General features: G+C 56.4%; 66 protein-coding genes and 1 tRNA gene (1 of these 67 cut by a window edge). 44 read left to right on the forward strand and 23 right to left on the reverse strand.

What is annotated here, in order from left to right:
* The 31 genes from KI810_RS15450 to rplQ form a co-directional block, all read left to right on the forward strand.
* Positions 1 to 210, forward strand: a 210-nt coding sequence (locus KI810_RS15450) for an EF-Tu C-terminal domain-related protein (RefSeq protein WP_484840030.1), incomplete at its 5' end; no start/stop codon positions are given.
* Positions 211 to 233: 23 nt separating this feature from the next.
* Positions 234 to 542 carry a 30S ribosomal protein S10 gene (rpsJ, locus tag KI810_RS15455; RefSeq protein WP_214176462.1) on the forward strand — a complete coding sequence of 103 codons (309 nt, stop codon included), beginning with the start codon at positions 234 to 236 and terminating at the stop codon, positions 540 to 542.
* 29 nt (positions 543 to 571) lie between these two features.
* Positions 572 to 1,207 (forward strand): 50S ribosomal protein L3, encoded by a 636-nt coding sequence (gene rplC / locus KI810_RS15460; RefSeq protein WP_214176463.1) that lies wholly within the window; start codon positions 572 to 574, stop codon positions 1,205 to 1,207.
* A 23-nt stretch (positions 1,208 to 1,230) separates the two neighbouring features.
* On the forward strand, positions 1,231 to 1,854 hold the full coding sequence (gene rplD, locus KI810_RS15465; protein WP_214176464.1) for a 50S ribosomal protein L4: 624 nt from the start codon (positions 1,231 to 1,233) through the stop codon (positions 1,852 to 1,854).
* Complete coding sequence (locus KI810_RS15470; RefSeq protein WP_214176465.1) at positions 1,851 to 2,135, forward strand: 50S ribosomal protein L23; 285 nt, start codon at positions 1,851 to 1,853, stop codon at positions 2,133 to 2,135. Before rplD ends, KI810_RS15470 begins: the two co-directional genes overlap by 4 nt.
* 23 nt (positions 2,136 to 2,158) lie before the next feature.
* Positions 2,159 to 2,983 (forward strand): 50S ribosomal protein L2, encoded by an 825-nt coding sequence (gene rplB, locus KI810_RS15475; RefSeq protein ID WP_214176466.1) that lies wholly within the window; start codon positions 2,159 to 2,161, stop codon positions 2,981 to 2,983.
* A gap of 24 nt (positions 2,984 to 3,007) precedes the next feature.
* The gene (gene rpsS, locus KI810_RS15480) at positions 3,008 to 3,289 is read left to right on the forward strand and encodes a 30S ribosomal protein S19 (protein WP_214176467.1); all 282 of its coding nucleotides are present in this window, start codon (positions 3,008 to 3,010) and stop codon (positions 3,287 to 3,289) included.
* 18 nt (positions 3,290 to 3,307) lie between these two features.
* Positions 3,308 to 3,643: a 50S ribosomal protein L22 gene (rplV, locus tag KI810_RS15485; RefSeq protein ID WP_214176468.1), complete on the forward strand. Its 336-nt coding sequence runs from the start codon at positions 3,308 to 3,310 to the stop codon at positions 3,641 to 3,643.
* Between the two features lie 31 nt (positions 3,644 to 3,674).
* The gene (rpsC, locus tag KI810_RS15490) at positions 3,675 to 4,310 is read left to right on the forward strand and encodes a 30S ribosomal protein S3 (protein WP_214176469.1); all 636 of its coding nucleotides are present in this window, start codon (positions 3,675 to 3,677) and stop codon (positions 4,308 to 4,310) included.
* A gap of 17 nt (positions 4,311 to 4,327) precedes the next feature.
* Positions 4,328 to 4,750 carry a 50S ribosomal protein L16 gene (rplP, locus tag KI810_RS15495; RefSeq protein ID WP_214176470.1) on the forward strand — a complete coding sequence of 141 codons (423 nt, stop codon included), beginning with the start codon at positions 4,328 to 4,330 and terminating at the stop codon, positions 4,748 to 4,750.
* Entirely contained in the window at positions 4,740 to 4,928 is a 189-nt protein-coding gene (rpmC, locus tag KI810_RS15500) for a 50S ribosomal protein L29 (RefSeq protein ID WP_214176471.1), read from the forward strand. Before rplP ends, rpmC begins: the two co-directional genes overlap by 11 nt.
* A gap of 10 nt (positions 4,929 to 4,938) precedes the next feature.
* Positions 4,939 to 5,196 (forward strand): 30S ribosomal protein S17, encoded by a 258-nt coding sequence (gene rpsQ / locus KI810_RS15505; RefSeq protein ID WP_214176472.1) that lies wholly within the window; start codon positions 4,939 to 4,941, stop codon positions 5,194 to 5,196.
* A gap of 14 nt (positions 5,197 to 5,210) precedes the next feature.
* A complete protein-coding gene (rplN, locus tag KI810_RS15510) occupies positions 5,211 to 5,579 on the forward strand; it encodes a 50S ribosomal protein L14 (RefSeq protein WP_214176473.1) in 369 nt (122 codons plus the stop codon).
* A 19-nt stretch (positions 5,580 to 5,598) separates the two neighbouring features.
* Positions 5,599 to 5,925: a 50S ribosomal protein L24 gene (rplX, locus tag KI810_RS15515; RefSeq protein WP_214176474.1), complete on the forward strand. Its 327-nt coding sequence runs from the start codon at positions 5,599 to 5,601 to the stop codon at positions 5,923 to 5,925.
* Between the two features lie 13 nt (positions 5,926 to 5,938).
* Positions 5,939 to 6,478 (forward strand): 50S ribosomal protein L5, encoded by a 540-nt coding sequence (gene rplE / locus KI810_RS15520; RefSeq protein WP_214176475.1) that lies wholly within the window; start codon positions 5,939 to 5,941, stop codon positions 6,476 to 6,478.
* 20 nt (positions 6,479 to 6,498) lie between these two features.
* A complete protein-coding gene (locus KI810_RS15525) occupies positions 6,499 to 6,684 on the forward strand; it encodes a type Z 30S ribosomal protein S14 (protein ID WP_214176476.1) in 186 nt (61 codons plus the stop codon).
* A 32-nt stretch (positions 6,685 to 6,716) separates the two neighbouring features.
* Positions 6,717 to 7,115: a 30S ribosomal protein S8 gene (gene rpsH / locus KI810_RS15530; RefSeq protein WP_214176477.1), complete on the forward strand. Its 399-nt coding sequence runs from the start codon at positions 6,717 to 6,719 to the stop codon at positions 7,113 to 7,115.
* A gap of 27 nt (positions 7,116 to 7,142) precedes the next feature.
* Positions 7,143 to 7,682: a 50S ribosomal protein L6 gene (rplF, locus tag KI810_RS15535; RefSeq protein ID WP_214176478.1), complete on the forward strand. Its 540-nt coding sequence runs from the start codon at positions 7,143 to 7,145 to the stop codon at positions 7,680 to 7,682.
* A 20-nt stretch (positions 7,683 to 7,702) separates the two neighbouring features.
* On the forward strand, positions 7,703 to 8,071 hold the full coding sequence (rplR, locus tag KI810_RS15540) for a 50S ribosomal protein L18 (RefSeq protein WP_214176479.1): 369 nt from the start codon (positions 7,703 to 7,705) through the stop codon (positions 8,069 to 8,071).
* A 23-nt stretch (positions 8,072 to 8,094) separates the two neighbouring features.
* Positions 8,095 to 8,583 carry a 30S ribosomal protein S5 gene (gene rpsE / locus KI810_RS15545; protein WP_214176480.1) on the forward strand — a complete coding sequence of 163 codons (489 nt, stop codon included), beginning with the start codon at positions 8,095 to 8,097 and terminating at the stop codon, positions 8,581 to 8,583.
* Between the two features lie 31 nt (positions 8,584 to 8,614).
* The gene (gene rpmD, locus KI810_RS15550; protein WP_214176481.1) at positions 8,615 to 8,794 is read left to right on the forward strand and encodes a 50S ribosomal protein L30; all 180 of its coding nucleotides are present in this window, start codon (positions 8,615 to 8,617) and stop codon (positions 8,792 to 8,794) included.
* Positions 8,795 to 8,813: 19 nt separating this feature from the next.
* Positions 8,814 to 9,254, forward strand: a complete 441-nt coding sequence (rplO, locus tag KI810_RS15555) for a 50S ribosomal protein L15 (protein ID WP_214176482.1) — start codon at positions 8,814 to 8,816, stop codon at positions 9,252 to 9,254.
* Positions 9,255 to 9,256: 2 nt separating this feature from the next.
* Positions 9,257 to 10,564, forward strand: a complete 1,308-nt coding sequence (gene secY / locus KI810_RS15560) for a preprotein translocase subunit SecY (RefSeq protein WP_214176483.1) — start codon at positions 9,257 to 9,259, stop codon at positions 10,562 to 10,564.
* A gap of 17 nt (positions 10,565 to 10,581) precedes the next feature.
* Positions 10,582 to 11,235 (forward strand): adenylate kinase, encoded by a 654-nt coding sequence (locus KI810_RS15565; protein ID WP_214176484.1) that lies wholly within the window; start codon positions 10,582 to 10,584, stop codon positions 11,233 to 11,235.
* Positions 11,232 to 11,978, forward strand: a complete 747-nt coding sequence (map, locus tag KI810_RS15570) for a type I methionyl aminopeptidase (protein ID WP_214176485.1) — start codon at positions 11,232 to 11,234, stop codon at positions 11,976 to 11,978. The genes KI810_RS15565 and map overlap by 4 nt, the downstream gene beginning before the upstream one ends.
* Positions 11,979 to 12,010: 32 nt before the next feature.
* Positions 12,011 to 12,124, forward strand: a complete 114-nt coding sequence (rpmJ, locus tag KI810_RS15575) for a 50S ribosomal protein L36 (protein ID WP_214176486.1) — start codon at positions 12,011 to 12,013, stop codon at positions 12,122 to 12,124.
* A gap of 29 nt (positions 12,125 to 12,153) precedes the next feature.
* Entirely contained in the window at positions 12,154 to 12,522 is a 369-nt protein-coding gene (gene rpsM, locus KI810_RS15580) for a 30S ribosomal protein S13 (RefSeq protein WP_214176487.1), read from the forward strand.
* 21 nt (positions 12,523 to 12,543) lie between these two features.
* Positions 12,544 to 12,939: a 30S ribosomal protein S11 gene (gene rpsK / locus KI810_RS15585; protein ID WP_214176488.1), complete on the forward strand. Its 396-nt coding sequence runs from the start codon at positions 12,544 to 12,546 to the stop codon at positions 12,937 to 12,939.
* A gap of 32 nt (positions 12,940 to 12,971) precedes the next feature.
* Entirely contained in the window at positions 12,972 to 13,598 is a 627-nt protein-coding gene (gene rpsD, locus KI810_RS15590; protein ID WP_214176489.1) for a 30S ribosomal protein S4, read from the forward strand.
* A gap of 31 nt (positions 13,599 to 13,629) precedes the next feature.
* The gene (locus KI810_RS15595; protein WP_214176490.1) at positions 13,630 to 14,652 is read left to right on the forward strand and encodes a DNA-directed RNA polymerase subunit alpha; all 1,023 of its coding nucleotides are present in this window, start codon (positions 13,630 to 13,632) and stop codon (positions 14,650 to 14,652) included.
* Between the two features lie 34 nt (positions 14,653 to 14,686).
* Positions 14,687 to 15,217, forward strand: a complete 531-nt coding sequence (gene rplQ / locus KI810_RS15600; protein ID WP_214176491.1) for a 50S ribosomal protein L17 — start codon at positions 14,687 to 14,689, stop codon at positions 15,215 to 15,217.
* 95 nt (positions 15,218 to 15,312) lie between these two features.
* Here the strand turns inward: rplQ and sfsA are convergent, their stop codons facing one another.
* The 6 genes from sfsA to KI810_RS15630 form a co-directional block, all read right to left on the reverse strand.
* Positions 15,313 to 16,008, reverse strand: a complete 696-nt coding sequence (gene sfsA / locus KI810_RS15605; RefSeq protein ID WP_214176492.1) for a DNA/RNA nuclease SfsA — start codon at positions 16,006 to 16,008, stop codon at positions 15,313 to 15,315.
* A 58-nt stretch (positions 16,009 to 16,066) separates the two neighbouring features.
* Positions 16,067 to 17,350 carry a Ni/Fe hydrogenase subunit alpha gene (locus KI810_RS15610; protein ID WP_214176493.1) on the reverse strand — a complete coding sequence of 428 codons (1,284 nt, stop codon included), beginning with the start codon at positions 17,348 to 17,350 and terminating at the stop codon, positions 16,067 to 16,069.
* Positions 17,334 to 18,089, reverse strand: coding sequence for an NADH-quinone oxidoreductase subunit B family protein (locus KI810_RS15615; RefSeq protein ID WP_214176494.1), 756 nt, complete (start codon positions 18,087 to 18,089; stop codon positions 17,334 to 17,336). The genes KI810_RS15610 and KI810_RS15615 overlap by 17 nt, the downstream gene beginning before the upstream one ends.
* Positions 18,086 to 18,925: an FAD/NAD(P)-binding protein gene (locus KI810_RS15620; protein WP_214176495.1), complete on the reverse strand. Its 840-nt coding sequence runs from the start codon at positions 18,923 to 18,925 to the stop codon at positions 18,086 to 18,088. The genes KI810_RS15615 and KI810_RS15620 overlap by 4 nt, the downstream gene beginning before the upstream one ends.
* Positions 18,912 to 19,901 (reverse strand): 4Fe-4S dicluster domain-containing protein, encoded by a 990-nt coding sequence (locus KI810_RS17630; protein WP_214176496.1) that lies wholly within the window; start codon positions 19,899 to 19,901, stop codon positions 18,912 to 18,914. Before KI810_RS17630 ends, KI810_RS15620 begins: the two co-directional genes overlap by 14 nt.
* Before the next feature lie 97 nt (positions 19,902 to 19,998).
* A tRNA-Arg gene (locus tag KI810_RS15630) sits at positions 19,999 to 20,075 on the reverse strand.
* A gap of 136 nt (positions 20,076 to 20,211) precedes the next feature.
* Here KI810_RS15630 and KI810_RS15635 point away from each other — a divergent pair.
* The gene (locus KI810_RS15635) at positions 20,212 to 21,060 is read left to right on the forward strand and encodes an MBL fold metallo-hydrolase (RefSeq protein ID WP_214176497.1); all 849 of its coding nucleotides are present in this window, start codon (positions 20,212 to 20,214) and stop codon (positions 21,058 to 21,060) included.
* Positions 21,061 to 21,065: 5 nt separating this feature from the next.
* Here the strand turns inward: KI810_RS15635 and KI810_RS15640 are convergent, their stop codons facing one another.
* Positions 21,066 to 21,746: a DUF1573 domain-containing protein gene (locus KI810_RS15640; RefSeq protein WP_214176498.1), complete on the reverse strand. Its 681-nt coding sequence runs from the start codon at positions 21,744 to 21,746 to the stop codon at positions 21,066 to 21,068.
* Between the two features lie 145 nt (positions 21,747 to 21,891).
* Between KI810_RS15640 and hpt the strand changes: the two genes are divergently transcribed.
* Positions 21,892 to 22,410, forward strand: a complete 519-nt coding sequence (gene hpt, locus KI810_RS15645; RefSeq protein ID WP_214176499.1) for a hypoxanthine phosphoribosyltransferase — start codon at positions 21,892 to 21,894, stop codon at positions 22,408 to 22,410.
* 21 nt (positions 22,411 to 22,431) lie between these two features.
* The gene (locus tag KI810_RS15650) at positions 22,432 to 24,213 is read left to right on the forward strand and encodes a DUF3426 domain-containing protein (RefSeq protein WP_214176500.1); all 1,782 of its coding nucleotides are present in this window, start codon (positions 22,432 to 22,434) and stop codon (positions 24,211 to 24,213) included.
* Positions 24,214 to 24,458: 245 nt separating this feature from the next.
* On the opposite strand, the gene KI810_RS15655 is transcribed toward KI810_RS15650, so the two are convergent.
* A complete protein-coding gene (locus KI810_RS15655) occupies positions 24,459 to 24,626 on the reverse strand; it encodes a DUF362 domain-containing protein (protein WP_214176501.1) in 168 nt (55 codons plus the stop codon).
* 249 nt (positions 24,627 to 24,875) lie between these two features.
* Here KI810_RS15655 and KI810_RS15660 point away from each other — a divergent pair, with 249 nt between their 5' ends.
* Positions 24,876 to 26,141, forward strand: coding sequence for an acetate kinase (locus KI810_RS15660; protein WP_214176502.1), 1,266 nt, complete (start codon positions 24,876 to 24,878; stop codon positions 26,139 to 26,141).
* A gap of 81 nt (positions 26,142 to 26,222) precedes the next feature.
* Here the strand turns inward: KI810_RS15660 and KI810_RS15665 are convergent, their stop codons facing one another.
* From KI810_RS15665 to KI810_RS15690, 6 genes are all read right to left on the reverse strand, one after another.
* Positions 26,223 to 26,843 (reverse strand): LysE family translocator, encoded by a 621-nt coding sequence (locus tag KI810_RS15665; protein ID WP_214176503.1) that lies wholly within the window; start codon positions 26,841 to 26,843, stop codon positions 26,223 to 26,225.
* A 112-nt stretch (positions 26,844 to 26,955) separates the two neighbouring features.
* Positions 26,956 to 27,342 (reverse strand): hypothetical protein, encoded by a 387-nt coding sequence (locus KI810_RS15670; RefSeq protein WP_214176504.1) that lies wholly within the window; start codon positions 27,340 to 27,342, stop codon positions 26,956 to 26,958.
* 172 nt (positions 27,343 to 27,514) lie between these two features.
* Positions 27,515 to 28,516 carry a phosphate acetyltransferase gene (pta, locus tag KI810_RS15675; RefSeq protein ID WP_214176505.1) on the reverse strand — a complete coding sequence of 334 codons (1,002 nt, stop codon included), beginning with the start codon at positions 28,514 to 28,516 and terminating at the stop codon, positions 27,515 to 27,517.
* Between the two features lie 237 nt (positions 28,517 to 28,753).
* The gene (locus tag KI810_RS15680) at positions 28,754 to 29,968 is read right to left on the reverse strand and encodes a molybdopterin molybdotransferase MoeA (protein WP_214176506.1); all 1,215 of its coding nucleotides are present in this window, start codon (positions 29,966 to 29,968) and stop codon (positions 28,754 to 28,756) included.
* Between the two features lie 37 nt (positions 29,969 to 30,005).
* Entirely contained in the window at positions 30,006 to 32,045 is a 2,040-nt protein-coding gene (locus KI810_RS15685) for a cache domain-containing protein (RefSeq protein WP_214176507.1), read from the reverse strand.
* Entirely contained in the window at positions 32,045 to 33,445 is a 1,401-nt protein-coding gene (locus KI810_RS15690; RefSeq protein WP_214176508.1) for a sigma-54-dependent transcriptional regulator, read from the reverse strand. Before KI810_RS15690 ends, KI810_RS15685 begins: the two co-directional genes overlap by 1 nt.
* 350 nt (positions 33,446 to 33,795) lie before the next feature.
* Here KI810_RS15690 and KI810_RS15695 point away from each other — a divergent pair, with 350 nt between their 5' ends.
* From KI810_RS15695 to tatA, 6 genes are all read left to right on the forward strand, one after another.
* Entirely contained in the window at positions 33,796 to 34,917 is a 1,122-nt protein-coding gene (locus tag KI810_RS15695; protein WP_214176509.1) for a hydrogenase small subunit, read from the forward strand.
* Entirely contained in the window at positions 34,901 to 35,818 is a 918-nt protein-coding gene (gene hybA, locus KI810_RS15700; RefSeq protein ID WP_214176510.1) for a hydrogenase 2 operon protein HybA, read from the forward strand. The genes KI810_RS15695 and hybA overlap by 17 nt, the downstream gene beginning before the upstream one ends.
* On the forward strand, positions 35,818 to 37,137 hold the full coding sequence (gene hybB, locus KI810_RS15705; RefSeq protein ID WP_214176511.1) for a Ni/Fe-hydrogenase cytochrome b subunit: 1,320 nt from the start codon (positions 35,818 to 35,820) through the stop codon (positions 37,135 to 37,137). Before hybA ends, hybB begins: the two co-directional genes overlap by 1 nt.
* A gap of 105 nt (positions 37,138 to 37,242) precedes the next feature.
* Positions 37,243 to 38,925, forward strand: coding sequence for a nickel-dependent hydrogenase large subunit (locus KI810_RS15710; protein ID WP_214176512.1), 1,683 nt, complete (start codon positions 37,243 to 37,245; stop codon positions 38,923 to 38,925).
* Positions 38,926 to 38,995: 70 nt separating this feature from the next.
* Positions 38,996 to 39,487 (forward strand): HyaD/HybD family hydrogenase maturation endopeptidase, encoded by a 492-nt coding sequence (locus KI810_RS15715; protein WP_214176513.1) that lies wholly within the window; start codon positions 38,996 to 38,998, stop codon positions 39,485 to 39,487.
* A 77-nt stretch (positions 39,488 to 39,564) separates the two neighbouring features.
* The gene (tatA, locus tag KI810_RS15720; protein WP_214176514.1) at positions 39,565 to 39,735 is read left to right on the forward strand and encodes a twin-arginine translocase TatA/TatE family subunit; all 171 of its coding nucleotides are present in this window, start codon (positions 39,565 to 39,567) and stop codon (positions 39,733 to 39,735) included.
* Positions 39,736 to 39,809: 74 nt separating this feature from the next.
* On the opposite strand, the gene KI810_RS15725 is transcribed toward tatA, so the two are convergent.
* The 7 genes from KI810_RS15725 to KI810_RS15755 are packed head-to-tail and all read right to left on the reverse strand — an operon-like array spanning position 39,810 to position 50,098.
* Entirely contained in the window at positions 39,810 to 40,958 is a 1,149-nt protein-coding gene (locus KI810_RS15725; RefSeq protein ID WP_214176515.1) for a Na+/H+ antiporter NhaA, read from the reverse strand.
* On the reverse strand, positions 40,955 to 41,746 hold the full coding sequence (gene otsB, locus KI810_RS15730; RefSeq protein ID WP_246525741.1) for a trehalose-phosphatase: 792 nt from the start codon (positions 41,744 to 41,746) through the stop codon (positions 40,955 to 40,957). The genes KI810_RS15725 and otsB overlap by 4 nt, the downstream gene beginning before the upstream one ends.
* A complete protein-coding gene (locus tag KI810_RS15735) occupies positions 41,743 to 43,989 on the reverse strand; it encodes an alpha,alpha-trehalose-phosphate synthase (UDP-forming) (protein WP_214176516.1) in 2,247 nt (748 codons plus the stop codon). The genes otsB and KI810_RS15735 overlap by 4 nt, the downstream gene beginning before the upstream one ends.
* Positions 43,990 to 44,009: 20 nt before the next feature.
* Positions 44,010 to 45,605 carry a TIGR00341 family protein gene (locus tag KI810_RS15740; protein WP_214176517.1) on the reverse strand — a complete coding sequence of 532 codons (1,596 nt, stop codon included), beginning with the start codon at positions 45,603 to 45,605 and terminating at the stop codon, positions 44,010 to 44,012.
* Between the two features lie 22 nt (positions 45,606 to 45,627).
* The gene (locus KI810_RS15745; protein ID WP_214176518.1) at positions 45,628 to 47,418 is read right to left on the reverse strand and encodes a glycoside hydrolase family 15 protein; all 1,791 of its coding nucleotides are present in this window, start codon (positions 47,416 to 47,418) and stop codon (positions 45,628 to 45,630) included.
* On the reverse strand, positions 47,402 to 48,319 hold the full coding sequence (locus tag KI810_RS15750) for a mechanosensitive ion channel family protein (protein ID WP_214176519.1): 918 nt from the start codon (positions 48,317 to 48,319) through the stop codon (positions 47,402 to 47,404). The genes KI810_RS15745 and KI810_RS15750 overlap by 17 nt, the downstream gene beginning before the upstream one ends.
* Before the next feature lie 12 nt (positions 48,320 to 48,331).
* On the reverse strand, positions 48,332 to 50,098 hold the full coding sequence (locus KI810_RS15755; RefSeq protein WP_214176520.1) for a sodium:proton antiporter: 1,767 nt from the start codon (positions 50,096 to 50,098) through the stop codon (positions 48,332 to 48,334).
* 214 nt (positions 50,099 to 50,312) lie between these two features.
* Between KI810_RS15755 and KI810_RS15760 the strand changes: the two genes are divergently transcribed.
* Positions 50,313 to 51,107 carry a tetratricopeptide repeat protein gene (locus tag KI810_RS15760; protein ID WP_214176521.1) on the forward strand — a complete coding sequence of 265 codons (795 nt, stop codon included), beginning with the start codon at positions 50,313 to 50,315 and terminating at the stop codon, positions 51,105 to 51,107.
* An 83-nt stretch (positions 51,108 to 51,190) separates the two neighbouring features.
* Here KI810_RS15760 and KI810_RS15765 read toward each other — a convergent pair whose 3' ends face one another.
* A complete protein-coding gene (locus KI810_RS15765; protein WP_214176522.1) occupies positions 51,191 to 51,538 on the reverse strand; it encodes a hypothetical protein in 348 nt (115 codons plus the stop codon).
* A 248-nt stretch (positions 51,539 to 51,786) separates the two neighbouring features.
* Here KI810_RS15765 and KI810_RS15770 point away from each other — a divergent pair, with 248 nt between their 5' ends.
* Positions 51,787 to 52,134, forward strand: a complete 348-nt coding sequence (locus KI810_RS15770) for a YtxH domain-containing protein (protein WP_214176523.1) — start codon at positions 51,787 to 51,789, stop codon at positions 52,132 to 52,134.
* Between the two features lie 110 nt (positions 52,135 to 52,244).
* Positions 52,245 to 54,356 (forward strand): thioredoxin domain-containing protein, encoded by a 2,112-nt coding sequence (locus tag KI810_RS15775; protein WP_214176524.1) that lies wholly within the window; start codon positions 52,245 to 52,247, stop codon positions 54,354 to 54,356.
* Positions 54,357 to 54,433: 77 nt separating this feature from the next.
* Here KI810_RS15775 and KI810_RS15780 read toward each other — a convergent pair whose 3' ends face one another.
* A protein-coding gene (locus tag KI810_RS15780) for a C1 family peptidase (protein ID WP_214176525.1) crosses the window boundary here: on the reverse strand, positions 54,434 to 55,219 show its end. 1,140 nt of this gene lie beyond the right edge of the window; the window shows 786 of its 1,926 coding nt (coding positions 1,141-1,926); the start codon falls outside the window, past its right edge — the gene reads right to left on this strand; the stop codon is at positions 54,434 to 54,436.

The raw sequence follows: 55,219 nt of genomic DNA on the forward strand, positions 1-55,219 counted from the left end.
GGGTATCGTCCGCAGTTCTACTTCCGGACCACCGACGTGACCGGAGTAGTCGACCTTGCGGCGGGGACCGAGATGGTCATGCCCGGTGACAACGTAGCGGTGACGGTGAACCTGATCACCCCGATCGCCATGGACGAAGGACTGCGGTTCGCGATCCGCGAAGGTGGCCGTACGGTCGGTGCCGGCGTGGTCAGCTCCATCATTGAATAATTGCAAATTTATAAGAGGTCGTGATGCCAAGCCAAAAAATTAGAATACGTCTCAAAGCATATGATCACAAGCTGCTCGATCTTTCTGTCGGGGAGATTGTTGATACAGCAAAGAGAACCGGTGCGCGGGTGGCGGGTCCGATACCCTTGCCGACGGTTATCAATAAATACTGTGTTCTCCGTGGTCCCCACGTGGACAAGAAGTCTCGTGAGCAGTTCGAGATCAGGACCCACAAACGCCTGATAGACATTCTCGAACCGACCCAGCAGACTGTTGATGCGCTTATGAAACTCGACCTCTCTGCCGGTGTCGATGTCGAGATCAAGCTGTAATTGAGAATACAAAGATAGGATCGTCAACCATGATTAAGGGATTGATAGGCAAAAAACTTGGGATGACCCAAATATTCACCGATGATGGACGCCGTGTTCCGGTGACTGTCGTAGAAGCTGGCCCGTGTGTTGTTATCCAGAAGAAAACCGTCGACAAGGATGGCTACAATGCCATACAAGTCGGCTTCGGCGAGCGTGAAGCAGTAAAGTCGAATCGCGCTGTGGTCGGTCATTGCAAGGCCGCAGACAAAGGGGTCTTCACCCATCTGCGCGAGCTCCGCCTCGATAACGTGGACCAGTTCAATGTCGGGGATGAAATCAAGGCAGAGCTGTTCGCCGTCGGGGACCTGATTGACGTGACGGGTACCAGCATCGGCAAAGGTTATCAAGGGGTCATGAAGCGCTGGGGTTTCAAGGGTGGTCGTTCGACCCACGGCTCCCGCTTTCACCGTGCTCCTGGTTCCATAGGTTGCTCCGCCACTCCGTCACGGGTTTTCAAGAATAAGAAAATGCCCGGCCAGATGGGGAATGAGAGGGTGACGGTACAGAGACTGCAGATTGCGCGGGTGGATTCTGCTGATAATCTGCTTCTGATCAAAGGGGCAATCCCCGGTGCTGCAAATGGCATAGTTGTCATAAGGGACAGTGTCAAAGCCAAGAAATAACAAGCAGGTTTTGGAGATAGATCATGGCTACAATTGATGTTTTTGATATCAAAAAAAACAAGGTGGGAGAGATGGATCTGAACGACGCTGTTTTCAATGGCGACGTCAAAGAATATCTCATCCACGAAGCGGTCAAGATTCAATTGGCGAACCGCCGCGCGGGAACCGTTGCCGTTAAGAATCGCTCTGCCGTTTCTGGTGGCGGAAAGAAGCCGTTCCGTCAGAAAGGGACCGGTCAGGCCCGCCAAGGCTGCATTAGGGCGCCTCATTATCCTGGTGGCGGAGTTGCCTTCGGACCGCAACCCAAAACCTACAACCTCTCCATGAATAAAAAAGCACGGAAGGGTGCACTCCGCTCGGCTCTGTCTCTTATGTATAAAGAGAACAAGCTGACCGTTCTTGATGCCTTGAACATCGAGCAGGTATCGACGAAAAGTTTTGTCGGGGTACTGAATGGTTTTGCACTTCACAAGACGCTTATCGTCATCGACGGGGTCAATCATAACCTTGAACTGTCGGCACGCAACATAAAGGATGTCAAGGTTCTCAAGACGGAAGGCCTCAATATTTTTGATATCATGAAATACCAAAGCATCATCTTTACACAGGATGCGGTGCGGAAGGTTGAAGGAGCGCTACTGTCATGAACATGTATGACGTTATCAAGAGACCGCTGGTCACTGAAAAAAGCACGATCGAAAAGGACGAGCGCAATGTCATTGCGTTGGAAGTCGATCGGAATGCCAATAAGATAGAAATCAAGCAGGCTGTAGAGAAGCTTTTTAAGGTCGAAGTGGACGACGTCAACACCGTCAACGTGGCCGGTAAGGTGAAGCGGGTCGGTAAACATATCGGCAAACGTTCCAATTGGAAAAAAGCATACGTTACCCTCAAAGAGGGAAGCAACGTTGACTTTTTCGAAGTCTAGATCAACTCTGTGGGGTTTAAATAATGGCTATCAAGAGTTACAAACCGACATCCGCTGGCCGCAGGCATCAGACCTGTTCCACCTTTGAAGAAATTACATGCACAAAACCGGAAAGGTCCCTGCTTGAAAACAAGAAGAAGACTGGTGGCCGGAACTCTTTTGGACGGATTACTTCCCGCCATATTGGTGGAGGTCATAAACAGAAGTACCGGATTATCGATTTCCGTCGCGACAAGCACAATATAACCGCACGGGTTGCTTCAGTCGAATATGACCCGAACCGGAGCGCACGTATAGCACTGCTCGTTTACGCGGATGGCGAGAAACGCTACATCCTTGCGCCACTTGATCTGAAAGTAGGCGATTCCGTCATTGCAAGCCCTGAAGCCGATATCAAGCCGGGCAACGCTCTGCCACTCAAAGCAATCCCACTCGGCACGATTATTCACAATATTGAGCTAAAGATCGGGAAAGGTGCACAACTTGCCCGCAGTGCAGGTACCTTTGCACAGCTCATGGCCAAAGAGGGCAAATATGCACAGGTCAAGCTCCCTTCCGGTGAGGTCAGAATGGTTCTCCAGGAGTGCATGGCGACAATCGGCCAGGTTGGGAATCTGGATCATGAAAATGTATCCATCGGCAAAGCTGGCCGTTCCCGTTGGCTTGGCAAGCGTCCCAAGGTACGTGGTGTCGCAATGAACCCGGTCGACCATCCCCATGGCGGTGGCGAAGGGCGGACATCTGGTGGTCGTCACCCCGTGACACCTTGGGGCATCCCGACCAAGGGTTATAAAACCAGAACCAACAAAACTTCATCCCGCTTCATCGTCAAGAAGCGCACTAAATAACTCTCCCTACAGAGGAATGATACGATGGCAAGATCCATTAAAAAAGGCCCGTTTGTAGATGGGCATCTGGCAAAGAAGGTTGAAGCAGAAAGCCCCTCGTCAAAGAAAGTAATCAAGACGTGGTCGCGCCGCTCAACGATAACTCCCGACTTTATCGGCCTTACGTTTGCCGTTCATAACGGTAAGAAATTCATACCTGTCTTCGTGACAGAAAACATGGTAGGCCATAAAATGGGTGAGTTTGCCCCTACAAGGACCTTTTTTGGCCATGCGGCCGACAAAAAAAGCAAACTGAAGAAGAAGTAATTTGCAAAGGAGTCGATAATGGAAGCAAGCGCCAGACTGTCATTAGCCCGTCTCTCCCCCCGTAAAACCCGTCTTGTTGTAGACATGGTACGTGGTAAGGGGATTCAGGACGCACTTAATATTCTCCGATTTTCCCCACAGCCTTCGGCCAAGCTCGTTGCAAAGCTGCTCAGCTCTGCTGTTGCAAATGCCGAGCAAAAAGGTGCTGCTGACGTTGACCGTTTATTTGTCAAGACTATTTATGTAGACGGCGGTGCGGTACTGAAGCGTTTCGTGCCACGCGCCATGGGCAGGGCGAGCAAGATCAGAAAACCGACCAGCCACATTTCCGTGGTACTGGCCGATAAGAAATAAATTTGTATAGCACACAGGTGGAGGTGAAGTTTTGGGTCAGAAAGTAAATCCCGTAGGGTTCAGGCTTGGTGTCATCAAGACATGGGACTCCAAGTGGTATGCCGAGGCGGATTACGCCAAACTGCTGCATGAGGATATTAAGCTGCGGGCGTTCCTCAAGAAGCGGCTCTATCATTCTGGTGTATCCAAAATCGAGATTGAGCGTGCTGCTAACAAGGCGAAGATAAACATCTTTACCGCACGTCCGGGACTGATAATTGGCAAAAAAGGTTCTGAAGTCGAGACTCTGAAAAAGGAACTGGCCAAACTCACCGACAAGGAAGTGTTCCTGAATATTCAAGAGGTGCGTAAGCCCGAACTGGATGCGCAACTGGTCGCGGAGAACGTGGCCCTGCAGTTGGAGCGCCGCATCGCTTTCCGCCGAGCCATGAAAAAGAGCGTTACCTCAGCGCTCAAGTTCGGTGCAAAGGGTATCAGAATTACGTGCTCAGGGCGTTTGGGCGGTGCCGAGATGTCCCGAACCGAATGGTATCGTGAGGGGCGCGTTCCTCTTCATACGTTGAGGGCAGATATTGATTACGGCTTTGCAGAGGCAAAGACAACTTACGGTATCATTGGCGTGAAAGTACTTATATTCAAGGGCGAAGTACTTCCCGGTCAAAAATAAACAGGAGCTTGTTAGCAATGTTAATGCCTAAACGTGTTAAACATAGAAAGCAAATGAAGGGGAGAATGACCGGAACGCCGCAGCGTGGTATAGAACTGGCGTTTGGAGAGTATGGACTGCAAGCTACTACCTGTGGCTGGCTTGACTCCCGTCAGATCGAAGCTGCTCGTATTGCAATGACCCGTTACATTAAAAGGGGCGGCAAGATATGGATACGCATCTTCCCCGACAAACCGCTGACCTCCAAGCCTGCTGAAACGCGTATGGGTAAGGGTAAGGGTTCCCCCGATTCGTGGGTTTGCGTTATAAAGCCTGGCCATGTACTCTACGAAATGGAAGGGGTAACCGAAGAGATTGCACGCGAGGCATTCCGTTTGGCAGCCCACAAGCTTCCCATCACGACAAAATTTATTTCGAGGAAGGACGGCCATGAAGGTTAGTGACCTGAAAACTATGAATGAGGAAGAACTCCAGTCGAAGGAAAAGGAACTGAAAAAGGAACTGTTCAATCTCAAGTTCCAGCTTCATACTGGACGTCTTGAAAACAGCGCGAAACTGTCTGCTATCAGGAAAGACGTTGCGCGTGTGAAAACTTTACTTCAGGAAAAAAAAGGCTAGTGAGGCTGATATGAGTGAGCGCGGTAGCAGAAAAACCCAGACAGGCGTAGTGGTGAGCGACAAGATGGATAAGACCGTTGTCGTTAAGGTTGACCGTCTTGTGAAACATCCGGTCTACAATAAATATATAAAGCGGTCGGCCAAGTATAAGGCGCATGACACGGATAACAGTTGTAAAACGGGTGATCGTGTCCTGATCGTTGAGACTCGTCCGTTAAGCAAGGATAAACGCTGGCAAGTTCGGCAGATAATCGATAAAAGCGCGTAAGGCAGGAGCTACCTATGATTCAGATGCAGACAATACTCGATGTAGCGGATAATTCAGGGGCCAAAAAGCTCTTTTGCATTAAGGTTCTGGGCGGATCCAAGCGCAAGTATGCCAGTATTGGCGATATAATTGTTGCGTCGGTGAAAGAGGCACTTCCCAACTCCAAGGTGAAAAAAGGGGACGTGGTCAAGGTAGTCGTGGTGAGAACTGCGAAGGAAATTGGCCGGCCCGACGGTTCTTATATCCGTTTCGACGGCAACTCCGGGGTTGTCATTAACAACCAGCGCGAGCCGGTTGGTACCCGAATCTTCGGGCCGGTAGCGCGGGAACTGAGGGCGAAGAAGTTTATGAAAATTATCTCCCTTGCCCCCGAAGTACTATAATTTAAGGCGGAGACAGACGATGCTAGGTAAGAATCTGCATGTAAAAAAAGGTGACACCGTCGTGGTCGTTACTGGCAAGGATAAGAACAAGACAGGTAAAATCATCCAGATCCTTTCCAAAAAGGATGGGGTTATTGTCGAAGGTCTTAACATTGTCAAAAGGCATACACGCGCACGTGGTAATGAGGCCGGCGGGATTGTTGAAAAAGAGGCTCCGCTCCATGTATCGAATGTGATGGTTTATTGTGGTAAATGTAAGAAGCCGGTAAGAACCAGGACCAGTGTTCTTGAAGACGGCAAGAAGGCCCGTGTTTGCGTAAAATGCGGCGAGTCTTTTGACAAATAGTGCGGAGGGGTAAATGTCACGGCTGAAAGAGCTTTACAATAAAGAGATGGTTCCCCAGTTGATGAAAGATTTCAACTACAAGAACGTCATGGAAGTACCTAAAATCGAGAAAATTGTCATCAATATGGGGCTTGGTGAAGCCATCCAGAACGTGAAAATTCTTGACTCAGCAGCCGATGAACTGTCGGTGATCAGTGGCCAGAAGCCGGTCATCACCAAGGCCAAGAAATCAATTGCCAGTTTCAAGTTGCGCCAGGGTATGCCTATTGGCTGTATGGTTACCTTGCGTAAGGACCGCATGTACGAGTTCCTTGACCGACTGGTGAATGTTGCGCTCCCCCGTGTACGCGATTTCAAGGGAGTATCTGCAAAAGGCTTTGATGGTAAAGGTAACTACTCACTCGGGATAAAGGAGCAACTGATCTTTCCCGAGATCAATTACGATAAAGTTGACAAAATCAAGGGGATGAATATCTCCATTGTGACCACGGCTAATAGCGACGACGAAGGCAGAGCATTGCTGAAGCTGTTGGGTATGCCGTTCAGATATTAAATCACGTTCGGAGGATAGAAGTGGCTAAAACATCGATGATAATCAAAGCACAAAGAGGGAACAAGTTCAAGGTACGGGAGTATAACCGGTGCCCTTTGTGCGGTCGTCCGCGTGCGTACTATCGTAAGTTTGACATGTGTAGAATCTGTCTGAGGAAGCACGCTTCCAACGGTCAGATTCCCGGTGTTATAAAATCCAGCTGGTAACAGCGAAGAAACTGTATAGAGGAGTAGAACCGATGTCGATGACTGATCCAATTGCCGATATGCTTACGAGAATAAGAAACGCCGGTATGGCGAAACTCCAGAAGGTGGACATCCCATCTTCGAACCTCAAGGTAAGCCTGGCAAACGTCCTGCGTTCAGAAGGGTTTATCAAAAACTACAAGGTGATTGCCGACCAGAAGCAGGGCGTGTTGCGTGTTTATTTGAAGTATATCGATGAAAAAGATTCGGTCATTAACGAGATCAAGAGAGTCAGTAAGCCGGGTGGACGTCGCTATGTAAAGGGCGATGAAATTCCCAGCATAAAAAACGGTATGGGGATTGCTATTTTATCGACCTCGAAAGGCATTCTTACCGATAAGGCCGCCCGGGAAGCCGGAGTGGGTGGCGAGTTAATCTGCACGGTCTGGTAATTTAACCCGGAACAAGGAGCATTCAGCATGTCCAGAATTGGTAAACTTCCCATTGAAATCACTCAGGGAGTTAAAATATCTTTCGATAACTCTGTCCTGACGGTGGATGGTCCCAAGGGATCACTGTCACGTAAAATTATGGATGGTGTTGCGCTGACGATTACGGATAAGACGATTGTGGTCAATCGCGCTGATGACGGGATCAAGGCGCGGTCTGCACACGGTTTGACGAGAACACTCGTAAGCAATATGGTCGAAGGTGTGACTAAAGGTTTTGAGACTGCTCTCGAGATCAGCGGCGTAGGCTATCGTGCTGAAGCCAAAGGTGATGTGCTCAATCTCAGTCTGGGATATTCACATCCGGTGAATTTCCAACTCCCTAAAGGAATAACCGTAGAAGTGGATAAAATGACCAAGCTTGTTGTCAAAGGGATTGACAAGGAGCTTGTTGGTCAGACTGCGGCCAAGATTCGTTCGTTCCGTGGCCCGGAGCCGTATAAAGGTAAAGGGATCAGGTATGCCAACGAAACGATTCTGAGAAAAGCCGGCAAAACCGGCAAAAAATAGTTAAAGCAAGGAGAAGCACCGTGAGTTCTCTCGCACAGAAAAAAGCTGCCCGTCTTAAGCGGCAAACAAGGATAAGAAAGAAGATTCGTGGCACGACAGAACGGCCTCGTCTTAACGTGTTCAAGAGTGCTACGCACATCTATGCCCAGATAATTGACGACACAACGGGCAAGACTCTGGTAGCGGCATCCACTGTCATGAAAGAAGTAGGTGCTGAACTGAAAGGGACGGGTAATATCGAGGCAGCCAAGAAGGTTGGTGCCGAGGTTGCGAAGCGTGCTTTGGCCAGCGACATTAAGGCGGTTGTGTTTGATCGTAATGGGTTTCTTTACCATGGAAGAGTCAAGGCACTTGCCGAAGCTGCACGTGAAACCGGTCTGTCCTTTTAAAGATATTACACAGGAGGCGTTAATTGCTTAAGATCAATCCCAGCGAAATTAATTTAACTGACAGGGTCGTGCACATCAGTCGCGTAGCCAAGGTTGTGAAAGGTGGCCGTCGGTTCAGTTTCTCCGCATTGGTTGTGGTTGGAGACGGGAACGGGTATGTCGGTTATGGCCTCGGCAAGGCCAACGAAGTCCCTGAGGCTATCCGCAAAGGCGTGGAGCAGGCAAAAAAGAACCTTATCAAGGTTCCTATTGTCAAAGGGCAAACCATACCTTACGAGATAGAGGGACACTTTGGCGCCGGACGCGTACTCATGATGCCAGCTTCCGCTGGTACAGGTGTTATTGCTGGTGGTGCAGCCCGTGCAGTATTCGAATCTGCTGGCGTGCACAATATTCTCGCAAAGTGCCTTGGGTCCAACAATCCGCACAATGTAGTCAAGGCGGCTTTTGCAGGACTTAAATCGCTTCGCAGTCCGGAAGAGATTATGGCACGTCGGGGCATGACCGACTAGCAGCGCTTTAAATCCAGCAAGGAGAAGTGATATGTCGCAGGATCTCAAAATTACTCTGGTAAAGAGCCATATCGGCACACCGGCAAGCCAGCGAGCCGTTTTGAATGGCATGGGCCTGAACAAGTTGAATAAGTCAGTAGTTCTTAAAGATACTCCGGAAATAAGAGGGATGATCCGCAAGGTCTCCCACATGGTAAATGTAACCGAGTAATTTCCCCTGAGGTGCACACATGGAATTGAACAGCATAAAGCCCGCAATTGGTGCAAGTAAAAATAGAAAGAGAATCGGTCGGGGACCTGGGTCAGGCCATGGCAAGACTGCGACCAAGGGACATAAAGGTCAGAAAGCAAGAAGCGGTGGGAGTATAAAGGCTGGATTCGAAGGTGGCCAGATGCCGATGCATCGTCGCCTGCCGAAGCGCGGCTTCACCCCCCTTACCCGTAAAGACTACGCAATCGTGAATCTGGGCCAGTTGGACATTTTCGAGGCAGCGAGCAGTGTTGATGCTGCTGCGCTCCTGAAGAGCGGTCTCATTAGCGGTGTGCGTGATGGTATAAAAGTTCTTGCAACGGGGGAGCTTACCAAGGCTCTGACGATAAAAGCACACAAATTCAGCGCTGCTGCTAAGGAAAAGATTCTGGCTGCGGGCGGTACTGTCGAGGAGATATAATCTTGCTCGAAGCCTTCCAGAACATATTCAAGATACCTGAGCTGAAGAAGCGTGTGTTGTTTTCTCTGGGGATGCTTGCGGTCTACCGCGTGGGGTGTCATATCCCGACACCCGGTATAGACGGTCAAGCGCTTTCGCATTTTTTCAAACAGGCCCAGGGAACACTTCTCGGCCTGTTTGATATGTTTTCCGGTGGCGCACTGGAAAAACTGACCGTCTTTGCGCTTGGCATCATGCCATACATCTCCTCTTCGATTATTTTCCAGTTACTTACGGTTGTAGTCCCAGCCATTGAAAAACTCTCCAAAGAAGGCGAATCTGGCCGTAAGAAAATTATTCAGTATACCCGTTACGGCACGATAGTACTGAGTGTTGTCCAGGCTTCCGGTATTGCAGTCGGTTTGGAAAGTATGCGTGGTCCTGCCGGGGAACTTGTAGTACCGAATCCAGGTTGGGGATTCCGCGTAATGACCGTAATTACCCTGACAGCTGGGACCGCGTTCATTATGTGGCTCGGTGAGCAAATGTCTGAGAAGGGCATAGGTAACGGTATATCACTCATCATCTTTGCCGGTATTGTTGCCCGTATCCCCGTAGCAATAATTAACAGTGTACGATTGTTGAAATCAGGACAGATTTCACTCTTTGTCCTGGTGTTTGTCGCTGCACTCATGTTTCTTGTTATTGCAGCTGTTGTCTTTGTGGAGAGGGGACAACGACGTGTGCCGATCCATTATGCCAAGCGAGTGGTCGGTCTCAAGACCTTTGGTGCCCAGACATCTCATTTGCCACTCAAGGTAAACATGGCAGGAGTAATACCACCGATTTTTGCTTCATCAATCATCATGTTTCCCGCAACAATTGGAAATTTTATAAATATTCCGTGGGTGCAAAACGCAGCCAAAAGTCTGACCCCGGGAAACTGGGCGTATAATTTATTTTATGTTGCATTCATAGTTTTTTTCTGTTATTTCTATACGGCTGTGACTTTTAACCCTGTTGATGTTGCTGAAAATGTGAAAAAGCACGGCGGATATATACCAGGAATCCGGCCGGGCAAGGAGACGTCTGAGTTTCTGGATCGCGTCCTAACCAAGCTGACATTTGCCGGGTCCATCTATATTTCACTAGTATGCGTTCTCCCGTCGATTTTAATTGGTAAATTCAATCTTCCATTTTATTTTGGCGGAACTGCCCTCCTTATAGCGGTCGGGGTCGGGATGGATACAGTTTCCCAGATTGAATCCCACCTGATCACGAGAAGTTACGAAGGTTTCATGAAGGGCGTTAAGATCAAGGGAAGACGGTAGTTGGGGAAAGAGTTGTTATGAATATTATCCTGTTGGGCCCTCCGGGCGCCGGTAAGGGGACCCAGGCAAAGATTCTTGCAAAAAAGTTCAACATCCCTCAAATCTCTACGGGCGACATACTCAGGGGTGCGGTCAAAGAACAGACACCAATGGGGATAAAGGCCAAAGGCTTTATGGATGCAGGTGCTCTTGTTCCTGATGGTGTTGTTGTCGGGATAGTGGAAGAGCGCTTGGCCAAGGATGATTGTTCGGGCGGTTTTATTCTTGACGGGTTTCCCCGTACAGTAGCTCAGGCAGATGCTTTGAAAGAAATGCTCGTTTCCCATGGTAAAGCAATAGATCACGTAGTTTCTGTAGAGGTCGACAGCGAAGAGTTGTTGCAGCGCATAACAGGTCGTCGCACGTGTAGAGGATGTGGGAAGGGTTTTCATATTGCCTTCAATCCTCCGAAGATAGCTGAAAAATGTGATGATTGTGGTGATGAGCTCTATCAGCGCGATGACGACAGTGAAGAAACGATGCGCAAGAGGTTGGATGTTTATAATGCGCAGACGTCGCCACTTATCGCGTACTACACGAAAGAATCACTCCTCAGGGGCATTCAGGGGACTGGTTCCATAGAAAGCATACAGCAGGCTCTCCTCAAGATACTTGAAGGTGCCCGGGAGTGATAATCCTTAAATCTCCGCAAGAGATCGACAGGATGCGAATCCCTTGCAGGATCGTTGCGGAGATTCTTGAACTACTCAGGCAGGAAATACGGCCTGGTGTGGCAAGCATGGCGTTAAACGATCTTGCTGAGAGAGAAGCAAGAAGACGTGGTGCACAGCCTGCTTTCAAAGGCTATAGTGGTTATCCGTATTCACTCTGTTGTTCCCTAAACGAGCAGGTCGTCCACGGCATGCCCAATAATCGCGAGTTAATAGAAGGCGATATATTGAGCATCGATTTCGGTGTTGTGTACGACGGCTATTATGGTGATGCAGCGATAACATTGCCGCTTGGGAACGTGTCAGATAGTGCAAAGCGCCTCATGGAAGTAACCGAAGAATCTTTGTACAAGGCCATCTCTGTCGCAATACCTGATAACCGGTTGTTTGACATATCTCACGCTGTCCAGAGTTATGTGGAAGCGAGAGGATTTTCGGTTGTCAGGGAATTTGTCGGCCATGGTATTGGTAAGAACCTGCACGAGAGCCCGCAGGTTCCTAATTTCGGGTCTCCGGGTAGAGGCGTTAAGCTCAAGGCCGGAATGGTGCTGGCCATTGAACCAATGATTAATGAACGCGGTCCTGACGTAAAAGTTCTGAAAGATGGTTGGACAGCGATTACCTGTGATGGTGGGTTGTCGGCCCATTTTGAACATACGGTGGCGATAACTGAGCACGGTCCAGATATTCTGACGAAACTTTAGTTTTTAGATACGATGAAGCGAAAGGATAAACCATGAAGGTACGGGCGTCGGTTAAAAAAATCTGTGACAAATGCAAAATCATCAAGCGCAAGGGAATTGTCAGGGTGATATGTGACATTCCGAAGCATTCCCAGAGACAGGGCTAAGAAGTAATAACACTCAGGAGGAACGGGCATTGGCACGTATCGCGGGCATAGACCTACCTAGAAACAAACGGATCGAGATCGCCTTAACCTACATTTACGGCATAGGAAGATCTACATCACAAAAGATTCTTGCGGATTCCGGTGTCGACATGAACACCAGAACAGACCATCTCACCGAGGCGGAAGTTGCTCGGATCAGAGAGAATATTGACAAAAATGTCAAGGTCGAGGGTGACTTGCGCCGCGATATATCCATGAACATCAAGCGGCTCATGGACCTTGGTTGCTACCGTGGTCTGCGTCATCGCAAGGGTTTGCCGGTGCGTGGGCAAAGGACCAAGACCAATGCCAGAACGAGAAAAGGGCCGGCCAGAACGGTCGCTGGCAAAAAGAAATAGAACAACTGATCTGGAGGAATAATGGCTAGCCCTGCAAAAAAAGTGGTCAAGAAGAAAAAGGAACGCAAGAATATCCCCACGGGTGTGGCGCACATCCAGGCCACCTTCAACAATACTATCATTACCATAACCGATTCGGTGGGCAATGTGGTCGCATGGTCTACTGCAGGGAGCAAAGGCTTCAAGGGGTCCCGCAAAAGTACGCCCTTTGCAGCTCAGATGGCTGCCGAAGATTGTGCCAAGAAGGCCCAGGAGCATGGGATGAGAAGCGTAGAAGTCTATGTGAAAGGTCCTGGATCCGGTAGGGAGTCTGCACTCAGAGCCCTGCAGGCAGCAGGTTTCAGTATAAGCTTCATTCGTGACGTTACACCGATTCCTCACAATGGCTGTCGTCCGCCAAAGAGAAGAAGAGTTTAATCGTAAGCTACCAATAGTTAAGGAGGTCTTCATTGGCTAGATATACAGGACCCTCCTGCCGTCTGTGCAGAAGGGAAAACATGGAGCTGTTTCTTAAAGGTGAGCGCTGCTACACCGACAAGTGCGCCATCAAGAGGAGAAATTATCCGCCGGGCCAGCATGGCCAAGGTCGGTCTAAGGTTTCCGATTATGGTGTTCAGCTGCGTGAAAAGCAGAAGGTTCGTCGTATTTACGGCATACTGGAAAAGCAATTCCGTGCCTATTTTGAAAAGGCAGACCGCATGAAGGGGGTAACGGGTGAAAATCTCCTGTCCCTTCTTGAGCGGAGACTCGATAATATTGTGTACAGGGCCGGCTTCGCCACATCGAGAACTGAAGCGCGTCAGCTGGTGCGCCATGGTCACTTTTCGCTCAATGGCAGGAAAGTGAATATCCCCTCCATTCAGGTAAAGGTGGGAGATGTCCTAGAGTTGCGCGAGAAGAGCCGTAAGGTTGCCTCCATTAACGAATCCCTGGAAGGAGTAGTGCGGCGGGGTGTCCCGCAGTGGCTGGAACTGGATAAGGATGCTTATAAAGGTATGGTTAAATCCCTGCCGGTGCGGGAAGACATAACGATGCCGATCCAGGAGCAATTGATTGTCGAGCTCTATTCCAAGTAAAGGCTAACTACACCCGACAGGGAGGCACTACATGTATAAAAACTGGCGCGACCTGATCAGACCCAAAAAGCTGCAGGTTGAAGCGGATTCGCTTACCAATACGTATGGAAAATTTTATGCCGAGCCATTCGAACGTGGGTTCGGTACGACACTTGGCAACTCACTGCGCAGGGTGCTGCTTTCCTCGCTGCAGGGCGCTGCCATTACCTCCGTCAAGGTAAAGGGGGTGCTCCACGAATTTTCCGCCATTCCCGGGGTTACTGAAGACGTTACAGATATCATTCTCAATCTCAAAAGCGTACGCTTCAAGATGCATGGTCAGGAACCCCGTACCATCAGGGTAATTCACAAGGGTGAAGGAATTATTACCGCTGGTGATATCATTACCGATTCCAACGTGGAAGTTCTCAACGCTGACCATCACATAGCGACCTGTTCAAAGGACGCGAACCTGGAAATGGAAATGGTCGTAAAAATGGGACGCGGGTATGTCCCTGCAGACCGTAACCGTGATGAAAAGGCGTCGGTCGGCACGATACCAATCGATTCCATTTTTTCACCGATTCAGAAGGTTAATTTCACGGTGACCAACGCTCGCGTGGGACAGATCACCGATTATGACAAGCTAACCCTTGAGATATGGACCGATGGAAGTGTCAAGCCTGAGGATGCAGTAGCGTACTCTGCCAAGATTCTTAAGGAACAGCTGACTATTTTCATCAACTTTGACGAAGAGTCTGAGCCTTCTGAAGAAGGTGAACCTCTAGAGGAGCGTGAGAAGTTTAACGAGAATCTGTATCGCTCCGTCGATGAGCTGGAGCTCTCGGTACGTTCCGCAAACTGCCTCAAGAACGCCGGTATCAAGCTTATTGGCGAACTGGTTTCACGGAGCGAGGCGGAAATGCTCAAAACCCAAAATTTCGGTCGTAAATCCCTCAATGAGATCAAAGATATTCTCGCGGATATGGGACTGACTCTGGGAATGAAGCTCGAAGGATTTCCCGATCCGGAAATCATGCGCCGGCTCCGCGGTGATCGTAAAGAGGAAGAGTAATCCGCAAGGCTAATAGAGAAAGGAACCCGTAGTCATGCGTCACAATAATGCAGGCAGAAGGTTGGGGAGAACGACAAGTCACAGAATAGCCATGTTTCGCAACATGGTGACGTCATTCCTCAATCACGAAAAAATTACCACCACCGATGCCAAGGCAAAGGAACTGCGTACTATTGCAGAGAAGATGATTACCCTCGGCAAGAAGGGGGATCTCCACGCAATGCGGCAGGCAGCCGCCTATATCCGGGACAAGAAGGTGGTAACCAAACTGTTTACGACCATTGCTCCGCGCTATAAAGAGCGTCCTGGTGGATACACCCGTATCATTAAACTGGGAATCCGCCCTGGTGACAATGCTCCGCTTTCCATCATTGAACTGGTCGAGGAAGAGCTCAAGGTTAAGAGCGAGACAAAGCCGGCGAAAAAGGCCCCTGCAAAGAAGGCTGCACCTAAAGCTGCCGTTGCAGTCGCTCCGGCAGAGGTGCAGAGCACTGAGCCTGCTGCCGAGACACCTGTAACGCATGTCACCGAAGGTGATGAAACCTGTGAGGCGAAAGCAGATTAAGCAATGCGTTGCATATGAAAAGAGCAAAGGCGAGGGAAACCTCGCCTTTTTTCGTGTATGCCTTCGGTCTGAACATTCGGGTTGTTCCGCCTAATTCAGAGCATGACAGGCAGAGGACGAACAATCTGGATGGCCTCAGGAGTGACGAAAGCCTGATATGCAAGCGCTTCAACTCCATTCTTCACAGCCAGGCGCAACAGGCGTCCGTATTCGGGGTCAATGGCGTCGGCCGGGCTGACTGAGTGGCAGTCTTCCCGCTGCACCACGAAGAAGATTACCCCCCGTGCCCCATTCCGGACTACCTCAATAAGTTCCCGCAAATGCTTCTGTCCCCGTGTCGTTACCGCATCGGGGAACAAAGCCATTTCACCTTCTCTCAGCGTCACGTTCTTTACTTCCACGTAGCAACATCCGGGTGAACCCGTCAGCAGCAGATCAATTCTGCTGTTAGTGCCATAGGGGACCTCCGGTCTTATACTGGTGTACCCTTGTAATTCCTGGATAACTCCGGCCTCGATTGCTTCATGTACGAGCCTGTTGGGGAGGCCGGTGTTGATGCCAATCCAGTAACCCTGGACAGACACCAATTCCCACGTGTATTTGAGTTTCCGCGATGGATTGTGGCTCTGTGAGAGAAGTACCGGGCTGCCCGGAGTCATGCACCCCAGCATGCTGCCGGAATTGGGGCAGTGGGCGGTGACTACCGTGCCACAGTCCAGTTGTATGTCGGCAAGAAAGCGCTGGTAACGTTTGATAATACGTCCAGGGAAGAGCGGGGAGGGAAGTCGCATGGACGAGTTGTAGCATGTGAGCGGGGTGCACGCAACTGCAAAAAACAGTTAACGCGGGCTAGATTCTCACAACGTGAACGGCGCAGGAGATACATGGATCGTAGGCACGCACGAGCATTTCCAGCTGCCATTTCAGTTCCGACTCATCAACGCCGGTCAGTATGGAAGCGAGAGCGTAGAGGTCCCGTTCCATGGCAGCCTGGTTGATGGCGGTAGGTGTGACAATGTCGGCGGCAGTGCAGATGCCTTGGCTGTCAAGCTCGTACCTGTGGATCAGTACGCCGCGTGGAGCTTCCCGCGCCGCCGTACCGTTCCCTTCGTGAATAGGGAATGGTACCCGTGGTTCAGACGTTGCTGGCATTTCGAGGAGTTTGTCGATGAGAGCTATCCCCTGTTCTACGGAATGGACCAGTTCGACTCCCTGCGCCAGAACATTTGCCGGCATCGGCGCGCCGAGAAGTTGGGACCGGGCATCAAAGAACGCCTGAGCGCTCCTGGAGGAGAGTTCGACACCAAGGTTGAGACGGGATAATGCGCCAACCGTCACAATCTCTCCTCCGGCATAACTATGCTTTGCGTTGGAGTGAGGCATCACCTGTTCCGTAAGAAGTTCCCTGTACCTGGTGCTGTCTATGCTCTGGCCGTTACTGGTGACAAGCAGGTTTGCCGGCAATGACTCCGAGTCGTCATTCTGGACTGCAAGGTAATTGGGAGGCGTGAAGTTTGCCGGATGCAGGGGAGGTGTGAGGGTGGCGAACATTTCGCAGGCCTTAACCGCATCGGGGAGTATCTCCTGCAGTTCACTCCTGAGTTTCTTCAATTCGTCCCGGGCAGGATACTTTCCCATACCCCCCGGGACAAGATTGGCGGGGTGGATGAGTCTCCCTCCGACGAGTTCCTGGATGCGGTTGCCTGCCGCCTTGATACGAAGCCCGGCTCTGAATTCTGCGGGGGCCTTTGCTGCCAGTTCGGTAAAGCCGGCGATGCCAAAGTAATCGGGAAGGACGAGGCAGAACAGATGCAGGCCGTGGCTCTCTATCTGCCCTCCCGCAAGTATCAGTTCGCGGTAAAGGGCGGTCGGTTCTGATATCCCGATGCCAAGTGCGGCCTCAATGGCTTGGAGTGAGGTTACCCGGTGCACTGAGGAGCAGATGGAGCAGATTCGGCAGATGATCTCCGGCAGTTCATCGTACGGTTTCCCCACCAGGAGAGCCTCGAAAAGCCGCGGTGACTCGATGAGGTTAAGTTGGACCGATTCGACCTGGCGTCCGGCAAGGGAAACCCTCACCGTCCCATGCCCTTCGACCCTGCTGAGCGGCTTTATCTCAAGAACGCTGCCCATAGTCCCACTCCGGGTAAAAGCGTCGCATGCGACGTATTACTTCCTCCCGGGATATCCCCTTCTCCAGGAGTACCTCAAGTTCCGACGCCACGTTTGCTTCCGTTACCGGCCCCCGGCACCCCTCGCATTTGATGGAGACTGCCGGACAGCGGGCGTTGCACCCTGCCTGGGTAATGGGACCGAGGCAGGGCTCTCCCCGTTCGATAAGGAGGCAGAGGCATTCCCGGTTGCGGCATTCGGTGCAGACCGGGTACTGGGGAAATACCGGCAAGGCCCCGTGGAGAAGGGCTGCAAGGGTTGCCAGCAGTTCGTTTTTTTCCGGTGGGCAGCCGGTAATGGAGAAGTCTACGGTGACAAACCGGTGAAGGGGACCGGGGTTGAAACTTCTCGTTGGCCCCGCTCCTTTGCCGTAGACGGATTCGATCATTGCCACGCGGGAAAGGTGGTTGTTCATGGCGGCAACCCCTCCCCAGCGGGCACAGGTGCCGAAGGCGACAAGGACACGGCTCCGGCTCCTGAGCCTGACCAGGGTTTCCAGGTCGTCCGGTGTGGATACCGCCCCCTCGACGAGGGCTGCGGTAAATTCCCCCCCGATCTCGCGTCTGCTGCTCCCCATGGGGAAGTAGGTGAAATCGAAAAGCCCGGCGAGGGTTGGAAGTTCCGCCTCGCAGTTGAGGAAGGTCAGTTGGCAGCCGAAACAGGCGGTGAGTCCCGCTATGGCGAGGGAAGGCCTGGTCATAGGGCACCGGGAATGTTTTTGATGTCCCGGTAACTAAAGACCGGTCCTTCGCAACAGCATAAAAGCTGGCCAACGGCACAATGGCAACAGAGCCCTACGCCACACTTCATCCGCCGTTCCAGTGACAGATAGATGTCATCTTCAGCTACACCGGCCAGGAGAAGTTCGTCGATGGTGCAACGGTAGAGTGCAGGTGGGCCGCATACTGCTGCACAGGAACGACCCGGTTCCAGCTGCACCCCCTTGAGCAGGGCCGGGAGCAGGCCGACATTGCATGCCGGTTCTGCCTGGCCGGTATCTGACAGGAAATCGACGGTCAACAGCAGGCGTAGTGAGCCGGTGGTGGCCAGTTCCAGAAGCTCGTCCTTGAAAAGCATGACGGCAGGTTCCCGTGCTCCGTACATGAGGGTGAGGGAGCGAATGTCGGAACGATGACGCAGAAGATGGAAGAGGAGGGACCGGAGCGGCGCTATACCCAGCCCCCCTGCGAGGAGCAGGACGTCTTTGCCGGCCATTGCGTCGACGGGAAAACCGTTGCCGAACGGTCCGCGAATACCGACCCTGTCTCCCGTCCTGCTCCGGTGGAGAAGCGACGTCACGTGGCCGAAGCGGCGCACGCACAGCTCGATTGTCCCATCCACTGCCGGAAGGTCTGCTGGGGAGATGGGAACTTCGCCCCCCCCCGGTACCGACAGCTGGACAAACTGGCCTGGGATGAAGGGGAAAGTCCTGTCGCCATCCAATTGCAGGCGGAACAAGGCGGTGTCGGCGGTCAACCGGCGGATAGTCTGAATTCGGGCGGAAATCGGGATAGAGTTGAGTTCAGGCGCAGACATCATCCCCCTCCGCGAACAACTCAGTGAGGTCGATTGCCACCGGGCAGACTACCCGGCAGCGGCCACAGCCGACACAGGCGGGTACCCCCGCCAATGCGCCGAACCCCAGGTATTTGTGCAGGTAGCGGTAGAGGAAGCGTTCCCGACGGGTAGGGCGAAAGTTATGGCCGCCAGCCACCTCGCCGTGGGCCCGGAACAGGCAATTGTCCCACTCCCGGAGTCGCTCGGCGGTCATGCCATCGAGTGCACCATGTTCCAGGACGTCGAAACAGTAGCAGGTCGGACAGCAGACCGAACAGGCGCCGCAGGAAAGGCACCGAGCGGCAAAATTTTCCCAGAGGGGGCTGTCGGGAAAGGTGCTGCCGCGTTCGGCCGCATTCCTGAGCCGAATCATCATCCGGCTCTCGACAGGTGGTGGGGGGATGGCTTCAATTTCGGTCAGCAGCGGTTCGAGACCGGCGAGCATCCCTTTCCCCCTGGTTGTTTCAGCGCTGACGATAAAACCGTGCTCCAATCGCTGGAGGAATAGATCGGCATTCCGTGGAGCTTTTTCAGAAGAAGCGCAGAAGCAGAATGGGTCCGGTTCGCACGAAAGACCGACGAGCGTGAGAGCATTCCGATAACGACGATAGAGTTGGTCGGGTCGGTCTCCCAGGAATACACGATCCAGATAGGCAATCCCTTGCAGGTCGCAGGAATGCACACCGAACAGAACCTGCTGCGGAGCAGGTCTATCGGGCAAGGTGTAGCCGGCTGCGGTGGTGTAGTTCAGGATGGTCTGGCGGGGGGGAAGAAGGTATTTCTTGGGGGGGATGAGGGTGCGCCGGTAATCGAGACACAGATCGGATTCGGTCTGGACCGGGCCAAAAGCATCTACCCCCTCGGCGGTGCGGGTCGGCCCGTGAAGTACCCCATAGTGGGTGAGCCAATCAAGGAATTGTCCTAGGGCATTGTCTGCGAGGAAGCGCTGCTTCACCTCTATCTCCTCATCCGTACTGGTAAAAGTTTAGCACGGCAAGGGGGGGTGGCAAGGCACAAAAAAAGGGAGCTCAATGCTCCCTTTTTGTTGATAATGGCGGGCGGCATGGGATTCGAACCCACGACCCCAGGCTTCGGAGGCCTGTACTCTATCCAACTGAGCTAACCGCCCATGAACTATCCTTTCTACACTATTTCAGCCTGTAACTCAAGACTAATCTTCCTTGTTTGCCGGAATGGCTTAATCTCCATAGCTCTGTCAATTGGGAAAAAGTTCTGTTACAATCGAAAAAAATGACGGAGTTTCCATGCATCGACTCTTTTCTGTTGTAATTCTCTGCACTGTTTTGCTCTCCTTGTCCCGTCCTGCTGCAGCAGCAAATTATCAGGTCGAGAAGGTTGCCGACGGGGTATATGCCGCCATTGCCGTTCCAGGGGGAAAGGCAGCCAGTAATGCCATGATCATCATAACCAAGTACCAGGTGCTTCTGGCCGGTGCCCATTTTGTTCCCGAGGGGATCAAGGAACTCCTGTCAGAGATCGCCCGGTTGACTCCCCTTCCTCTCCGTTATGTTCTTCTTACCCATCATCACAAGGGGTTCAACTTCATTGATTTCGATCTGCCGAAAAACGCGGAAATCGTCACGTCATGGCAGACCTGGCAGTCGCTGAAAAATGAGTATCGTGAACTCCCCAACCCGGTTACGTTCTTCGACACGGGGCTGACCCTGCAGAGGACCGGCGTTACCATCGTTCTCAGTAACACCGGCTTGGGCCATAGCGAGGGGGATGTGTTCGTCTATATGCCTGGCCCAGGGGTGCTGTTTACGTCGGACTTAGTCTACAACGGTGTAATCGGCTACATGGGGGACGGTCATCTGCGGGAGTGGTCGTCTATCCTGGAGATGCTGGGTTCCTTGGGAGCAAGAACCGTTATCCCGGGGCTCGGCAAGGTTACCGATGGTGCGGGGATCGAACGTTTTACCCGCTTTTACCGGGAGTTTACGACAGAGGTTCTCCGCTACGTGGAGAAGGGAGCAACCCTGGCCAAGGTCAAGAAAGACTTCCGGCTTGCCGCCTATGAACACCTTCCCGGGTACAAGGCGTTCATTGATGTCAACCTGGAGCGGGCCTATCTGGAGTTGAGCGAGAAATAATCCAATCAGCGCGTCAGCGAGCCGTAAAGAGGTATCATGATTTCCTTGCGGGACGGATGGTCGGTAGTGATGGTCAGGTAGCCGCTCAGGAACCGGTCCTCAGAACGTGGCGTGACGGTTACGGTCAGGGTGGTCGTTTCCCCCGGCTTCAGCCTGGTTTTGCCCGTCTTGATTGTCACCTGGGAAAGGGGAGATTTCACTGCCGTTAGCTTTACGGGCTTACTCCCCTGATTTGACACGGTCACAACCATCTCCTTGCTCACGGTCGGCTTTACGGAGCCGAAATTGAGCTGACGAGGAGTCACGACAACTTCCTCTGCCACGTTTCCCTTGAGAGTGAGATTCGCAACCGGTTTCTGCGGATCATTGGTTTCAAGATAAATGAGTTTGCTTATAGCACCACCGAAGGTACTGGAGTCGAACGTTACCTTCAGTTCGCTGCTCCCCCCCGGTGGGAGGGTTTTGGTCGTAACGTTGGCAGCGGTACAACCGCAGGAAGTCCTGACGCGAACCACATTCAGGGGGGCATCTCCCGTGTTGCGGAATTTGAACACATGATCGACTTTCTTCCCCTGCACCACGGTGCCAAAATCGTGGACAGGCTGATCGACGGCCAGTTCCGGCGCGGCAAGGGCGACGCCTGCACAGCAGGTTACGAGAATGAGGGCGATGGCGATGATTTTCATGGCAGATTCCTTTCGGTCAGTATGGGACGAACCAAATTATATAGCATAAGATGGAAGCGGGGCCAGAATAAATTGACACGGATACCCCTTTCTGTTATAGAAAAAACTGGTAATTTCAAGGTTGAAGCGGGTTTGTGAGGTTGTCATGGGTGCGGAACTGCGTCTGGTATATTCCCCTGGCCAGATAGCAGCGTCAGTGGGAACGCTGGCGCGGCGCATCGGACAGGATTACGCTGGGGAAGAAGTGGTGCTGGTGGTCGTGCTCAAGGGAGCACTGTTCTTCGCCGCTGACCTTGCCCGCCAGATAGGGCTTCCGCTCAGCATGGAGTTCGTGAAGCTGAAAAGTTACAGCGGAACTTCGTCAACCGGAACGGTTGTCATAACAAAAGACCTTGATGGACCCATTGCCGGAAAACACGTGCTGGTGGTGGAAGATATTGTCGATACCGGCCTGACCCTCCAGTTCCTCCTCGCCCACCTGAATGATCAGGGGGCGCGCAGCGTCAAGGTCTGCACCCTTCTCGACAAGAGCGGGCGGCGCCAGGTGGAGGTAGCTCCCGACTATGTCGGCATCTCCTGCGAGAACAGATTCCTTGTCGGCTACGGTCTGGATTTTGACGAACGATACCGGGAATTGCCGGCCATTTATGAACTCATTCCCTAAATCTCCCCTGTGGAGGACGCAATGATTGTCCAATGTGACCACTGTAATACCAGGTTCAAGCTGGATGACGCCAAGGTCAAGCCGGGTGGGGTCAAGGTACGATGTTCCAAGTGCAAGGAAATCTTCCTGGTAAAGAGGGATGAACCCATTGAAGAGCCTGCTGCTGCTGGTGGCGTTGCCCCCCCGGTAAGCGAGGAGACGTTCAGCGCCGGACAGAACCCTGCCGCAGATGACGTCTCCTTTGGGAGGGGTGCGTTTCCGGCTGACGAACCGTCTGACGTCGACCAATCCTTCACCGGCCAGGCACCTCTTCCTGCGGAGACGGCGGCCGCATCAACCGGCATGGACTTTGATGATTTCTCCTTTCCCGAGGAACCGGCAGTGCCAGCAGCAGGGTTTCCCCCCCCTGCCGATGAGTCCTCCGCATTCGGTGAGGTTGCGTTTGATCAGCAGGTGCCGGAAGATGTGCCGGTATCAACACAGCACATGGCGGCCGGAGATTTCGAATTCGGTGAAACCCCCTTTTCCGATGAACCGGCTGTTTCGCCCGGGGCACCTGCCGCCGAATCTGCATCCGCGGACGAAGAGGCCGGTATTGATTTCAGTGAGTTTGATTTCGGTTCCGAAGAGCCGTCATATTCTTCCGCGTCGACCGAGCCGGAACCGTCTGCATCCTCCGACTTTGATTTTGCTTTTGCTGCCAACGAGCCGTCATCTGAACCTGGCGAGATGGCTCCTTCTCTCCAGGAAAAAGATTTTGGCGGTGATAGTGCTGAGGGAACCTTCAGTTTCGGAACGGGAGAAGAATCGTCTGTTCCTGGGCCCTCCCCGGAAGGATTTGCTGGCGGGTTCGAAGAAGATTCCGCGCCTCCGGCTGCTGAGGACTACGGTCTTCAGTCGGTCGCGCACGAGGAGTTCTCCGATGCCTTTGGCGGTTCTGAAGGGGGAGACCTTACCCCGCCGGCGCAGGACCAGATGTTCAGTTTTGACGCGGACGTTACGGATGCGGATGTATCGGGAGAGACGTCGAAAGCGGCAGAAATGGAGCCGCTTGATTTTGGTGATATCGACTTTGGAGGGCTCGCCGAGAAATCACCCCCCGCTCCTCCGAAAAGTGAGGGCGTAAGCTGGGAAATGCCCGTGGCGGCGGCAGGTGCTGCGGCCGTGGCGGCAGGAGCTCTCCATGCACAAGGTCGGGAAATTCCTGCAGCAGAGGACGAACTCCCCCCTCTTTCCATCGCCTCCCGTCGCAAAGGGTCCTCGATCGTCTCGATCGTGCTAATCGCCATTGGCGTACTGATAGTGGTTGCCTTGAGTGGCGTCGGCTTCTATGTGTACCAGGAGGGGCCCGACGCACTCAAGAAAGTCGGGCTGGGGTTCATGGCCGACTGGTTCGGTATGGAAAACAAGGAAGAGGGTGCAATCGCCATCCGTAACTCGTCGGCGAGTTTCGTCATGAACAAGGGAACGGGCGAACTGTTCGTCATCACCGGCGAAGCGTTCAATACCTTCAAGAAGCCGCGTGCTTCCATCCAGGTGAAGGTCGTCGTGTTCGGGAACAAGGGGGAGGTGTTGATGCAGCGGACCGCGTACTGCGGTAACACTCTCACCAAGGAGCAGTTGGAAACTCTTCCCATGGACAAGATAGAGGCTGCCATGAACAACCAGTTTGGCGACTCCCTTACAAATCTGGGTGTCGAGCCAGGCAAGTCGATTCCCTTTGTGGCAGTGTTCAAGGACCTCCCCAAGAATGCCGGCGAGTTCGGCGTGGAAGTGATTAACTCGACGGTCGCTGGCAAGTAGCATCGGCACACTATATTCTCAGAATGGAATTCTTCAGGGCCGGCATGTATTGCCGGCCTTTTCCGTTTCCGGCCGGCAAACCGCAAGGTCAGACCGTCATGAACTCAAAGGGGTTTTCAGGGTGGGGTGCAAAGGGAGTTGTCGAGAGAATGTGCGGATGAGAGGAACGGGTCTGCCAGGGGAAAAATCAGCCGGCGTAGGTCGGTAACCGGACGCCGGCTGAACAAGAGACAGCTGAATACTGATTAGGCATGAATGGCATTTACGGGGCAGGTATCCACACAGGCGCCGCAGTCGATGCAGGTATCCGCATCGATCTTGCGCTTGTCACCAGCTTCGCTGATGGCGTTCACCGGGCAGGATTCGTCGCATGCACCACAGTTAATGCACTCTTCGGTAATGGTATGTGCCAAAGTATTCACCTCCTTTTCCTTGATTTGTGAGTAATTAGTTGAAACTCATACCTAGCACACACCACAGCAAATGTCCAGCAGAAAGGTATACGCAAAAAGTGGCGAAAAAATCTTGAATTGACACTAATACTACGGTATTATAAAAAACAGTTTTATTTGTGATAAATATTCTGTCGATAATTTTTACCGCTACCTAAAAACCTGATAGCGGTAATTGATTTTCTGAGAACCACAGGTCAGGAGGAATACATGGATATTCTAGCTCTCAACTGCGGGAGTTCTTCGGTCAAGTACCAGTTGTTTGACTGGGAGAAGAAGGTAGTCATTGCCAAGGGGATGGTGGAGCGGGTTATTATCGGGGACTCCTTTATCATGCATGAAGTCCCGGGGCGCGAGACCTACCGTGAAGAGTCCGAGTGCCCTGATCACCAGGTGGCCATTGACTTGATCATCCGGACCCTGACCGACCCGGCTCACGGCGTGCTTAAGGATATCAACCAGATATCCGCCATCGGCCACCGTGTCGTGCACGGCGGGGAGAAGTTCACCTGCTCCGTCATGATTGACGAAAATGTCCTGGATGCGGTCAAGGAAGTGCAGCATCTGGCTCCGCTCCATAACCCCCCCAATATCGCAGGGATAGAGGCAGCCCAGGCGCTTCTTCCCAACGTGCCGCACGTGGCGATTTTCGACACCGCTTTCCACCAGACCATGCCGGAGCATGCTTACCTCTATCCGCTCCCCTACGACTGGTACGAAAAGTTCGGGGTACGCCGTTACGGTTTCCACGGCACCTCCCACCTCTACGTCTCCAAGCGGGCGTCGGTGCTCCTCGGTAAATCCCCCAAGGAGTGCAACATTATCACCATGCACATCGGCAACGGTGTCTCCCACTGCGCCATCAAGAACGGCATTTCGGTGGATACCAGCATGGGGCTCACCCCCTTGGAAGGGGCGGTCATGGGGACCCGCTGCGGCGATATCGACCCCGCCATACCTGCCTTCATGATGCAGAGGGAAAACCTCTCCGCCAAAGAGATCGACAGCATCCTCAACAAGAAGAGCGGGGTGCTCGGCATTACCGGCCGGTTCACCGACCGCCGCGACGTCATCGAGCACGCCAGCAACGGCGACAAACTCTGCCAACTGGCCCTCGATATCGAGGCCTACCGGCTCCGCAAGTACATTGGTTCCTACATGGCCGCCATCGGCCGGCTTGACGCGGTGGTCTTCACCGCCGGCGTTGGCGAGATGGGGTGGCCGATCCGGGAACGGACCATAGAAGGGCTGGAGCACCTGGGGATCAAGCTGGACAAGGAGCGGAACAAGTCGGCCATGACTCGTAAGCGGGAGACTCTCATCACCACCGACGACTCCCCGGTCAAGGTCTATGTCATCCCCACCGACGAGGAACTGGTCTTCACCGAGGACGTGGCCGCCATTCTGGCCGGGACCTACACCGACCACATGCAGTTCGAGTACTCCTTCTCCCGGGCGGATTTCGTCAGGAAGTAACCGTCACGAATCAAAATGTACAAAGGCCGCCGGTAGTAGTGTTACCGGCGGCCTTTTTGTTTAGCTGGTCGGAGGATCCTGCTAGCGTTCTGCCAGGGCCAACCTCAACCCAAGGGAGGCAAAGACCCCGGCGGTCAGCCAGTCGAAGTACTTGGCGATCCGGGGCCGGGCCAGGATGAAGCTGCCGATGCTCCCCGCAAAATAACCGATGAGGGAAAAAATGATCACCGCCTGCCCCATGAAGATCAGTCCCAGGATCATCATCTGGAGAGGGACGTGGTCGGAGCCGGTTGTCACGAACTGGGGGAGGAACGCCAGGAAGAACATGGCCACCTTCGGGTTGAGGACGTTCATGATGAAGCCCCGCTTGAACAGGGCGGCGGCGGGGCGGTCGTCCGCAACGGAGAGTCTGACGGAAGAACGCTCCTTCAGGCTCTTCCAGGCCAGGTAGAGGAGGTAGGCAGCGCCGGCGTACTTGACGACATGGAAAGCGACTGCCGACGAGTAGAAGACCGCCGAGATACCGAAGGCAGCGGCGGTCGTATGGACGCTGATACCGCTGCACATGCCGAGGGCGGTGACGATGGCCGGTTTTCTCCCCCGGGCGATCCCCTGGGTCATGACGAAGATGTTGTCCGGGCCGGGAGCCAGGGTCAGGGCAATGGATGCGCCCAGGAAGTAGAGGAGCGTGGATAGGGTCATGTTGTAGTCTTTCCTGGTGGGTGAGGACCCGTTTATTATCAGCTCGTGCAGAGAAGGCAGTTTCAGGCGTTTAACTGGCATCGACCTCATAACCGCCAGGCTCCCCTCCTTTCTACCAGAGAAATCCCCCCTTCGTCTTTTCCGTGCACCTGTCCCGGGATGCCAGGGTCTGGTCCACAGTTTTCTTCTGTTCCGGAGTGAGGCTGTTGTAGCCGAGCACCTCCTTGGACGTGATTACGGTATGCACGTACTGTTCGAGGCCTACCTCGCGGGGGAGGTTTTCGCCGATACACTTACAGAACTTTTCCTGACCGAAGACCCGCATGCAGTTAGATTCTTTTTCGTTGCTTGCCTGCTGTTGCTCCTTCAGTTGTTTCAACTGCTGCTCAAGGGCATCAATCTTCTTGAGGAGGTCATCTTTGTCGTCAGCGGCCATGGCCATGTTGAGTGACCCCGATATGAAGACACAGGCGACGGTTGCAATCAACCATTTGGGCATATGGCACTCCTTTCCTTTATTTTTACCTGTGTTGCCTGGGAAATGGCATAGTGTGAATCGTTTGTAATCCTTTCGCCTTGTACTGTCAAGACCCGTGTGGCAAAAGGTTCTGCGAACGCAAAGGGCCGACAGCTTCCGCTGCCGGCCCTTCTAGTCTCGAATAAGGAGAACCCTAACCCTGCGCCTGGACCGCCGTTATGGCGACGACGTTGACGATGTCCTCGACGGAGCAGCCGCGGGAGAGGTCGTTTACCGGCTTGGCGAGTCCCTGGATGATGGGGCCCACCGCTTCGGCGCCGGCTACCCGCTCCACCAGCTTGTAGGCGATGTTGCCGGCATCAAGGTCAGGGAAGATGAGGACGTTGGCCTTGCCCGCAACCGGGCTCCCCGGTGCCTTCTTCTCGCCCACTTTCGGGAGGAGGGCGGCGTCAGCCTGGAGCTCACCGTCGATCTGGAGGGCGGGGTCGATCCCCTTGGCGATCTCCACCGCCTTCAGTACCTTGTCCACGTCATCGTGGCTGGCGCTCCCCTTGGTGGAGAAGGAGAGCATCCCCACCCGCGCCGGGACGTCGAGGAAGGATTTGCAATTGCGGGCGGTGGCCACGGCGATCTCCGCCAGGGCCTGGGCGTCCGGGTTGGGATTGACGGCGCAGTCGGCGAACAGGAGGATGCCGTTCTCGCCGAAGCTCGGGGTCTTGGTGATCATGAGGAAGAAGGAGGAGACGGTCTTGATGCCGGGGGCGGTCCCCACGGTCTGGAAGGCTGCCTTGAGGACGTTGCCGGTGGTGCCGGTGGCGCCGGCCACTTCCCCCCCCGCGTCTCCCTGCCGTACCATCATCCCGGCGTAGTAGAGGTTGTCCGGAGCGGTGAGGGTCTTTTCCGCCTCTTCCCGGGTCATCCCCTTGCTCTTGCGCAGCTCCACGAAGGCGTCCACATAGGCTGCCAGTTTCGGGGACGTGGCCGGCTCAAGGATCTCCACGCCGGCGAGGTTGACCCCCTTGGCGCTTGCTGCGCTTTTGACCGTCTCAGGGTTGCCGAGGATGACGATCTTCGCCAGCCCCTGTTCCGTCACCTGCTGGGCGGCAAACAGCATCCGCTCGTCGTAACTTTCCGGCAGGACCACCGTCTGCAGACTCTTTTTCGCCTTTGTCTTGATCTGTTCAACCAGATGCATGCCATCCTCCTTGGAGTAGTTTTCACAACGTCGTCATCGAGTGTCCACCGCGCCTGTTCGTGATATATCCAACGATGATGCAGCGGTTGTCTCACATATGTAAAACAAGATTATATTTTAGTGTATGTATGGCCACGGGTCAATAAAAAAAGCCCGGAAAAGCGCGCCGGGCCTTATTTTACTGGTGGTAAAAATTTTATAATATTGCGAAACGGGCGGGCTTCCCGGTGGATTCTGCTACGGTTTGTCCATCTCGAACTGCCGGTCCAGCAGGATCACTTCCAGCGGGGTACCGGCGGGGAAACGATCTCCTTCGGGCGGCAGCAGGGCAAGCCCGTTGGCATGGACGAGGGTCTTGAGGATGCCGGTGTTCTGGTCGCCGGACGACCGGATGAGGTAGCCGTCGCTCCCCTTTTCCACCTGCACCCGGATGAAGTGGAGTCGTCCCGGCTTCTTCTTCACTTCGTCCTGAAGAAGCGCCGAAACGGTCGGTTTGATGACCCGCCGGTGCCCCATCATCCGGAGCAGGGCGGGGCGGACGAACAGTTCGAAGGTGACGAGGCTTGCCACCGGGTTGCCGGGGAGGGAGAAGACCGGCTTGCCGTCCCTGACGCCGAAAGCGGTGGGGCGCCCCGGCTTGATGTCCACTTTCCAGAAGAGCTGTTTCACGCCGAGCTCCTCCAGCACGTCCCTTACCAGGTCCCGGTCGCCGGCCGAAACTCCTGCCGACGTTATGAGCACATCGGCCTGGAGCCCCTCCAGCAGTTTCTCCCGGTGGCTTGCCAGGTCATCGCGGGCGATGCCGACGATGACCGGGTCGGCTTCCGCTTCCAGCACCGCTGCAGCCAGGGCGAGGGTGTTGCTGTTGATGATCTGCCCCGGTGCCAGGGGCTCTCCCGGTTCCACCAGCTCGTCTCCCGTGGAGACGATCGCCACCCTCGGCCGGCGATGGACCGGCACGAGGAGGCGGCTGCAGGAGGCGAGCATACTGATCTCGGCCGGCCGGATCAGGGTGCCGGCCGGGATGACCGGCTCGCCACCCGTCACGTCCTCTCCCCGGTAACGAATATGCTGCCCTTTCCTGACCGGTCCGATGAGGGTGACCCGGTCATCCGCCGGGTCGGTCTCCTCGATGGGGATGACGGCGTCGACGCCGGGGGGGATGGGCGCGCCGGTCATGATCCTGATGGCGCTACCGGCTGCCAGCGGTATTGTGCCCGACCCGCCGGCCGGCAGAAAGCTGGTCACGGGAAGGGTTGTCCCCGGCCGGCAGTCGGCGGCCCTGACGGCAAAGCCGTCCATGGCCGAATTATCCCAGAGCGGTATGTCCCACGGCGCGATGATGTCTTCGGCAAGCAGGCGTCCAACGGCCTGCCCCAGCATGACCCGCTCGCTGCCGAGGGGTACGGTGTTGTCGAGAATGATGGACCGCGCTTCCGCAAAGGTAGTCATGGCTTTTCCCCGTGAAGTGATGGTGGTGCACTGATCGTTACCTTGTACCCGAAGAATCTCCGTCGGTCAACTCCCGATGAGTCTTCGCAGGGTTATCCTGGCTTACCGGGAGGAGGACCCGGAAGGTGGTGCCGCTGTCGACCCGGCTCGTCACCTCGATGGTCCCGTGATGTTCCTTGACGATGCCGTAGGAGACCGACAGCCCCAGGCCGGTCCCCTCGGGACGGGTGGTGAAGAAGGGGTTGAATATCTTTTCCAGGTCGGCGGCGGGTATCCCCCTGCCGGTATCCCGCACCTCAACCCGCAGTCCCGCGTTCTCGGTCTTTTCCGTTGCAACGGTCAGGTCCCCCCCCGCCGGCATGGACTGGACGGCGTTGATGATGAGGTTGGTGAATACCTGGCGCAACTGCTCCTCGTCTCCCTGCACCTCAGGCAGGGATGGGGCCAGCTCCTGCCGGACCGTGATCCCTTCCAGAGGGACCTGGTGTCCGACCTGGCGCAGGATCTCCGCCAGGACCCGGTTGATATCCACACGTCCGAGGCGCTTGCGCTCCTGGCGGGCGAACTGGAGGAGCCCGCCGACGATCCGCTCCATCCGCACCACCTGCTGGGCGATGGTGTCAACCTCTTCCCGGGAAGGGTCATCGGGGGGGATGGCCATCTGCAGCAGCTCCGCGTTGCCGCGGACGATGGCGAGAGGATTGTTGATCTCGTGGGCCACCCCCGAGGCGAGGATGCCGATGTCGGCCAGTTTGGCGGCCTGTACCAGCTCTTCCTGGGTCCTGACGAGCAGGAGGTTCTTCTCTTCCAGCTGGGCGGTCCGCTCCCGCACCTTTTGTTCCAGGTTCCGGTTGAGGGTACCGATCTCCTCCTCCCGCTGGGCCAGGGCGCGGGTCATCTCGTTGAATTCAGCCGCCAGATCTCCCACCTCGTCCCGGGACGTCACGGTCAGCCGCAGGTCCCTTTCGCCGGCGGTGACGCGCCGCGCCATCGTCTCCAGTTCGCGGATGGGGCGCGCCAGCCGTGATCCGATGAACCATGATACCGCCAGGCCAAGGAGGGTCCCCATGAGAAGGACGCCGCTGAAGAGGAGACTCATGCTCAACTTGGTGGCGGTGGCGGGTTTTTCCAGCATGCCGGTGTAAAGGGCGCCGATGGGGACCCCTTCCGGAGAGAGGATCGGCTCGTAGGCGGAAAAGAACCAGTCGTTGACCACGAAGGCCCTGCTGAACCATTTCTCCCCCCCCAGAATGACACGGTTGTAGACCTCTTCAGACATGCGGGTGCCGATGGCACGTTCGCCGCCGGTGGTCTGCACGTTCGTGGCGATGCGCAGGTCACGCAGGAAGATGGTGGCGCTTCCCACGTCCTGTCCCTTGAATTTGTTCCCTTCGTAGACGGTTTTCTTGATCCTGTCCACCAGGGTATTGTCGTTATTGAGGAGGACGCCGCCGTAGAGTGCCCCGAGTATGTTGCCGGCTTCATCCCTGACCGGTGCGGCAGCAACCATCAACATACCCGCCCGCTCCATGTCCGTGGCGTTGGGCCTTGCGTGGGGTGTGGGCACTACCTTGATGGCGGCCTGCCGGGCAAGCTCTTCCCCTTCCTTCGCGATCTCGGCGGGGGGGATCACCGCGGTGCCGGTCAGCACCTCTCCCTTGAGGGCCCGTGACACGAGGGGGTCGTGGGAGCGGTCGTCTCCCCGTATCCGGGGATTGCTTGACCGGAAAACGACTACGCCATTGGCGTCCACTACGGTGAGGATATGGAGTTTTTCATTGTTCCTGAGCGGACCGATGAGAGATGCCAGGCCTGCCAGGTCGTTCCTGGCAAGGGCTGCGGAGGTGTAGGGGGCGTTGGCGGTGAATTTGACCACGTCGCGGATGTGATCGAGTTCGTGGTTGTAGATCTCCCGCGCCGAATTGAGATCGTTGCGCACCTTCTGGCGGGCCTGGTCGGTAATCCTGTTGTTCATGATGATGATGCCGGTCAGCCAGCAGCTGATGATGGCAACGGACAGGGGGAGGAGGGTGGCGACGGTCAGCTTGAGCTTGATGGGAAAACGGAGGCCCGGCATCAGGCGTCATCTCCGTCCGGTTGCCAGCCGGCAGGCCGGGCGAAGGAGAGTCCGTACTCGACGATCTTTCGGTCCAGGGTTTTGCGCGAGATGCCGAGCAGTTCGGCGCTCCGGCTCTTATGGAAACCGGTGCTCGTCAGGATACGCTCGATATGCTCCCGTTCCAGGGTTTCCAGGGAGATCAGGCGGGGAGGAGGTGTGGTGGCGGCAGGCATGATATCGGCGGACCTGACCGGCAGGACATCGGCGGTGATCAGGTTCCCCCGCGCCAGTATCACGGCGCGTTCCATGACGTTTTCCAGTTCCCGGACGTTACCGGGCCATTGGTACTCCGTAAGGAGTTGCATGGCGTGTTCGCCGATGCCAGCAACCTCTTTCTGCATGCGCCGGGCGTATTTCCGGAGGAAATGGAGGGCGAGGGGCTCGATATCCTCCTTCCGCTCCCTGAGTGGCGGAAGATTGATGGTGATGACATTGAGCCGGTAGTAGAGGTCCTCCCGGAAACGCCCCTCCCGCACCTCCTTTTCCAGGTCCTTGTTGGTGGCGGCCACGAAACGGATATCCACCTGTTTCGGCCTGGTGGCGCCGACCGGGATGAAGTCCCGCTCCTGGATGACCCGCAGGAGCTTGGCCTGCACCGCCGGGCTGATGTCGCCGATCTCGTCCAGGAACAGGGTTCCGCCGCCGGCCTCCTCCAGAAGCCCCTTCTGTGCCGTGACGGCGCCGGTGAAGGCCCCTCGCACATGGCCGAAGAGCTGGCTTTCCAGGAGAGTATCGGTGAGGGCAGCGCAGTTCAGGGAGAGGAAGCGGTGCCCTTTGCGGGTGCTGTTGTCGTGGACGGTGCCGGCGATCAGTTCCTTGCCCGTCCCCGATTCCCCCAGGATCATGATGTTGGCGGAACTCGCCGCCACCCGCAGGGTGAGATCGTATACCTCCCGGAACTTCTGGCTCGTGAAGACGATATGCTCCGGAATGCCGGGGCGGTTCAACTCTTCCTTGAGCACCTGGTTTTCCCGCCGGAGCATCTCCCGCTCCAGGGCGTTGTCGATGACGCCGAGAATCTTCTCCTTGGGGAACGGCTTGGTCACGTAATCGTAGGCGCCGAGCTTGATCGCTTCTACCGCCGCATCGATGGTGCCGTAGGCGGTCATGATCACCACCGGCAGGGCAGGCCGGAGTTCCTTCACCCGTTTGAGCACCTGGATGCCGTCCATGTCAGGCATCCGCACATCCTGGAGAAGGAGGTCGGCGTCATCCGGTGTCCCTCCCGCCAGACGACCCAGGAGGCTCGCTCCGTTGCCGAAGGTCTCTACCCGGAGACCGCGGGCGGCGAAGGTCTTCTGCAGGTACCGGCAGATACCCGCTTCATCGTCGCAGATCAGAATGTTTGCAGATGCCATGGGTAGACCTCGTTCCGTGAGACATTAAGCCAAAATGATACATTGTGTGGCAAAAGGAATCAAGGGGAGTTTGCTGCGGAAAGAGTGCATCTTCCTGAAACCCTGTTTTCCATCCTTGCAACTACTTCCGTCGCGGATCATACCCGTTTATTTTGTGACATTTTGTCCTGGTGTTGTTGCAAAATACCCCATTTTTCGCTTCATCATTCCTTCTTATCCCTTGCCTCGTATCGTTTCCCGAAGTCATCAATCGCGACATTACAGCTTGTTACATCGATTCTTCCGCAAGCCGGGGATTTGGCACGGCTGTTGCCGTATACGCCACGGATATGAATTTGCGAGGAGGTGCTATGAAGAAGAAAGAAACCGATCTGTTGTGCGCGGGGGTGACGCGCCGGGATTTCATCAAGACCTGCGTGACGGCGACCGCCATGATGGGGCTGCCGTTCGCCATGCACACGCGCATTGCCGAGGCTGTGGAAACCAACAGGAATCCGGCAGTTATCTGGCTTCACTTCCAGGAGTGCACCGGTTGCACCGAGTCGCTGCTCCGCTCCTCCCACCCCACCGTTGCATCCCTTATCCTCGATATGATATCGCTGGACTACCACGAGACCCTCATGGTCGGTTCCGGTCACCAGGCCGAGAAGTCGCTCCACGACTCCATGCAGGCCAACAGGGGTAAATACCTGCTGGTGGTGGAGGGGGCGATACCTACCAAGGAGAACGGCATCTATTGCAAGGTGGCGGGGAAAACCGCCATCGAGTCCCTGCGCCATGCAGCCGAAGGGGCGGCGGCCATCATCACGGTCGGCACCTGCGCCGGTTACGGCGGCATCCAGTCGGTGGCCCCCAACCCCACTGGCGCTGTTGGGGTGCGGGACATCATCAAGGACAAGCCGATCATCAACATCCCCGGCTGCCCCCCCAACCCCTACAATTTCCTCTCCACCGTCATGTACTATCTCACCTTCAACCGCATTCCGGACCTGGATTCCCTGGGGCGACCCAAGTTCGCCTATGGCCGGAAGATCCACGAGCACTGCGAACGGCGCCCCCACTTTGACGCCGGCCGCTTTGCCAAGGCCTACGGCGACGCAACCCATGCGGAGGGGTACTGCCTCTACAAACTGGGGTGCAAGGGGCCAGAGACTTTCGCCAACTGTTCGGTGCAACGCTTCAACGATGTGGGTGCCTGGCCCGTTTCCGTGGGACATCCCTGCATCGGCTGTACCGAGCCCCATATCCTCTTCAAGATGCCGATTGCCGAGAAGGTGCAGATCCACGAGCCGACGCCGCCGGACACCTACGCGCCGGTCAACCTGCGCGACAAAGGGAAGGGGGCCGATCCGCTGACCACCGGTATCCTCGGACTGGCCGCCGGCGCGGCACTTGGAGCCGGGGCCATGATGGCCAAGAAACTTCCGAAGGACGGTCCCGCCGAGGAGGAGAAGCATGAAAAGTCAGAGTAGACGCGAGTTTTTCAAACTCCTCGGCCTTGGTGGCGCGACACTCCTGGCGAGCAGCGTGCCGGCCATGGGGTCCGAAAAAGGTGGTGTCAATAACGAAGCCCTCGGCATGCTCTACGATGCAACCATGTGTGTCGGCTGCAAGGCGTGCATGGCAAGCTGCAAAAGGGTCAACGGCGATTACGGCAGCCTCTCCTACGAGCGGGCTCCCTTCGACCCGGACGGCCTGTGGGATGCCCCCCAGGACCTCTCCGGCAGCACCCGCACCCTCATAAAACTCCACAAGGAGACGGACAGCCGCTGGTCATACGTGAAATATTCCTGCATGCACTGCCAGAAGCCGTCCTGCGTCTCCGTCTGCCCGGTGAGCGCCATGACGAAAGACAAGGTGACCGGGGTGGTGGACTACAACAAGGATACCTGCATCGGCTGCCGCTACTGCCAGGTCGGATGCTCCTTCAACATCCCCAAGTTCCAGTGGGAGAAGACCCTGCCCCAGATCGTCAAGTGTGACCTCTGCAGGAACACCAACCTGCGGGAGAAGGGGATCACCGCCTGCGCCGAGGTCTGCCCCGTGGGGGCCATCTCCTTCGGCAAAAGGAAGGAGTTGCTGGCCATCGCCCATGCCCGCCTCCAGGACAACCCCGGCCGCTACATCCACCACGTCTATGGCGAGCACGAGCTGGGGGGGACCAATCATCTCTACCTGTCGGCCCTCTCCTTCGAGAAGCTCGGCCTGCCCAACCTGCCGGACAACGCCCCGGCGGAGTTCTCGGAAAAGATCCAGCACACCATCTACAAGGGGTTCGTGGCGCCGGTGGCGCTCTATTCAACACTCTGCTTCATCGCCCTGAAGAACCAGAAGGGGCAGGAGAAGAACGGGCACAAGGAGGAGGGTGAATAATGGCCGGTCATCACGATGAATTCATCAGGCTGGAGGGGAAGATCTTCACCAAATCCTTCTTCGTCCTGCTCACCCTGGTCATTGTCGGTTTCTACTACATCGGCGTCCGCTACGTGAAGGGAATCGGTGCCGTCTCCAACATGTCCGACGGCTACCCCTGGGGGATCTGGATCGCCTACGACGTGGCGACCGGCACCGCCATCGCCTGCGGCGGCTACGCCATGGCGATCCTGATCTACATCCGCAACCACTGGAAGTTCCACCCCCTCATCCGCTCGGCGCTCCTGACGAGCCTGTTCGGCTACTGCCTGGCCGGCTTCTCAGTCATGGTGGACCTGGGGCGCTACTGGAACTCCTACGGCTTCTTCATGCCAGCACGCTGGCAGATCAACTCGGCCATGTTCGAGGTGGCCCTCTGCGTCATGGCCTACTCAACGGTGCTGGTCATCGAGTTCCTGCCGGCAGTGCTCTGGTCCCTGGAGAACAGCCGCGGCGAGACGCTCCGCAAGGTGTCCGCCTGGCTCCACCCCCGGCTGGTCCCCGACGAGGCGAAGCTTGCCTCGGGGCTGGAATGGGTCCGGGAGTCCGCCGCCTGGCTCCGGCCAAGGCTGGACAAGGTGCTGGTGTTCTTCATCGTCCTCGGCATAACCCTGCCGACCATGCACCAGTCGTCCCTCGGCTCACTCCTCCTCATCGCCGCCACCAAGCTCAATCCCCTCTGGCACACCGGCTTCCTGCCGCTCCTGTTCCTCATCAACTGCATCTACATCGGTTACGCCATCGTCATCATGGAATCCATCATCTCCTCCACCGCCTTCAAACGGGAGATTGAGTTCCAGGAACTGGCCGGCCTCTCCCGGATCATCCCCTGGCTTACGGTCATCTGGCTCTCCGTCCGGGTCGGCGACCTGGTCTACCGGGGGCAGGTGGCCAACGCGCTCCGGTTCGACTTCTACTCCTGTTTTTTCCTCCTTGAGTTCTGCCTGGTGGCCGGCGGCTCCATGATCCTCTTCAGCCGCCGCATGCGCCGCTCACCCCGCTGGCTCTTCATCACCGCCACCATGATCATCCTGGGTGGCGGCCTCTACCGCTTCAACGTCTACCTTATCGGGTTCAACCCGGGGCAGGGGTGGCATTACTTTCCCTCCTTCGCCGAGCTGATGATCACCGCCGGCGTCATTGCCCTGGAGATACTGGGGTACCAGGTGCTCGTGAAGGTCTTCCCGGTCCTCCCCAACCCCCACAAGCATGCTGCCAACGGCCATGCTCAGGATGAGCCGGTCGGCCTTCCGCCGGTAGCGGTGCCCCAGGGGAAGTAGGCCGGAACCTGTAATCAGGGACCGGTAACATATAGTCCGGGACCTGGGACTCGGGACCGGTAACACCTTTTTCATAATCAAAAATTCTGTTTCTAAGGAGCATATATGTCCAAACGCATTACGTTAGACCCCATCACCCGTATCGAGGGGCATCTCCGGATCGACGTGGAGGTGAACGGCGGGCAGGTTTCCAAGGCCTGGTCGTCGGCCCAGATGTGGCGCGGCATCGAGACGATCCTCAAGGGGAAGGACCCCCAGGACGCCTGGAGCTATGCCCAGCGCTTCTGCGGCGTCTGCACCACGGTCCATGCCATCTCCTCCATCCGCTCGGTGGAGCATGCCCTCAACGTGGAGGTCCCCCTCAACGCCCAGTACATCCGGAACATCATGATCGCCCAGCACTCGGTGCAGGACCACATCGTCCACTTCTACCACCTGTCGGCCCTGGACTGGGTGGACATCGTCGCTGCCCTGAAGGCGGACCCGAAAAAGACCGCCCAACTGGCCCAGAGCATCTCCGACTGGCCGGGGAACAGCGAGAAAGAGTTTCGGGCGGTGCAGGAGAAGCTGAAGGCGTTCGTGGCAGGCGGGAGACTCGGCATCTTCGCCTCCGGCTACTGGGGGCATCCGGCCATGAAGCTCCCGCCAGAGGCGAACCTGATGGCGGTGGCCCACTACCTCAAGGCTCTGGACTACCAACGGAAGGCATCCCAGGCGGTGGCGATCCTCGGCGGTAAAAATCCCCACATCCAGAACCTGGTTGTGGGGGGGGTGGCGACCGCTGTCAACCTGGAGAACATGGCGACCCTCAACATGGAGCGGATCGCCTACCTGCAGACCCTCATGACAGAGACCCGTGACTTCGTGCAGAAGGTCTACTACCCGGACATGGTGGCCATCGCCTCTGCCTACAAGGAATGGTTCACCTACGGCGCTGGCGTCACCAACTACCTGGCGGTCCCCGAATTCCCCGAGGACACGAAGAACACGAAATTCACCCTTAACGGCGGCACCATCATGGGGGGTAACCTGTCGAGCTTCAAGAACATCACCACCCACCAGGACCCCTACCTGATCAACAACATCAGCGAGGGGGTGGCCCACGCCTGGTACGAAGGGGCGGGCACCCACCACCCCTGGGAGGGGGAGACCAAGCCGGAATACACCGATTTCCAGGAAAACGGCAAGTACAGCTGGTGCAAGTCTCCCCGTTTCGAGGGAAAACCGGTTCAGGTCGGGCCGCCGGCCCAGCTGCTGGCGGCCTACGCCGGCGGCAACGCCCGGGTGAAGAAACTGGTGGACGCCACCTGCGCCAAGATCGGCGTGCCGGTAAGCGCAATTCACTCCACCATGGGGCGGCTCGGCGCCCGGGCCATCCGTGCCCATCTCCTGGCGGACATATCCCTTGAACAGCTGGACAAACTGGTGGCCAACCTGGGTAAAGGGGACAAGAGCTACGCCAACCACACCGAGATACCCAAGGGTGAGTACAAAGGGGTCGGCTTCCACGAGGCACCCCGCGGCGCCCTTTCCCACTGGATGGTGATCGAGGATAAGAAGATCAAGAACTACCAGGCGGTGGTACCTTCCACTTGGAACGCCTCGCCCCGGGACGAGAAGGGAGTCATGGGCCCCTACGAGGCGTCGCTGGTGGGGAACCCGGTGGCCCAGGAAGACAAGCCCCTGGAGGTGCTCCGCACCATCCACTCCTTCGACCCCTGCATCGCCTGCGCGGTGCATACCATCGATCCGGCGGGGAAAGAGATTACGAAGATAAAAGTGCTTTAGGCCGTTTATAGGACCTATGGGATCTATACTTCCCATAGGTCCCATAACTGACTATCCAAGAGGTAACAACATGAAAACATTGATTTTCGGTGCCGGCAATCTCCTCCTTACCGACGAGGGGTTCGGCGTCCACTGTCTCCGCTACTTGGAGGATCATTTCGTCTTTCCCGATTCGGTGGAGCTCTACGATGGAGGCACCCTCGGCATCATGGTGACCCACAAGTTCGAGGAGGCGGAGCAGGTCTATATCCTGGATACGGTGGACGCGGAGGGGGTGCCGGGCGACATTTTCCGCTTCGACCGGGACGACATCATGCTGAGCCGCCTGCCGGTCAAGCTCTCGCCCCACCAGATCGGCATCCAGGAGATGCTCCTTATCAGCGAGATGCGGGGTTGCTGTCCCGACCGGCTCACCTTGTTCGGAGTCATGCCCGCATCCCTGGATGCGGGACATGAACTGTCCCCGACCCTGAAAAGGAGCGTGGAACAGGTTGCCGGACAGGTGGTGGAAGAGCTTCGGGCGAGCGGGGTGGATGTGCGGGAGCGGGCGCTGGCGGCATGAAGGATGAAGGATAAAGATGAAGGATGAAGGATGAAGGATGAAGGCGGAGTTTATATCAGAACGTAAGGAGAACGACGATGTTTGGTTTCGGCATGCCTGAACTTATTATTATCATGATCATCCTGCTGGTGGTGGTAGGCCCGGGGAAGCTTCCCCAACTGGGGCAGGCCCTGGGGAGCGGCATAAGGAACTTCAAGAAGGCGAGCAGCGGCGAGGACGCGGTGCAGCTCAACGAAAAAAAACCGTAGCGATCATCTTTCCTCCCGCTGCAAGCTGATAGTGACGATGCTGGACGCAGCATGTCGCTGCGTCTTTCGTCCCTTCAGCCCATGCGTCTCACTCTCATCAACCTCCCTGCGATAATGGCGATAAGTGCGCAACCGCCACTCAATAACGCCCCCATTTTAGCCGCACCTTGAATTACGGGATCGGTGAATGCCTCTCCGGCCACGAACAAGGCTACCGTCAGACCAACCCCGGCGATCAGGCCGACCAGCGCCAGCTCCTTCGTACCGATCTTTGACGGAAGAGGATAGCCCAGCCTTTGGCCGATCAGGCCCATCAGGAAGATGCCGCCGGTTTTTCCGATGACGAGTGATGCCAGTACCAGCCAAGTGGCATGCCCGATGGATGTGAGTTGCACCCCGGAGTTGGCCAGGCCGAACATGAACAGGCCAAAGTCTACGGTCACTTTCCAGTCATGTTCGAAACCCGCCAGAGGCGAGCGGTCATGGATGTCTTCCTCGAAAACATGCTTGGTTTCGCGGGGAGGATGGGGGAGGAACGGAACGATGAATACCAGTGCCAGGGCAGGGTGCAGGTGGGCCATGAACAGGCCCGCCCAGGAGAGGCTGCCTCCCAGGATGATATAGGGCCAGTAGTTTTGGACATTTTGCCGACGCAACAGTGCCGCAGCCCCCATGCCGATCAGAACGAGTACCAGCCATTGCGGGGCTGCCGGTACGGTCGGGTCAGGATAGAACAGGGCGATGATGGCCAGCCCGATGGCATCATCGGCAATGGCCAGAAGCAGCAGGAATGAAATGGCAGGATGCCGCCTGCCGAATACCAGGCTGGCCGCCAGCCAGGCGAGCGCAATGTCCGTTGCCGTCGGGATTCCCCATCCCCGGCGGAGTGATGGCTCACCGATTACCTCATTGAGAACGAGATAGACCAACACCGGTCCGACAACCCCGCCAACGGTAGCCAAGAGCGGATTGATCGCCTTGCGCACAGGATGCAGGTCCCCGCCAGGCAGGCAACTCTGGGTGATCTCCGCCGCTGCTATGCCGAAAAACAACACCATGAACAGGTCGTTGACGATGAAGTGGACGCTGAACAGGCCGAAAATCCGGTCATGATTGAAATGGTGGTAGCCCTCCGGAGCCAGATTCGCCCACACAAGGGTAACGACCACTCCGGCAAGGAGGGGGATGGAAAATTCACGAAGCATGCTGAGGTGTTGTCTCACACTAAATCCTTGGTCTTTAGTGTTAATTGTATGATTTCGTCGAGAACGTCGAGTATCTCCCGCTGATTGAACAGACAGCAGTCTGCAAGGCTTGATCCTTCACACCCCACCCGGACGCCAAGGATACGGTCATTCGCCAGGCTGAATACATCCTCATCCGTTGCATCGTCCCCAACAAAAAGTGCCTTGGAACAACCTGTCTGCAGCATGAGCTGCGACAGTGCTTCACCTTTATGGGGCGCCCCGTAGGGCACGATATTTTCGACATATTTGCCGGGAATTCGTCGCGGAGGAGGCTTCAGCCGGCTGATTGCCTGCACGAGTTTCCTGCTCACCGCATTCGGGTCAGATGCGTTGCGATAATGCAGCGACAGGGTAGCTCCCTTGTTTTCGATGAAGATACCACATCCGGAAGCGTGAGGCATCAGTATCTTCAATTGTTCCAGCCACTCACTGCACTGTCTGCAGAATTCCTCTTCCTGCTGCTCTCTGCCGGGCAGACCTTCCGCCCCGTGGTTTCCCACCAGGTAACAGGGGGTGAATCCGAGATGTTTCCGGGCATCGGCGAGGGCACGCCCGGTAATGATGACGACCGGGGCCAACAGGTTGAGGCGTATCAACCGTTCTTGTACGCCCTGCGGGACCTGTATCCGGTCGGGATCGGCAACGATCGGTGCCAGCGTGCCGTCAAGGTCGAAGGCAAACAGTGTCGCGCGATCGACAAACCGGCGGAGTATCGTTCGGCCGGCATAGCTGAACAGGTAGGTCATCGGCGTTTCCCTGGTCATGAATTGTCACCGATGCGCACAGCCAGTCGTTCCCTCTGTCTGATGCGGGCGGCATCGAGCAGCATCCGGCCGGCCCAACGATAGACGTTGAAATCGCGCACCATGGCACGCATGCTGCGCATCCGCTCCTGCTGTTCATACTCCGGCATGGTGAGTGCCTGATGGAGCGCCTCGGCAGTCTGTTCCACATGGTAGGGGTTGACGATGAGCGATTCGTGCAACTCGTGGGCAGCGCCGGTGAACTGGCTCAGCACCAGCACCCCCTGCTCATCATCCCGTGCAGCCACAAATTCCTTGGCAACAAGATTCATCCCGTCGTGGAGGCTGGTGACCATGCAGACCTGTGCTGACCGGTAATAGCGATTTACCTCTTCCGGTTCATGGTGCTCAGCCTTGAGGATGATGGCCTGGCATCCTTCGCGGGAGAAGCGTCTGTTGATCCGCTCTGCCAGGGCATGCACCCTCGCTTCGAAAGACTGGTACTCCTCCAGCGCCGAACGGCTTGGAGCCGCGATCTGGATCAAGGTGAAGTGCCCCACCAGTTCAGGGTGAAGCTCCAGCATCCGCTCGACTGCGGTAAAGCGTTCAAGAATCCCCTTGGTGTAATCCATGCGGTCAACCCCGATTCCCAGCAGGTGACCGGCGGGGAGGCCGAGAGCAGCCAGCATCTCATATCTGGTCTGTTCAACCGGCGGCAGTGTCCCTTGCCAGGGAGGGGGCCACTGGATGGAGATCGGGTAGCTTTCCACCATGGTCAGCTGGCCCCGACGGGAGATCGTGGACGATTCGTGTTCGATACGGGTTTCCAGGTAGCGGTCCACCGTCTCTAGGAAATTCTTGCAGTGATAGGGGGTATGAAAACCGAGAATGGTGCTTCCCAGCATTCCCTTCAACAGTTCTTCCCGCCAGGGGCAAATGCCGAAGGATTCGGGGTTGGGCCAAGGGATGTGCCAGAAGGTTATAATGGTTGCCTTGGGAAGCGCCCTGCGGATCATCTCCGGCAGGAGCGCAAAATGGTAATCCTGCACGAGTACAACCGGATTTTCGCTGTCTGACTCCTTGACCACCGCATCGGCAAAGCGCTGGTTTATCCTGACGTACTCTCGCCAGTCGCTGGTGCGGAAGATGGGCCGCACATGGGCGATATGACACAGGGGCCAGAGCCCTTCGTTGGCGAAGCCGTAATAGTATCCCTCTTCCTCCTCCTTGGTGAGCCAGATCCGCCGAAGGTTGTACTCCTGGCTGTTGGGAGGCACTCTGACCCGGTCGTGGCTGTCCACTGTCTCGCGGTCGGCAGAACCGCCGCCGTGGGCGACCCATGTGCCGGAACAGGCCCGCATTACCGGTTCTACGGCAGTTACCAGGCCGCTGGCGGGGCGATGCACCTGGATTTCACCATCCTTTTTACTGTGAATGTACGGTTCGCGGTTTGAAACAACGATGATCCGTTCACCTGCCAGTTGTTGGTGCAGCAGCTTGCGGAGAGAATCGGGGCTCCAGGTGATGGTGGCGTCATCGGCGAACCGGCGTTCCGCATCGAGTGTCCGCAGGAGAGACCGTAAATCTCCCACGAGCGGCTGTAATTCCGAAGCGACCGCCGGCTGGGAGAATGGTCTGAGAATTCCCTCACCCCGCAGCATGGCCCGTACGCCATCCATCCAGCCGCGCCAGCTGAGGTGGGCAACGAAAACCGTGATGACGGAAATGACAATCCCGAGCAGTGCAAAGAACACGATGACGTATTTGCGGGTATCTGCGCTGCGGCGTTCGACGAAGCTCATGTCGTGGATGAGGATCAGGGAGCCGTTATTGCCCATGGGATGAACGGCAACGTGAACTGCACCTTGGGGAAGCCGACGTAGTGAGCTGGACGCTTTATCCTGCGATACAACCGAGGAACAGCCGAGAGATTCGGGGAAGGTCGATGTGCGGTAGATCAGTTTGCCATTGCTGTCGCAAAAGCCGAGAGCCAGCAGACGCTCGTCCTGAATGGTCCGGAAGAGGAGGGAATTGATCTTGACTTTGTTCTCGTGCTGGAGAAGCTCCGCCAGAGGATCATGAAGGGTATTGGCAATGAGACTGGAGCGGATGTCCATATCACGCACTGCCCAGCGCAGGGTGAGCTTGTCCACCAGCGGCACTACCGCAAATGCCAGGAGCACCAAGGCTATGGCCAACGGGACGACGAAACGGAGGGAGAAATGCAGTGACCGGAGTGAAAAACCGGATTTGTAGTGCTTCATTGAGCCTCCCCTGAACGGTTTCAGCGCCGAACGATACGGAGCGTCACTCCTGGAGATTCTGTTGCAGAGTGTGCTGACCGAATCACAATCGAACGTTCGGGCACTTCCTGTCCCTCAATCAGGTGATGTTTAACGGTTTCAAGCCGTCTGTCATTTTTCCTGGTTGATGACTCCAATACGAACCGGAATGCCCTACTCCCTCCAGGTAACTCTTTGATCAGTGCCAGCGTGGCTGTACTGACCGGAGTCAATGCTCCGGTGCTGTCAAATAACAGGGGCGGCAGCAGTGGAACAGTTTTCACTGTCAGGGCGACAGGCAGATCCAATGACCGTTCCAGCTGCCTGGTCAGGAGCAGCTTTTCATCATCCTCTACCGGATAATCACGTTTTAGTGTTGTTGATACCAGTATCGATTCGTTACCACTGGCGAAGGTAAGTTGGGTATCCGATACCGGAAACGGTGTGAGTGCCTCCGTCAACTCGCGTTGTACGTTCATGATCATCTGTTCGACTTTGCCCTTGATCTGTGCAGAAGAGTCGGTCCGAGGTATTGTGGAAGTACTTCCTGCCAGGAGACTCAATGCGCTTGGCTGCTTGTCCACCTCTCCCGATGCAACAATTATCTGTTCCAACCTGACATCCACCGGACGTTTGAAGGCATCGGTCAGTTCCTTCTCCATCTTCAGCTCTGACGGTTTGTCAATGAACTTCACCGTATTGACTGAGGCCCTTATCAGTATCTTTTCGTCATGTTGCTGGTAGTCATAGCTAGTCATGCGTGAAGTCAACTCTTTATTCAGGTTCAGTTTCAGGACCCTTTCGATTCGTTTTTTCTCTTTGACCTTGGTAAGATCCGCCACCAAGGTATATGCAAGCGGTATGGAAATCAGCGTCAGCAGGCCGGCAATAATCATAAGTCGTTTACGGGGAGAATACTGGACCGTTTCCAGATGACTAGTCCGAAAGCCGAGGGTAAAAAAGACAAGATCCGAGGTCAGAACAATAGCCACAAAGTTGGTGAAAAAGAGCAGGAATCCGCCCATGGCTAACGTCAACTGTCCGGTGCCGAGACCGTAACCAGTCACGCTGAGTGGTGGAATTACCGCCGTGGCGATTGCTACGCCGGTAGACGTAATCAGATAATTTCTCTTGGTGCAGAGGGCAATGGCACCTACTGTGCCTGAGAGCACTGCCACAAGCAGGTCGAAAATATTGGGGCGCACCCGTGTCAGTATCTCAGCAGTCGGTTCCTTCAAAGGCGAAATAAAGCTGACTATAGTGCAGGCCACTATCGTCACCGCTACGCTGATGGCAATGGTTTTAAATGCGCGCCGAGCAAGGGAAATATCCCCGATTGTGAAAGCCAATCCTGATGATATGATCGGTCCCATCAGTGGGGAGATCAGCATTGCGCCAATGACTACCGCGATGCTGTTGGTCAACAGACCTAGCAGGGCAATCAGGCTCGCAAACATCAGCATGCTGTAGTATATCCAGGAACGATCGACGCCTGTGGCAACCTCTTTGATAACCGCACGGTGATTGACCATATCAGTTTTTATGGCCAGATAAGCGCTCAGTTTTTTTAGGTAATAGCTGACAAGGGTCTTGTTCACGATGTGCGCTCCATAGCCGTTTTCAGAATGCAGAGTCCCAACGCTTGCTGAGACGGATGGCGGCATTGATCAGGCCGACCATGCTGTAGGTCTGGACAAAGTTGCCCCACTGCTCGCCGGTCCGGACATCAATGTGCTCGGCAATGAGGCCGTGGCGGTTATGGCGTGCCAACAGGTTCTCGAACAGTAGTCGGGCTTCTTCGCTGCGGCCCAGTGCCACAAGGGCGTAGATATACCAGTAGGTACAGACGATAAATGCGTTCTCGGGGGTGCCGAAGTCATCCTGCTCGACATAACGGAAAATATAGTCACCCTGGCGCAGTTCCCGTTCGATCGCTGCGACAGTCGAGGCGAAGCGGCAATCGTCTGCAGCAAGAAAACCCACGTCATGCATCAGCAGCAGGCTGGCGTCCAGGCTATCCCCCTCGAATGCGGCGGTGAAGGCTTTTTTCTGCTCATTCCAGGCCCGTCTGCAGATGGTGGCGTGGATCAGTTCCGCCTGTGCCTTCCAGTAGATCGTGCGCTCCGTGAGGTGGAGACGGTCAGCGATCCTCGACAGGCGATCGCAGGCTGCCCAGCACATGATGCTGGAAAAAGTGTGAATCCGTTTGGTTCCACGTAACTCCCACAACCCCGCATCCGGCTGGTCATGAACCTGAATGGCTGTTTCTCCGAGCGGTTCAAGTCGATGGAAGAGTGCTGCGTCCCCCCGCTGCACGAGCCGCTGGTCGAAGAAAACATGGGTTACCGCAAGAATCGCCGAACCGTAGACATCGTGCTGGATCTGTTCATATGCCTGGTTCCCCACCCGGACCGGCCCCATACCACGGTAGCCGTCGAGTGTCTCGACCTCTCTTTCCGCCAGGTGCCCCTGTCCATCGATGCCATAAACCGGTTGAATCCGTCCACCAGGGGCGCCAGCGACAATGTTGACCAGATACCTGAGATAGCGTTCCATCGTGTGGGTCGTACCGAGACGATTCAGGGCGTTGACCACGAAATAGGCATCACGAAGCCAGCAGTGCCGGTAATCCCAGTTCCGCCCGGAGTTCGGTGCTTCGGGGACTGATGTGGTCATGGCCGCAATTATGGCCCCGGTATCATCGAAGGTGTTGAGTTTCAAGGTAATGGCAGCGCGGATGACTTCGTCCTGCCACTCAAAGGGGACGCCCAGGTCTCGCACCCATTCATGCCAGTACGCAAGCGTCTCGTCGAGAAACCGGCGTGACAGTTCATGAATAGCTTCCGGAATCGTTTCATCCGGCCCGAAGATAAGAGTCAGTCGGTCTTCCAGGAAAAACGGAAGTTCCTGAACGATGGTGGTAATGGAGGCATCGGTCGTGAGACGCATGACCCAGTCGGGGGATACGTAACGGATATGGTGACTGCCGTAGGTGCGATCACATGCTTCCCGGCCATAATCGTAGACAGGACGGATTCGGATCCTGATGCGGGGGGTTCCCTGTCGGCGGTGAATCTGTCTGATCAGCATCATGGGGGTGAACATCCGCCGGTGTTGTCGAAAACGGGGGGCGAAATCGGTGAGTTCGACCACACCCCCCTGGGCGTCGGTAAGGCGTGTGACCAGCACGGCGGAGTTGGGCAGATAGCGTTGTTCGGTCTTGATCTGATCAACAAGCTCGATGGCGCAATAACCTTTCTCCGATCCCGTTTGGTGTCCCTGCAGCAGGGAGCAGAATGCCGGGTCGCCATCAAAGCGGGGCAGGCAGTACCAGACGATCTTACCAGTGGAATCGATCAAGGCGCCGACCTGACAGTTGCCGATAAGGGCCAGATCAAGGGAATTGGTCATTGTCTAACTCCTGTTTGGGTAGTGGGACGTTCTGGTCATTGTGGCGGTTACCCAGAATGTGAATATCCCGCCGGGGATAGGGTATCTCCACGCCGTGTTCGGCAAACGTACGGTAGATGGCGAAATTGAGGACGCTCGTAAGGAGCCCCCGGCGGTGGATGAGGGTGGTGCTCCAGACCCGGAGTTCGAAGCAGAGCCCACTGTCGCCGAACTCCATCAGCCGCACGCCCGGTGCCGGCTTCTCCAGCACATCGGGATTCCCGGCTGCAACCTCCAGGAGCAACCGCTCGACGAGCCCGACGTCGCTGCCGTAGGCGACGCTCACGGGAATCCGGAACCTGACCCTCCGTTCATTGTGACTCCAGTTTACCACGTTCTCGGTGATGAACTTCGAGTTGGGCACGATGATGGTGATGTTGTCATTGGTCACGACTGTCGTGCTCCTGCCGCCGATGCGTACCACGTCTCCCTCCACGTTTCCCACCACGATCCGGTCCCCTGCCTTGATGGGTCGCTCGAAGAGAATGATGATGCCACTGATGAAGTTGTTGACGATGTTCTGGAGACCGAAGCCGAGGCCGATGCCAACGGCGCCGGCCAGGACATTGAGGGCGGTGAGGTCGATGCCGGCCGTCTGCAGGATGACAACGAAGCCGATGGCGATGACGGTGTAGCGGATGATGGAGCCGGTGGCTTGGCGGGCGCCAAGCTCCATCCGCGTGCGGTTGAGGAACTGCTCCACGGTCCAGGTCCGGAGTTTGCCCGACAGGTAGAAGAGGAGCGCCACCAGCACCACGAGTTGGATGATGGCCCAGAGTGTCACCGGCGACCCCCCGAGCTTCAGGATGGGGATTTCGAGAAACCCTCGGGTTTTTTCGAGCATATCGCGAAGTGTTTCCATTGCACCTCCTGTTCAGAACGGCCAGAAACGGGGTATGAAGATCGTGGCCAGCACCCAGAAGAGGATGTTGAGCGGTGTGCCTACCCGAAGAAAATCCGCATAACGGAACTGTCCCGGACCATAAATGAGGGTGTTGGTCTGGTAGCCCACCGGGGTCATGAAACTGGCCGAAGCGGCGAAGGCGATAGCCATGAGCAAGGGACGGGAATCGACCCCGTATGACTCGGCGGTGGCGATGGCGATGGGGGCCAGCATGGCCGCCGTGGCATTGTTAGACATCATCTCGGTGAACAACGAGGTGGCCAGATAGAAGGCAGACACCAGGGCCACAGGGCCTAAATTCCCCACCGTTTCGACCAGATAGCCGGCCAGAAGCATCGCAGCGCCGCTCTTCTCAAGGGCCGTTCCCAGGGTAATGACCCCACCCAGGAGGAAGATGACCTGCCAGTTGATGGCTCCGTATGCCTCCTCACGGGTCAGGCAGCGGGTCAGCACCATGAGGATGCAGCCGACGATGGCGCCCGCCACGATCGGGACGATGCCCGTCGCGGCGGCGGCCACCACTGCGGCCACGATAGTAACGGCCGTCGCCATACGGCTCTTGCGGAATACGGGAAGTCCCACCTGGGAAACAAGAACGAACGTCTTGTCCTCCCAGAGCTGGTCCAGGTGGTTCTCCTCAACCTCGAACAGGAGCACGTCGCCGGCCCGAAGCGGCATGGTATCCAGATCGTCACGCATCACCTGCCCCCGGTGCCGGACCGCCAGGGCGGAGAGACCGTAGCGGGAACGGAACCGGGCCTGCCTGAGGCTCCTGCCATCGAGGGTTGACCCCCGGGCCACCACCGCTTCCACCAGAACGGCATCCTCTCCGGCTTTGCGACCTGTCTCGTGGCGCAGGGAAATGCCGCGCCGGTCCTTGAGCTTGTGGAAATTCTCCAGGTCGCAGCGTACTTTCAGATGATCTCCCGCCTGGAGAACGATCCGGTCGCCAGGTTCCTCAATCAGTCTCCCGTTCCGGAATACCTCGACGCTGCGGATCGAGAGGTCGCGCAAAAGCGGCGACTCGGCCAGCACCTTCCCCACAGAACGGGCCTCCGGCTCCAGAATGATCTCGGTAAGATAGTCGCCTATGCCGAAGAGCTTCCGCAGATCTTCCTCCCCCTTGCGCGCGGGGATGAGCCGCACGCCGATCAGAAACATGTAGGCGCTTCCGGCTCCGAAGAAGATGAGGCCGAGGCCCGTCATCTCGAACATGCCGAAGGGTTCGAGACCGTGCCGCCCGGCAATGGAGGAAACGAGAATGTTTGTGGAAGTGCCGATGAGGGTGCAGACCCCGCCGAACATGGAGGCGAAGGAAAGGGGCATGAGGAGCCGCCCCGCAGCTGTCCCGGTATCGCGTGCCACCCCCAGGGCGATGGGGAGAAAGATGGCTACTGCCGCCGTGTTGTTGATGAAGGCGGAGAGGACCCCCACCGTCAGCATCATCACCGCCAGCACCAGCCAGAAGCTTACAGCCCCGAGCCGGGTCATAATCGTTCCAAGGAGGTTCACCGCTCCGGTTTTGAAGAGTCCCGCCGAGAGGACGAACATTGCCCCCACGGTGATGGTGGCCGGGTTGCTGAAGCCGCTGACGGCCTCCTGAGGCGTGATTATGCCTGAGAGCAGCATGGTGGCCATCAGTACCAGGGCCGTCAGGTCCACCGGCAGACGCTCGGTTGCAAACAGGATCACGGCAGATGCCACGAGCCCGAGAACAATAATTATTTCAACAGTCACCCGCTTCCCTCCGTCTGGATTGCTTCAAGCATATCGCCCTGCAACGCCAGCATCCCATTACCTTCCAACGGATACTCAATTCCATTCCAGAATTGTACACGAATTCCTGTTTTCTGCCTGCTCCGGGTTAGTTAACCGGTTGCGGTTCTGCTGGCAATGACTACCCCTTTCTGGTATAGTTTTGCCCATACTTGTACTGATCACGGAGGGTGCGATGGCTACGACGTTTGACGAATACCTGGCGCAGGGGATAACCTGCCTGGAGGCGGGTGATCATGAAGGAGCTGCTGCGGCGTTTGGCAGTTGCATCCAGCTGGAGCCGTCCAACCCGGAGGGGCACTTCAATCTGGGGGATGCCCTGTCTGCCGCCGAGAAGCCGGAAGAGTCCATAGCAGCATACGAAAGGGGGCTCAAACTTGCACCGGAGGATACTGAGGCCCTGACGGCCCTCGGCGACCTTTATTTCGAGCTGGGGCGGCACAAGGAGGCCCTCAAGGTCTACAAGCGCATTACCGACATTGCGCCGAAGGACGCCGACGGCTATGTGAATATCGGCCTGGTCTATAATAGCATGGAACGGGGTGAAGATGCGATCAAGGCCTATAACAAGGCGCTGGAGATGGATCCCGCCAACGTCTTTGCCTACAACGCCCTCGGCGACGCCTGGTACGGTCTGGGGGATCGGGAGAAGGCCGTTGCCGCCTACCGGAAGGGGATCGAGATCGATCCGGAGGACGCGGCGGCCCGTTTCAACCTGGGTGAACTGTACTATGACCTGGGTGATTTCGATGAGGCGGAGAAGGAGTGTCTGGAGGCGATCCGTCTCGACCCCCACTTCACCCTGGCCTATCTCACTCTGGGAAGCCTTTACATGGACCAGGAGCACGTTAAGGACGCCATCAAGTACCTGGAGCTCTACCTGAAAATGGAGACCTCACCCCAGGCAGCCGACATGGTGGCGGAGGTGAAGGCGGTGGTGGAGGGGCTGAAGGAAGAGTTGAAAGGGTAGGAAGATGGAGACGACACGAAGGGGGGCCGGAATCCGGCCCCCCCTTTTTTTAGGCATGCGGTCAAGGCTCGCGGCAGGTGCCGCTAATCGACCACGTTCCCCTTGGTTTCGATATCGAAGATTTCAATGATGGATTTCGGCGTGTAGGGGCAGGTCCTGGCCCCTTTCTCACCATTCCACTCGATGAGATGTTCCCCGGCTTTCTGGGTCTTCATGACCCGTTTGCCGCAGACTTTTTCAAGCCGCTCCCACATCTGTTCCGTGGAGAGCAGCTCGTACCCCCCCACCTCCCTGTTCTGTCCCGCGTTTTCCAAGAACCGGTCGATGAGGTCATAGTCGAGGAAGTCTTCCTCCTTGCGCCACCAGCTGATGAACTGCATGTCGGCCGTGCGCTCGTTCTTGATGGTTTTGGCGATCTCGGTGGTTGTCATGGCATCCCTCCCCCTTTCCTGCTGACCATTGGGTGTCCTACCTGCCATTATTATATCCCTGTTTTAGTAGTGCCGCAACTTGTGCAGGGTCGTGTCAACCCGCTCCAGATACGGGACAATCGGGATGCATGCTGTGTTGCGGGAAGAGGGGATTCCCCTTCCTCCAGAGGAAAAAAATTGCCCGGAGCCTTTGCATGTGAGATATTCGGGGATATTATTATGGCACGACAACAAAAGGAGGAACGTCAATGGCGGATAACGAGAACAAGGTAGCGGCGGGCGCGCTTATGCTGGTGGCGGGGGGGATTATCGGGGCGGGACTCGCCCTGCTGTTCGCACCCCAGTCGGGGAAAAAGACCCGGAAGGACATCTCCCGTTACGCCAAGAAGGTAAAGCATAAGGCGGATGACGTGGTGGACGATTTTGCCGATACCGTTTCCGACCTGGTGGACACGGTTGGGGAAAAGGCGGCCGACATCCTCGACAAGGGGAAGGATATGGCCTACGACGCGAAGAAGGACCTTCTCAAGGCGATCGAAGAGGGGCAGTCCAGGCTGGAAAAGCAGCGGGCAAAACTGTCAAAGATTATCGGCTGATAGTCGGCAATTCCGATCAAAACCCCGCCCGGTTTGCACCTGGCGGGTTTTTTTGTCACTGCAGGGCATGTTCTGCAGGCAGTCATGTGTCGACCGGGGGCGGATGAGTGATGAACGACACTGAATTTCGTGGCGATTGCAGCGCCGGTGCGCACCTGCACCCGAACGTGGACCGCCGGAGTCTTCCTCCCGATGGGGGCGAGCGTTTCAACCGGCTGATTTTTGCCACCAGTCCCTATCTTCTGCAGCATGCCGAGAATCCGGTGGACTGGTATCCCTGGGGTGAGGAGGCGTTTGCCAGAGCTGCGACCGAAGACAAGCCGGTCTTGCTTTCCATTGGCTACGCCACCTGCCACTGGTGTCATGTCATGGCCCACGAGTCCTTCGCGGATTCCGATGTGGCAGAGGTCATCAACCGGCATTTCGTGGCGATCAAGGTGGACCGTGAGGAACGGCCGGACATCGACGACCGGTACATGACCGTCTCCCAGATGATGACTGGCAGTGGCGGCTGGCCACTGAACATTGTCATGACCCCCGACCGGCGGCCGTTCTTTGCCGCCACCTACATTCCGAAAACACGCCGGCAGGGGATGCCGGGGGTTGTCGAACTCCTGGAGAAGCTGGCGGCACTCTGGCGCACGGAGCGGGACCGGATCGAAGAGAGCTGCGCATCGGTCATGCAGGCACTAACCCAGCTCGGCGGTCCCGCCCCTGCCGAACTACCGGGGGACGGCGTACTGGCGGACGCTTATGGACAGTTGCGCCAGATGTACGACGAGACCTGGGGCGGCTTCGGAACCGCTCCCAAGTTCCCCATGCCCCATTACCTCCAGTTCCTACTCCGCATCGGGAAGCGCACCGGCGATGCATCCCTCATCGCCATGGTTACGACAACCCTTGCCCGTATCCGTCAGCGGGGCATCTTCGACCAGGTCGGTTTCGGCCTCCACCGTTACAGCGTCGATCGGCAGTGGGTGGTCCCCCATTTCGAGAAGATGCTCTATGACCAGGCCATGGTAACTCTTGCCTGCATCGAGGCATTCCAGGCCACCGGAAGCCGGAATTTCCTGAAGATGGCGGAAGAGGTCGCAGCCTATGTCCTGGTGGAGATGACCGGTCCGGAGGGGGGATTTTACGCGGCTCAGGATGCAGATACGGAAGGGGAGGAAGGGAGATACTATGTCTGGACACCTGCCGAGATCGAGGCGGTTCTGGGGCATGACGCCGCCATCTGCTGCAGGCTGTGGGGCGTCACGGCGTCGGGAAATTTCGGGGGACGAACCATTCTCAATCTCCCGCTTTCTATCGAGGAATTTGCCCGACGGGAAGGGGTGACCCCTGACCTGCTGGATGCCGACCTGGCAAGGTGGCGGGAACGGCTCCTGGTGGCCCGGAGCGAGCGGGTCCGACCGTTCAGGGACGAGAAGGTGCTGACCGCCTGGAACGGTCTCATGATTGCCGCACTGGCACGGCTTTACGGGGCGACCGGCGAGGCCCGCTGGCTTGGGGCCGCGGAACGGGCAATGGATTTCATCCGGATGCGGCTTGTGGACGGCAGTGGACGCCTGTTCCGGAGCTACCATGGAGGGCGGGGGGACGTTCCCGGTTTTCTTGAGGATTATGCGGCGTTTGTTTCAGGGCTGATCGCCCTTTACGAAGGAACCCTCGTTTCGGACCATCTTGAGGAAGCGGTCAGATTAAGCCGGCAGATGCTGTCGCTTTTCCAGGATCCGGAATCGGGTGGGCTGTTCGACACGGGGAACGACGCGGAGGCGGTGCTCGGGAGGAGCGTGAACCCCTACGACGGTGTCACTCCCTCCGGCACCTCCCTGGCTGCCCTGAACCTCCTCAAGCTGGGAGGGGTTTCCGGCGCTGCCGACCTGGCAGCGGCGGGGGAGGCGGTCCTTCGCTCCGCCATGGGGAAGGCGGTCCGCCAGCCGGCGGGCTACCTTTGTCTCCTCATGGCGTACGATTACCTGCTCGGCCCGGCGGTTGAAATAAGCCTGGCCGGGGACCGTAACGACCCGGAGATGCTGGCCATGCTCAGAGTCATCGGTTGCCGCTTTATCCCACGGCTGGTGCTGCGTCATGCAGGGGGAGACCCTTCGTTTTTGGAGCGGGAAGGTAAAGCAACGGCTTACGTCTGCGCAAACGAAGCCTGCCGGCCGCCGGCAGTGGGCGCAGCGGCTTTGGGCCGGCTGCTGGACGAGGTTGCCTGACAGCGGCCACGGCATGAACCATCCTCGCTGGCTCCAGACAGCCCTCATTTCCGGCCATGCGGGCTTTCTTTTCCACCTCACAGCTTGTTGCGCCAGTTTCGCAGCGACGGGGCGGAGCGGTTGAACGCGAACAGTGCCTCGATCTTTTTCGATCCCAGAATGCGCGCCAGGGTTGCCTTCAAGGTGGCCTCGTCATCGTCGAAGTCGCCGTGCTGGCGGGCCGTAGAGTAGTGGGTGGGAGTGCCCGATTCGTTGTTGGGGGTGAGCACCCATTCTGCGTTCCTTCCCTTGAAAAGCGCCGTCAGCTCCTTGTCTCCCCTCACGAAATTCTCCATGCCGAGGATCGGTTCACCTTTGCGGAAGAAGGGAATCCGTGCCTTTTCCTCGAAGGCGTTGGATACCAGGTAAAGAAGCGACTTGTTGTAGATCTTGCCGCAGTTGTCGTCCTGCTCGGCCTTGTCGCTCAGGGTGAACAGAGTGAAGCGTCCGATCCGGCCGGCGGTGATGGCGGGGAGATAGCTCTGCTTGAAAAGTTCCACAGTGCAGGCAGGAGCCCAGAGGGTGCAGCTTGCGATGGTCTGGCCGTGGCGGCCGGTCAACTCCTGGATGAGGGGAGCGTGGAAGATGCTTCCGGCGCTGTGGCCTACGACATGGACCTCCGTTGCCGGGTCTGCGGAAATGAGTTTCGCCAGGCTGGCAAGCGCGAGCCGGGCGCCTCCCTTGTCGCTGCTGGTGGCCAGAAGTGCGTTTTCTTTCATCTCGTCCCACATCATCTTGCCCGGAATGCGGGCTATGGGTTCCAATGCGTCATCCAGTCGGTCGAGCATGAAGTCCTTGGTCGCGTCCAGGAACCCCTCGGGGCG

This window comes from Geomobilimonas luticola, from assembly GCF_018476905.1.
Classification (GTDB): domain Bacteria; phylum Desulfobacterota; class Desulfuromonadia; order Geobacterales; family Geobacteraceae; genus Geomobilimonas; species Geomobilimonas luticola.

Coding starts and splice junctions, on each gene's coding strand:
- KI810_RS15770 (WP_214176523.1), top strand. CDS start 51,787: ATGGCGGATAACGAGAACAAGGTAGCGGCGGGCGCGCTTATGCTGGTG.
- rpmC (WP_214176471.1), top strand. CDS start 4,740: ATGAAGGTTAGTGACCTGAAAACTATGAATGAGGAAGAACTCCAGTCG.
- rplX (WP_214176474.1), top strand. CDS start 5,599: ATGCTAGGTAAGAATCTGCATGTAAAAAAAGGTGACACCGTCGTGGTC.
- KI810_RS15660 (WP_214176502.1), top strand. CDS start 24,876: ATGGATATTCTAGCTCTCAACTGCGGGAGTTCTTCGGTCAAGTACCAG.
- rplQ (WP_214176491.1), top strand. CDS start 14,687: ATGCGTCACAATAATGCAGGCAGAAGGTTGGGGAGAACGACAAGTCAC.
- rplN (WP_214176473.1), top strand. CDS start 5,211: ATGATTCAGATGCAGACAATACTCGATGTAGCGGATAATTCAGGGGCC.
- rplB (WP_214176466.1), top strand. CDS start 2,159: ATGGCTATCAAGAGTTACAAACCGACATCCGCTGGCCGCAGGCATCAG.
- rpsH (WP_214176477.1), top strand. CDS start 6,717: ATGTCGATGACTGATCCAATTGCCGATATGCTTACGAGAATAAGAAAC.
- KI810_RS15610 (WP_214176493.1), bottom strand. CDS start 17,350: ATGGGCAGCGTTCTTGAGATAAAGCCGCTCAGCAGGGTCGAAGGGCAT.
- KI810_RS15650 (WP_214176500.1), top strand. CDS start 22,432: ATGATTGTCCAATGTGACCACTGTAATACCAGGTTCAAGCTGGATGAC.
- KI810_RS15690 (WP_214176508.1), bottom strand. CDS start 33,445: ATGGCATCTGCAAACATTCTGATCTGCGACGATGAAGCGGGTATCTGC.
- sfsA (WP_214176492.1), bottom strand. CDS start 16,008: ATGCGACTTCCCTCCCCGCTCTTCCCTGGACGTATTATCAAACGTTAC.
- KI810_RS15775 (WP_214176524.1), top strand. CDS start 52,245: ATGAACGACACTGAATTTCGTGGCGATTGCAGCGCCGGTGCGCACCTG.
- pta (WP_214176505.1), bottom strand. CDS start 28,516: ATGCATCTGGTTGAACAGATCAAGACAAAGGCGAAAAAGAGTCTGCAG.
- hybA (WP_214176510.1), top strand. CDS start 34,901: ATGAAAAGTCAGAGTAGACGCGAGTTTTTCAAACTCCTCGGCCTTGGT.
- KI810_RS15765 (WP_214176522.1), bottom strand. CDS start 51,538: ATGACAACCACCGAGATCGCCAAAACCATCAAGAACGAGCGCACGGCC.
- KI810_RS15665 (WP_214176503.1), bottom strand. CDS start 26,843: ATGACCCTATCCACGCTCCTCTACTTCCTGGGCGCATCCATTGCCCTG.
- KI810_RS15735 (WP_214176516.1), bottom strand. CDS start 43,989: ATGAAGCACTACAAATCCGGTTTTTCACTCCGGTCACTGCATTTCTCC.
- KI810_RS15640 (WP_214176498.1), bottom strand. CDS start 21,746: ATGAAAATCATCGCCATCGCCCTCATTCTCGTAACCTGCTGTGCAGGC.
- rpsK (WP_214176488.1), top strand. CDS start 12,544: ATGGCTAGCCCTGCAAAAAAAGTGGTCAAGAAGAAAAAGGAACGCAAG.
- rplE (WP_214176475.1), top strand. CDS start 5,939: ATGTCACGGCTGAAAGAGCTTTACAATAAAGAGATGGTTCCCCAGTTG.
- rplP (WP_214176470.1), top strand. CDS start 4,328: ATGTTAATGCCTAAACGTGTTAAACATAGAAAGCAAATGAAGGGGAGA.
- rplC (WP_214176463.1), top strand. CDS start 572: ATGATTAAGGGATTGATAGGCAAAAAACTTGGGATGACCCAAATATTC.
- KI810_RS15695 (WP_214176509.1), top strand. CDS start 33,796: ATGAAGAAGAAAGAAACCGATCTGTTGTGCGCGGGGGTGACGCGCCGG.
- rpmJ (WP_214176486.1), top strand. CDS start 12,011: ATGAAGGTACGGGCGTCGGTTAAAAAAATCTGTGACAAATGCAAAATC.
- KI810_RS15565 (WP_214176484.1), top strand. CDS start 10,582: ATGAATATTATCCTGTTGGGCCCTCCGGGCGCCGGTAAGGGGACCCAG.
- KI810_RS15710 (WP_214176512.1), top strand. CDS start 37,243: ATGTCCAAACGCATTACGTTAGACCCCATCACCCGTATCGAGGGGCAT.
- rplD (WP_214176464.1), top strand. CDS start 1,231: ATGGCTACAATTGATGTTTTTGATATCAAAAAAAACAAGGTGGGAGAG.
- rpsJ (WP_214176462.1), top strand. CDS start 234: ATGCCAAGCCAAAAAATTAGAATACGTCTCAAAGCATATGATCACAAG.
- KI810_RS15620 (WP_214176495.1), bottom strand. CDS start 18,925: ATGTCTGCGCCTGAACTCAACTCTATCCCGATTTCCGCCCGAATTCAG.
- rplF (WP_214176478.1), top strand. CDS start 7,143: ATGTCCAGAATTGGTAAACTTCCCATTGAAATCACTCAGGGAGTTAAA.
- KI810_RS15750 (WP_214176519.1), bottom strand. CDS start 48,319: ATGGAAACACTTCGCGATATGCTCGAAAAAACCCGAGGGTTTCTCGAA.
- rpsQ (WP_214176472.1), top strand. CDS start 4,939: ATGAGTGAGCGCGGTAGCAGAAAAACCCAGACAGGCGTAGTGGTGAGC.
- otsB (WP_246525741.1), bottom strand. CDS start 41,746: ATGACCAGGGAAACGCCGATGACCTACCTGTTCAGCTATGCCGGCCGA.
- KI810_RS15615 (WP_214176494.1), bottom strand. CDS start 18,089: ATGACCAGGCCTTCCCTCGCCATAGCGGGACTCACCGCCTGTTTCGGC.
- rpmD (WP_214176481.1), top strand. CDS start 8,615: ATGTCGCAGGATCTCAAAATTACTCTGGTAAAGAGCCATATCGGCACA.
- rplO (WP_214176482.1), top strand. CDS start 8,814: ATGGAATTGAACAGCATAAAGCCCGCAATTGGTGCAAGTAAAAATAGA.
- KI810_RS15595 (WP_214176490.1), top strand. CDS start 13,630: ATGTATAAAAACTGGCGCGACCTGATCAGACCCAAAAAGCTGCAGGTT.
- KI810_RS15470 (WP_214176465.1), top strand. CDS start 1,851: ATGAACATGTATGACGTTATCAAGAGACCGCTGGTCACTGAAAAAAGC.
- KI810_RS15685 (WP_214176507.1), bottom strand. CDS start 32,045: ATGCCGGGCCTCCGTTTTCCCATCAAGCTCAAGCTGACCGTCGCCACC.
- rplV (WP_214176468.1), top strand. CDS start 3,308: ATGGAAGCAAGCGCCAGACTGTCATTAGCCCGTCTCTCCCCCCGTAAA.
- KI810_RS15760 (WP_214176521.1), top strand. CDS start 50,313: ATGGCTACGACGTTTGACGAATACCTGGCGCAGGGGATAACCTGCCTG.
- hpt (WP_214176499.1), top strand. CDS start 21,892: ATGGGTGCGGAACTGCGTCTGGTATATTCCCCTGGCCAGATAGCAGCG.
- KI810_RS15680 (WP_214176506.1), bottom strand. CDS start 29,968: ATGACTACCTTTGCGGAAGCGCGGTCCATCATTCTCGACAACACCGTA.
- rpsS (WP_214176467.1), top strand. CDS start 3,008: ATGGCAAGATCCATTAAAAAAGGCCCGTTTGTAGATGGGCATCTGGCA.
- KI810_RS15745 (WP_214176518.1), bottom strand. CDS start 47,418: ATGACCAATTCCCTTGATCTGGCCCTTATCGGCAACTGTCAGGTCGGC.
- KI810_RS15715 (WP_214176513.1), top strand. CDS start 38,996: ATGAAAACATTGATTTTCGGTGCCGGCAATCTCCTCCTTACCGACGAG.
- KI810_RS15635 (WP_214176497.1), top strand. CDS start 20,212: ATGCATCGACTCTTTTCTGTTGTAATTCTCTGCACTGTTTTGCTCTCC.
- hybB (WP_214176511.1), top strand. CDS start 35,818: ATGGCCGGTCATCACGATGAATTCATCAGGCTGGAGGGGAAGATCTTC.
- tatA (WP_214176514.1), top strand. CDS start 39,565: ATGTTTGGTTTCGGCATGCCTGAACTTATTATTATCATGATCATCCTG.
- KI810_RS15670 (WP_214176504.1), bottom strand. CDS start 27,342: ATGCCCAAATGGTTGATTGCAACCGTCGCCTGTGTCTTCATATCGGGG.